The sequence below is a fragment of the Gracilibacillus suaedae genome (assembly GCF_017599345.1).
GTDB classification, from domain to species: domain Bacteria; phylum Bacillota; class Bacilli; order Bacillales; family Amphibacillaceae; genus Gracilibacillus; species Gracilibacillus suaedae.
The window spans coordinates 1-57671 of record NZ_JAGFVL010000024.1 but is presented as its reverse complement, the minus strand read 5'-3'; the positions used below and the strand labels follow the sequence as shown (position 1 = coordinate 57671).

At 36.3% G+C, this 57671-nt stretch carries 48 protein-coding genes and 1 pseudogene (1 of these 49 running past the window's edge); 42 read left to right on the top strand and 7 right to left on the bottom strand.

The window, feature by feature from the left end; genetic code table 11:
• From J5J03_RS06710 to J5J03_RS06660, 11 genes are all read left to right on the top strand, one after another.
• A protein-coding gene (locus J5J03_RS06710; RefSeq protein WP_208587728.1) for a tripartite tricarboxylate transporter permease crosses the window boundary here: on the top strand, positions 1–23 show its 3' end. The gene continues 1471 nt to the left of window position 1, outside the view; the window shows 23 of its 1494 coding nt (coding positions 1472–1494); its start codon lies beyond the left edge, outside the window; it ends in the stop codon at positions 21–23.
• A 756-nt stretch (positions 24–779) separates the two neighbouring features.
• Entirely contained in the window at positions 780–2558 is a 1779-nt protein-coding gene (locus tag J5J03_RS06705) for a sigma-54-dependent Fis family transcriptional regulator (protein ID WP_208587726.1), read from the top strand.
• A gap of 256 nt (positions 2559–2814) precedes the next feature.
• Entirely contained in the window at positions 2815–3702 is an 888-nt protein-coding gene (gene dapA / locus J5J03_RS06700; RefSeq protein WP_208587724.1) for a 4-hydroxy-tetrahydrodipicolinate synthase, read from the top strand.
• A gap of 3 nt (positions 3703–3705) precedes the next feature.
• Entirely contained in the window at positions 3706–4872 is a 1167-nt protein-coding gene (locus J5J03_RS06695) for an iron-containing alcohol dehydrogenase (RefSeq protein ID WP_208587782.1), read from the top strand.
• Positions 4873–4888: 16 nt separating this feature from the next.
• The gene (locus J5J03_RS06690; protein ID WP_208587722.1) at positions 4889–6190 is read left to right on the top strand and encodes a four-carbon acid sugar kinase family protein; all 1302 of its coding nucleotides are present in this window, start codon (positions 4889–4891) and stop codon (positions 6188–6190) included.
• A 31-nt stretch (positions 6191–6221) separates the two neighbouring features.
• Positions 6222–7217 carry a 4-hydroxythreonine-4-phosphate dehydrogenase PdxA gene (gene pdxA / locus J5J03_RS06685; RefSeq protein ID WP_208587720.1) on the top strand — a complete coding sequence of 332 codons (996 nt, stop codon included), beginning with the start codon at positions 6222–6224 and terminating at the stop codon, positions 7215–7217.
• A gap of 33 nt (positions 7218–7250) precedes the next feature.
• Positions 7251–8351 carry a sialidase family protein gene (locus tag J5J03_RS06680; RefSeq protein ID WP_208587718.1) on the top strand — a complete coding sequence of 367 codons (1101 nt, stop codon included), beginning with the start codon at positions 7251–7253 and terminating at the stop codon, positions 8349–8351.
• Positions 8352–8380: 29 nt separating this feature from the next.
• Positions 8381–9430 (top strand): TRAP transporter substrate-binding protein, encoded by a 1050-nt coding sequence (locus J5J03_RS06675; protein WP_208587716.1) that lies wholly within the window; start codon positions 8381–8383, stop codon positions 9428–9430.
• Between the two features lie 68 nt (positions 9431–9498).
• Positions 9499–10002 carry a TRAP transporter small permease gene (locus tag J5J03_RS06670; protein WP_208587713.1) on the top strand — a complete coding sequence of 168 codons (504 nt, stop codon included), beginning with the start codon at positions 9499–9501 and terminating at the stop codon, positions 10000–10002.
• On the top strand, positions 9999–11300 hold the full coding sequence (locus tag J5J03_RS06665) for a TRAP transporter large permease (protein WP_208587704.1): 1302 nt from the start codon (positions 9999–10001) through the stop codon (positions 11298–11300). Before J5J03_RS06670 ends, J5J03_RS06665 begins: the two co-directional genes overlap by 4 nt.
• A gap of 45 nt (positions 11301–11345) precedes the next feature.
• Positions 11346–12092 (top strand): SDR family NAD(P)-dependent oxidoreductase, encoded by a 747-nt coding sequence (locus J5J03_RS06660; protein ID WP_208587695.1) that lies wholly within the window; start codon positions 11346–11348, stop codon positions 12090–12092.
• A 202-nt stretch (positions 12093–12294) separates the two neighbouring features.
• On the opposite strand, the gene J5J03_RS06655 is transcribed toward J5J03_RS06660, so the two are convergent.
• Entirely contained in the window at positions 12295–12438 is a 144-nt protein-coding gene (locus J5J03_RS06655) for a GapA-binding peptide SR1P (protein ID WP_208587775.1), read from the bottom strand.
• Positions 12439–12812: 374 nt separating this feature from the next.
• On the opposite strand from J5J03_RS06655, the gene J5J03_RS06650 reads away from it, so the two are divergent.
• Entirely contained in the window at positions 12813–13013 is a 201-nt protein-coding gene (locus J5J03_RS06650) for a hypothetical protein (protein ID WP_208587693.1), read from the top strand.
• A 360-nt stretch (positions 13014–13373) separates the two neighbouring features.
• Here the strand turns inward: J5J03_RS06650 and J5J03_RS06645 are convergent, their stop codons facing one another.
• From J5J03_RS06645 to J5J03_RS06630, 4 genes are all read right to left on the bottom strand, one after another.
• Positions 13374–15416, bottom strand: coding sequence for a beta-galactosidase (locus tag J5J03_RS06645; protein ID WP_208587691.1), 2043 nt, complete (start codon positions 15414–15416; stop codon positions 13374–13376).
• Between the two features lie 25 nt (positions 15417–15441).
• The gene (locus tag J5J03_RS06640) at positions 15442–16266 is read right to left on the bottom strand and encodes a carbohydrate ABC transporter permease (protein ID WP_208587688.1); all 825 of its coding nucleotides are present in this window, start codon (positions 16264–16266) and stop codon (positions 15442–15444) included.
• Positions 16266–17168, bottom strand: a complete 903-nt coding sequence (locus J5J03_RS06635) for a carbohydrate ABC transporter permease (protein WP_407927823.1) — start codon at positions 17166–17168, stop codon at positions 16266–16268. Before J5J03_RS06635 ends, J5J03_RS06640 begins: the two co-directional genes overlap by 1 nt.
• 64 nt (positions 17169–17232) lie before the next feature.
• The gene (locus J5J03_RS06630; RefSeq protein ID WP_231710634.1) at positions 17233–18546 is read right to left on the bottom strand and encodes an ABC transporter substrate-binding protein; all 1314 of its coding nucleotides are present in this window, start codon (positions 18544–18546) and stop codon (positions 17233–17235) included.
• A 174-nt stretch (positions 18547–18720) separates the two neighbouring features.
• Between J5J03_RS06630 and J5J03_RS06625 the strand changes: the two genes are divergently transcribed.
• The 20 genes from J5J03_RS06625 to J5J03_RS06530 all read left to right on the top strand — a co-directional run bounded on the left by J5J03_RS06625 (position 18721) and on the right by J5J03_RS06530 (position 41989).
• Positions 18721–19929 (top strand): AraC family transcriptional regulator, encoded by a 1209-nt coding sequence (locus J5J03_RS06625; RefSeq protein ID WP_208587672.1) that lies wholly within the window; start codon positions 18721–18723, stop codon positions 19927–19929.
• A 317-nt stretch (positions 19930–20246) separates the two neighbouring features.
• Positions 20247–21266: a LacI family DNA-binding transcriptional regulator gene (locus tag J5J03_RS06620; RefSeq protein ID WP_208587670.1), complete on the top strand. Its 1020-nt coding sequence runs from the start codon at positions 20247–20249 to the stop codon at positions 21264–21266.
• A gap of 231 nt (positions 21267–21497) precedes the next feature.
• Entirely contained in the window at positions 21498–22934 is a 1437-nt protein-coding gene (locus J5J03_RS06615; protein ID WP_208587668.1) for an ABC transporter substrate-binding protein, read from the top strand.
• Between the two features lie 88 nt (positions 22935–23022).
• Positions 23023–24024, top strand: coding sequence for a carbohydrate ABC transporter permease (locus tag J5J03_RS06610; protein ID WP_208587666.1), 1002 nt, complete (start codon positions 23023–23025; stop codon positions 24022–24024).
• Positions 24021–24851, top strand: coding sequence for a carbohydrate ABC transporter permease (locus J5J03_RS06605; protein ID WP_018930623.1), 831 nt, complete (start codon positions 24021–24023; stop codon positions 24849–24851). Before J5J03_RS06610 ends, J5J03_RS06605 begins: the two co-directional genes overlap by 4 nt.
• Before the next feature lie 33 nt (positions 24852–24884).
• The gene (locus tag J5J03_RS06600) at positions 24885–25520 is read left to right on the top strand and encodes a YesL family protein (protein ID WP_208587664.1); all 636 of its coding nucleotides are present in this window, start codon (positions 24885–24887) and stop codon (positions 25518–25520) included.
• Positions 25521–25556: 36 nt separating this feature from the next.
• Positions 25557–27929, top strand: a complete 2373-nt coding sequence (locus J5J03_RS06595) for a glycoside hydrolase family 2 TIM barrel-domain containing protein (RefSeq protein WP_208587662.1) — start codon at positions 25557–25559, stop codon at positions 27927–27929.
• A gap of 386 nt (positions 27930–28315) precedes the next feature.
• The gene (locus J5J03_RS06590) at positions 28316–28522 is read left to right on the top strand and encodes a helix-turn-helix transcriptional regulator (protein WP_208587660.1); all 207 of its coding nucleotides are present in this window, start codon (positions 28316–28318) and stop codon (positions 28520–28522) included.
• Entirely contained in the window at positions 28519–29199 is a 681-nt protein-coding gene (locus tag J5J03_RS06585; RefSeq protein ID WP_208587658.1) for a DUF3169 family protein, read from the top strand. Before J5J03_RS06590 ends, J5J03_RS06585 begins: the two co-directional genes overlap by 4 nt.
• A 59-nt stretch (positions 29200–29258) precedes the next feature.
• Positions 29259–30002 carry a Fic family protein gene (locus J5J03_RS06580; protein ID WP_208587656.1) on the top strand — a complete coding sequence of 248 codons (744 nt, stop codon included), beginning with the start codon at positions 29259–29261 and terminating at the stop codon, positions 30000–30002.
• A gap of 279 nt (positions 30003–30281) precedes the next feature.
• Positions 30282–32180, top strand: coding sequence for a T7SS effector LXG polymorphic toxin (locus J5J03_RS06575; RefSeq protein ID WP_208587654.1), 1899 nt, complete (start codon positions 30282–30284; stop codon positions 32178–32180).
• A gap of 14 nt (positions 32181–32194) precedes the next feature.
• Positions 32195–32569, top strand: a complete 375-nt coding sequence (locus J5J03_RS06570) for a hypothetical protein (protein ID WP_208587652.1) — start codon at positions 32195–32197, stop codon at positions 32567–32569.
• Positions 32570–33598: 1029 nt separating this feature from the next.
• The gene (locus J5J03_RS06565) at positions 33599–34504 is read left to right on the top strand and encodes a sensor domain-containing diguanylate cyclase (RefSeq protein WP_208587650.1); all 906 of its coding nucleotides are present in this window, start codon (positions 33599–33601) and stop codon (positions 34502–34504) included.
• Between the two features lie 623 nt (positions 34505–35127).
• Positions 35128–36027, top strand: coding sequence for a nuclease-related domain-containing protein (locus tag J5J03_RS06560; protein ID WP_208587648.1), 900 nt, complete (start codon positions 35128–35130; stop codon positions 36025–36027).
• 340 nt (positions 36028–36367) lie between these two features.
• On the top strand, positions 36368–38767 hold the full coding sequence (nirB, locus tag J5J03_RS06555; RefSeq protein ID WP_208587645.1) for a nitrite reductase large subunit NirB: 2400 nt from the start codon (positions 36368–36370) through the stop codon (positions 38765–38767).
• A 17-nt stretch (positions 38768–38784) separates the two neighbouring features.
• Entirely contained in the window at positions 38785–39108 is a 324-nt protein-coding gene (gene nirD / locus J5J03_RS06550) for a nitrite reductase small subunit NirD (protein WP_208587643.1), read from the top strand.
• A gap of 297 nt (positions 39109–39405) precedes the next feature.
• Positions 39406–40155, top strand: coding sequence for a uroporphyrinogen-III C-methyltransferase (cobA, locus tag J5J03_RS06545; RefSeq protein ID WP_208587641.1), 750 nt, complete (start codon positions 39406–39408; stop codon positions 40153–40155).
• Positions 40156–40677: 522 nt separating this feature from the next.
• On the top strand, positions 40678–41202 hold the full coding sequence (locus J5J03_RS06540) for a GrpB family protein (protein WP_208587763.1): 525 nt from the start codon (positions 40678–40680) through the stop codon (positions 41200–41202).
• Complete coding sequence (locus tag J5J03_RS06535; RefSeq protein WP_208587638.1) at positions 41196–41627, top strand: cytidine deaminase; 432 nt, start codon at positions 41196–41198, stop codon at positions 41625–41627. Before J5J03_RS06540 ends, J5J03_RS06535 begins: the two co-directional genes overlap by 7 nt.
• Positions 41628–41686: 59 nt before the next feature.
• On the top strand, positions 41687–41989 hold the full coding sequence (locus J5J03_RS06530) for a cytochrome C biogenesis protein (RefSeq protein ID WP_331460442.1): 303 nt from the start codon (positions 41687–41689) through the stop codon (positions 41987–41989).
• A 291-nt stretch (positions 41990–42280) separates the two neighbouring features.
• On the opposite strand, the gene J5J03_RS06525 is transcribed toward J5J03_RS06530, so the two are convergent.
• Together J5J03_RS06525 and J5J03_RS06520 are read right to left on the bottom strand one after the other, a co-directional pair.
• Positions 42281–43210 carry an aldo/keto reductase gene (locus tag J5J03_RS06525; protein ID WP_208587636.1) on the bottom strand — a complete coding sequence of 310 codons (930 nt, stop codon included), beginning with the start codon at positions 43208–43210 and terminating at the stop codon, positions 42281–42283.
• Positions 43211–43216: 6 nt separating this feature from the next.
• Entirely contained in the window at positions 43217–44218 is a 1002-nt protein-coding gene (locus J5J03_RS06520) for a Gfo/Idh/MocA family protein (RefSeq protein ID WP_208587634.1), read from the bottom strand.
• Between the two features lie 112 nt (positions 44219–44330).
• On the opposite strand from J5J03_RS06520, the gene J5J03_RS06515 reads away from it, so the two are divergent.
• The 10 genes and pseudogenes from J5J03_RS06515 to J5J03_RS06475 form a co-directional block, all read left to right on the top strand.
• Positions 44331–45164, top strand: a complete 834-nt coding sequence (locus J5J03_RS06515) for an AraC family transcriptional regulator (RefSeq protein ID WP_208587632.1) — start codon at positions 44331–44333, stop codon at positions 45162–45164.
• A gap of 182 nt (positions 45165–45346) precedes the next feature.
• Positions 45347–45535: pseudogene (locus tag J5J03_RS21965) on the top strand (MBL fold metallo-hydrolase); the annotation flags it as partial.
• A gap of 92 nt (positions 45536–45627) precedes the next feature.
• Positions 45628–46608 (top strand): LacI family DNA-binding transcriptional regulator, encoded by a 981-nt coding sequence (locus tag J5J03_RS06510; RefSeq protein WP_208587630.1) that lies wholly within the window; start codon positions 45628–45630, stop codon positions 46606–46608.
• Positions 46608–47492 carry a ribokinase gene (gene rbsK / locus J5J03_RS06505; RefSeq protein ID WP_208587627.1) on the top strand — a complete coding sequence of 295 codons (885 nt, stop codon included), beginning with the start codon at positions 46608–46610 and terminating at the stop codon, positions 47490–47492. Before J5J03_RS06510 ends, rbsK begins: the two co-directional genes overlap by 1 nt.
• Positions 47489–47878, top strand: a complete 390-nt coding sequence (rbsD, locus tag J5J03_RS06500; protein ID WP_208587618.1) for a D-ribose pyranase — start codon at positions 47489–47491, stop codon at positions 47876–47878. Before rbsK ends, rbsD begins: the two co-directional genes overlap by 4 nt.
• 17 nt (positions 47879–47895) lie before the next feature.
• Positions 47896–49377, top strand: coding sequence for a sugar ABC transporter ATP-binding protein (locus tag J5J03_RS06495; RefSeq protein WP_269435793.1), 1482 nt, complete (start codon positions 47896–47898; stop codon positions 49375–49377).
• 1 nt (position 49378) lies between these two features.
• Positions 49379–50320, top strand: a complete 942-nt coding sequence (locus tag J5J03_RS06490) for an ABC transporter permease subunit (RefSeq protein ID WP_269435792.1) — start codon at positions 49379–49381, stop codon at positions 50318–50320.
• A 13-nt stretch (positions 50321–50333) separates the two neighbouring features.
• Positions 50334–51254 carry a ribose ABC transporter substrate-binding protein RbsB gene (gene rbsB, locus J5J03_RS06485; protein ID WP_208587605.1) on the top strand — a complete coding sequence of 307 codons (921 nt, stop codon included), beginning with the start codon at positions 50334–50336 and terminating at the stop codon, positions 51252–51254.
• A 343-nt stretch (positions 51255–51597) separates the two neighbouring features.
• Positions 51598–53139, top strand: a complete 1542-nt coding sequence (locus J5J03_RS06480; RefSeq protein WP_208587603.1) for a glycine betaine uptake BCCT transporter — start codon at positions 51598–51600, stop codon at positions 53137–53139.
• A 672-nt stretch (positions 53140–53811) separates the two neighbouring features.
• Positions 53812–57671: isopeptide-forming domain-containing fimbrial protein (locus J5J03_RS06475; RefSeq protein ID WP_208587601.1), on the top strand; the 3860-nt coding region annotated here is incomplete at its 3' end.

The window sequence follows — 57671 nt, the reverse complement described above, 5'->3', positions numbered from 1 at the left end:
AGCGAAGAAAAAGAAATGTATAAAGCTTTTTGAATAAGAGGTGAAATCATGGATAACGCCAAAATAACAGTTGTAGGAAGTATAATATGGATTTATTAACTTCTTCTGTCTCTTATATTGTTTTTAAGTTATATAAAGTGATGGAAAACCTCTCATTTTATTTTAGATTTCCCGGTAATTTTATTTTTACCGGGAAAACCTCATCATTTTATAGCCGCATTTTTCAGTTAAATCACCTTTGTCATTGCCATACTTTAGTTGTTATAAAATAGTTGTCCATATGTTTGTTACGAATTGTATTTGGTAATATTAAAGGTAATCACCGTACCTACTTTAATAATGTGCAAACCTGTTCCAAAGCCTTCGATTAGTCTTCTATTATACTCCTAGAGGATAGGTTGTGTTTAAACTTGAATACAAACAAGTACATTTCACCCGGCAATTGTTTTCTAGTTTTTAAAAATCGGTAGTTTTTAAGAAAAATCAAATCATCACGATCAGCAGTATTACCTTCTGCTAAAATTGTTGCTTTTACCAACGGTTGCACCTTTTTCCTTCTTAGCAACTTTGCATCTTTCCCATCTAAGCAAAGCAGTTGTTCATTGCTTGTCGTGCAAGTTAAGTTTCGTTAAGCGGAATGAATCGGTGTTGATAGTTATTCTATATAGTTCTTTCAGTTCTTAACTGTTGCAAAAACAAATAATGTTTTAAATTGTACATTAATTTGATATATTATAATAGAAGTGTTTAAATTCGCAACAGTCCGGAGGTAGATGATAATGAAAGTGATGGCAATTGCTCCATACTATGGATTGAAAGAGGTCATTCAGTCAGTGGTAAAAGAATTAAAGGAAATAGATGTCAAAGTAGAAATAGGCAATTTGGAAGAAGGGGTAAAAATTGCTAAAGAAGCAGAAACTGATGGGGTTGACATAATCATAAGTCGAGGCGGAACAGCTGAATTGATTCAAAAAGAAGTAAAAATTCCGGTGATAGAGATAGAAGTATCTGCCTATGATCTACTTCGAATTTTTACATTGATTAAAGATAATACAGAGAAAAAAGTGATTGTTGGTTTTGAAAATGTGATTGAGAGTGCGATGACGATCAGCAATTTACTAGAAATAGAAGTTTCGGCATTTACCATTGGACATGAGGCGGATGTTGTACCAAAGTTAATTGAATTACAAAAGGAAGATTATCAAATTATTATTGGTGATACAATTACAGTCCGAAATGCGGAAGCACTTGGATTGAATGGGTTATTACTCACCTCAGGCCGAGAAAGTGTGATGAAAGCCTTTGAGGAAGCGATTAAGATAAGTCAGATTTATGCACCACTTACTAATAAACAGTTTATACCAAAAGCAATTTTAGATAAGTATGAAAAAGCAATAATGGTAGTTGATAAAGATAAGCATATTCTCTATAGAAATAAAGTCGCTACATTCATTTATAAAGATATACAAAATAGGGACTTAGAGAAATGGATAAATGAAGTGTTTGCTAATGGAAGTACAAGAACGCTCATGGAGTATCAAGGAAAGCTATGGGTGGTGAATGGTTATTCTCTTTCATTTAATAAGAAGGAATATGCCTGTTTAGAAATAGCAATAGATACCAATAAAAAAGAGAAAAGCATAAAAGGTCTACAAGTAATTACGCCATTACATGATGCACCATTACAGTCGATGAATTGGTTTCAAGCGAAGAACGACCTGATGCAGGATACTATTACAAAAGCAAAAGCATTTAGTTTACAAGATGAAAACATCTGGGTATATGGCGAAGTTGGAACAGGGAAGGAACGTCTGGCTTACTTAATGCACTTAGGAAGTGAGCGCTCTTCCAATCCTTTAACTATCATTGATTGTGAATTGATGGGCTCAGATGATTGGTATGAGCTATTGGGACATGATCAAGATTATGAAGGGATCATCTCTCATAATGCAAAAGGTACGGTATATTTAAAGAAAATAGAAAAGCTTTCACAAACAAATCAGAAAGGCTTATTACAATATTTAGAACATGCAGGCGCCTCTCCGCGTATCATAACTTCCTCAAGGGAACAAATAAAACCAAAAGTAGATAGAGGTGAATTTTTGTATGATTTATATCTGATCTTAAGTCCTCTGAAGTTAATGATTCCACCACTACGGGAAAGAAAAGAAGATTTTGAAGGATTAGTCAAATTATTTATTAACAAATTTAATTATGATTATGGTAAAGAATTAGCAGGAATACGTCCGGAAGCACTAGAAGTGTTGCAAAATCATAAATGGTCGAGAAATATGGATGAGTTAATGCAAGTTATAAAAGAAGTTATTTTGGTTGCAGAAGGACCATTTATTAAACAAGAGGAGATAGAAAATGCACTAGTGAAATATCAATCGGGATCTAATCTTGATCATCTCATTTCATTAAATGGTACTTTAAAAGACATGGAGTTAGCAATAATCAAACGAGTGTTTGAAGAAGAAAATCAAAATCATTCCCAAACAGCCAAGCGTCTTGGCATTAATAGGTCAACATTGTGGCGGAAATTAAAAGATGAATAAAGGTAGCCAATTAGCAGGGATTATAACGTGGAAATTTAAACACGTTGTATCCTGCTATTTTTTTATGTTGTAAAATATGGTGATTGAACAAGGTTAGAAAAGAAATTCCGATGGACCTTTCGATAAGAATTGTTGCAAAAAATAAATATTTTGAATATTAGGTTGCATTTTTAAACTTATTATATTATAATCCCAATAAGAAAGCGGTTATAAAACTATATTTGTTGCAAAAATAAACAGAAAGGAGGAAAACCCGATGTGTAACGGAATTATACCAGCAATGGTTACACCTTTAACAAATGATCAAGCAATTAACGAAAGTGTGACCCGTCAATTGGTCAATAAATTAATCGAAGCGAATGTAAACGGTTTATTTATTTTGGGTACAAATGGTGAGTTTCATTTGCTGAATAAGAATGAAAAGATACAATTAGCCAAAATAGTAATGGATGAGGTGGGTGGAAGAGTTCCAGTGATTGTTGGTACTGGTGGGAATAGTACTGCAGAAGTAATCGAGCTTTCCCAAGAAATGGAGGGGGTTGGTGCTGATGCCTTGTCAGTTATTACACCTTTTTTCATAACGCCAACACAAGAAGAAGTTATTACACACTACAAGACCATAGCAAAAAGTAGTTCATTACCAATTATATTATATAACATTCCATCGAAAACAGGTATGAACTTAGAACCTGCAACGGTTGAAACACTAGCAAAAGAAACAAACATCGTTGGTATTAAGGATAGTAGTGGCAATTTTGATAATATCAAAGCTTATATACAGGCAACGAATCGGGAAGATTTTTTTGTGATGTGTGGTACCGATTCATTAATACTCAAAACGCTTGAGGCAGGCGGTGTTGGAGCTGTAGCAGCAACTGCCAATGCAGTACCAGAGATTGTGGTTTCCATTTATCAAAACTGGTTAAACAATAACTTACAAATGGCAGAGGAAGCACAACGAAAATTAGGTCCATTAAGAAGCTCATTTCAATATGGTACAATCCCTTCTGTTTTGAAAAAAACAGTAGAAATGAGAGGGATTCCAGTAGGCCCCCCAAAACTACCGGTATCGGAAGCATCTGGTGAGACATTAGAAAAAATAAAAGAAGTACTAAAGTTGTATGAAGAAGAGGAGAGTGGTTGATTGATGAATACATTATATCAGTTTCAAACAGCAGACCATATCATTTCGGGACAAGATTCTATTAAAGATATAAAGAGCCATTTGAGTGTATTGGGGGTTAATATAGAAGCAGTTTTAATTGTAACACAGCCAAGTATTAAAGATTTAGGCTTTGTAGATTCCGTTAAAGATCAATTAATAGAAAAAGGCATTGACGTTGATGTGAATACAGATATACTTCCAGAACCGACAATGGATAATATAAATGACGTATTTAAACAAGTGTCACAGAAGGATTATGATGTGTTAATTGGAGTCGGGGGAGGAAGTGTACTAGATGCAACCAAGATCCTTTCCATTTTGGCGACTAATGATCAACAGATAGTTGATCTTCTAGGTACCGATTTGATCCAAAATCCAGGAGTGCCTACTGTATTAATACCTACGACTTCGGGAACTGGCTCTGAAGTAACGCCAAATGCTATTGTTACCTTACCTAATGAAGAACTTAAAGTAGGAATAGTTAGTAAGTACTTATTACCAAACCTTGTTATATTAGATCCTGCATTAACACTTGGTCTACCGAAACCAATTACAGCAGCGACGGGTATGGATGCATTTACCCATTCTTTAGAATCATTTATATCCAATAAAGCAAATCCTATTAGTGATATGTTTGCATTAGAGTCGATTCGATTGATTTCTTCCAGCATTGTGGAAGCATATCAAAACGGATCCAACATAGAGGCAAGGGAAAAAATGCTAGTAGGATCGATGTATGGTGGTATGGCGTTAACAAGTGCGGGAACGGCAGCAGTTCACGCCTTAGCTTATCCGCTTGGTGGAAAATTTAATATTCCACATGGTGTTGCCAATTCCATGTTATTACCACATGTAACCAAATTTAATATGGACCAAATTACGAATAGGTTATCAAAAATCGCAGAAGCAATGGGAATTGATGTCCGCGGTATATCCGAAACAGAAGCCGCTAATTTAGTTGTAGAGAAAATTCAAGAGTGGACTCATACATTAGAAATTCCACAAGACTTAAAAGAATATGGTGTAAAAAATAGTGATTTGAAAGAGCTATCTGTCTCTGCTTCAAAAGTAACTCGTCTGTTAAATAACAATCCTAAAACATTAAGTTTAGAGGAAATCGAAAATATTTATCGCCAATTATTAGCGTAATAAAGAAGGTTTCACAATGAAAATAGCAATCATTGCAGATGACTTAACAGGTGCATGCGACACAGGAGTACAGTTGGTCCAATATGGTTTGGATGTATCAGTAGCGATTCAATGTAGCAAACACCGTTTAGATGCTGATAAAGATGCCATCATTTTTAATACAGATAGCAGGGCATTGCCAAAGGAAGAAGCGTATACAAAGGTGAAAGATACCTCTCAACAAATAAAAGAAATGGAATTTGATTTTATTTATAAGAAAATAGACTCTACGATGAGAGGAAATATTGGCTCTGAATTAAACGCTGTCTATGATATATTCCAGCCAGATTTTATCTTTATTACACCAGCACACCCAAATAACGGACGAGAAGTGAGAAATGGAGTCCATTACCTTAACGGAGTAAAATTAAGTGAGACAGAAGTAGCGAATGATCCGAAAACACCTGTCACTGAAGCAAATGTTTGTCAATTAATTCAACATTCTTCAGGGCGACGTGTCGAACATTTGCATTCAAGTGATTTAGATAAAGGTAATCATTTTCTCTTACAACGATTAGATGAATGGAAGAAGCAAGGTATTTCATACGTAACAGTTGATGCTATTACAGAGCAAGATTTGCAACGTTTAATGGATGTTGTTCATTTAGCCTACTCCTCTATATTATGTGGTTCAGCAGGATTGATTCATTATTTGCCTGAATCTTTAGGAATAGAGAAGCAACAACAAGACAACCAAATACTAACAAACAACCAGCCAATATTATTTGTGATTGGAAGTATTAGTAAGTTGGGAAGGCAACAACTTCACCATCTTTTACTAAACTCAAGAGTGGTTGGGGTAGAAATGGATGTCATTCACGTTATTGCTGAAGATGAAGCAAAAGACAAGGAATTACAGCGTATTCAAACAAAGATTGAAGCTGCGATTTTTGCTGGTAATAGTGTTGCCTTGTATTCATCGTCTGATCTAGAGGCTACAGCAGCAATAGGAAGGGATAAAGAAATATCTCCGATTGAAATAAGTAATTTAATTTCGGAGGCATTAGGAGATGCGGCAGTATCTATTATAAATGCAATGAAGATACGTAATTTATTTTTAACTGGTGGAGATACTGCACAACAAGTTTTTGAAAAGCTTCAAATTAAAGATTACCAATTGATTGGGGAACTCGAATTAGGTGTTCCGGTCGGAAAAATAGCGAAACATAATGAAATGATTACGATAACAAAGGCTGGTAGTTTCGGAACCGATCACGTTATGACCAATGCATTACAGCAGTTACACATTGGTGCCCAAAAGGATAAAGCTAATTATTAGTCATTAGTATAAAGGAGAAGGTGGTGACTGGATGATTCCAACAATTGGAATTACAATGGGGGATGCTACTGGCATCGGACCAGAGATAATCATCAAAGCATTAGAAGATTCAACAATTTACGATATATGTCGACCGATCGTTATCGGTGATGCTAAAATATTAAAACGTGCAACTCATATTACGAATTCAAAAGTTGCCATCAATATTATCGATGATCCGAGAACGGCAGAGTTTACACATGGAACAGTTGACTGTATCGATTTAAATCTATTACCAGAAGATGTTGCATTCGGTAAAGTGTCACCATTAGCAGGGGATGCAGCATTCCGATATATCGAAAAAGCCGTTTCATTAGCTAAAGACAATAAAATAAAAGCAATCTGTACTGCTCCATTAAATAAGGAAGCTCTAGTGAAAGGTGGCCACCGCTTTCCAGGTCATACGGAGATTCTCGCAACATTAACAGGAACAGAAGATTATTCAATGATGTTAAGTTCGCCTAAACTTAAAGTTATCCATTTGACTACACATATTGGTTTAAAGGAAGCGATAGATATCATTGATCCAAAGCGAACGAAAACAGTCATTGATTTAGCAGATACAGCATTGAAGCGCGCAGGATATAAGGAACCAAGGATTGCAGTTTGTGGTATTAATCCACACGCAGGTGAGAATGGGTTATTTGGTGAAGGGGAAGAAGAAGAAAAGCTAGTACCAGCTATCAAACTAGCTCGGAAAGAAGGAGTGAATGTTAGTGGTCCACATCCGGCTGATACTTTATTCTTTCGAGCTGTACGTGGAGACTTCGATATAGTAATTGCTTGTTATCATGATCAAGGGCATGTTCCAATCAAAGTATTAGGTCTAGAAGAAGGAGTTAATATTACCGTTGGTTTAAATTATGGTATTATTCGAACTTCTGTTGACCATGGTACTGCATTTGATATTGCTGGTAAGAATATAGCAGATAATAGAAGTATGATTGCAGCAATACAATCAGCTGCTGAACTAGCTCCCAAAGGTTAAATGAACTATCAATGGTTAGGGGTGAAAGTTTGAATGAGCGATTTGAAAGCGTTTGAATTTGAAGCGGATATCCCGGTATTGTATCCGCATAACCATGCTTCTAATTTACATGTATTAGATAATGGGGATATCTTATGTGTTTGGTTTAGTGGGTCGAGAGAAGGGAAACCTGATATTTCGATAATGTGTTCAAGGTTAAAGAAGGGTGAACAAGATTGGAGTAAACCAACGGTCCTATCAGATGATTTTGAAAGGTCGGAACAAAACCCAATCCTTTTTCAAAATACAAATGGTGAACTCTGGCTAATTTATACAGCGCAGAATGCTGTTCACCAGGAATCATCAGTTGTTCGTTATCGGGTTTCGAATGATGATGGTCATACATGGAGTGAAATCAAAACACTCTTTGATAAACCAGGTACATTTGTCAGACATAAGCCTGTCATATTAGACAACGGTGAATTGGTGTTACCTGCATATTATAGCTTGAAATCACGAACAGGGTTTTTAGGAAACGACTTTAGTGTGATCAAAATATCTCATGATCATGGTAAAACGTGGACAGAACATGAAATAAAGGGTAGTAAAGGGTTAGTTCATATGTCTATCGTTCCAGATCATACGGGTCATCTAGTAGGGTTTTTTCGTAGTAGAAAAGCAGATTATATTTATAGAAGTATATCAAAAGATGGCGGTAGAACATGGACAACTCCCACACAAACGGAGTTAATGAATAATAACTCATCGATTCAAGCAACAAGGCTAAAAAATGGTAAATTAGCCATTGTTTTTAATAATATTAATGCACAATTAGCACCTCCAAAGGAAAATAGACCACCTTGGTTTGATAAAAGTGATATGGACAAGGTTGGGGTGGACAAAAATGTTAAAGAACAAGCATCGATTTGGGGAGTTATTAGAGCACCTTTAACCGTAGCGTTGTCAAATGACGATGGAGAAACATGGAACTATAAGAAAAATATTATGACGAAAGAAGATGTTTCAGAAATACATCCTGAGTTTTCTTACCCATCTATTAAACAAACAGATGAGGGGAGCATACACATTACGTTTACTTATTTGAGAAAGTATATAAAGCATGTAGTAGTAACAGAGGATTGGATTAAAAACTAAATGGCTTATTTAGGGGAGATGAAAAGAATATGTTATTTACACAAAGTATGAAGAGAAGCGGTTTGATAATGTTGTGTCTAGGTTTTCTCTTAGCAATGGTGGTCGCTTGTTCAAGTGATAATACGGGGACAGAAAATAATAGTGACAATAATTCGGAAGAGAGTTCTGGGGAATCTGTAAGTTTAGTAGCTGCTACAATCAATCCTGGTGATACACTATTAGCACAAGCATTACAGGCCTTTGCAGACGAAATAAATGAACAAAGTAATGGTGAAATTGAAGTGGAAGTACACACAGACGGAACTCTTGGAAACGCTTCAAGTTTATATCAATCTGTCATTTCTGGTGATATTGATATTATTTACTCCGATTCTGGATGGTTTGCCGAGCATAATCCAGAGTTTAATATTTTAGGTACCAACTATTTATTTACAGATCAAGAACACTTCGAGTCTATTGTGAATTCTGAAGATAAACTGTCTTATTTTGAAGACTTACTTATTGAGGATCCTGGTCTAAAAACGGTTATGTATGCTGGAGGTCTAGAACGAAATATTATTAGTACATTCCCTATCGAATCTGTTGAAGATTTAGAAGGTGCTGAAATGCGTAGTGGTACTGGTGCTACGGAATTAGAATGGTGGGAAAACCTAGGTGCTAATCCTACTAGTATTGACTTTAATGAGGTATATTCTGCATTACAAACAGGCGTTGTAGAGGGATCTCAAAACAGTTTAGATGCAATGATTCAACAGCGTTTCGGGGAAGTTGCAAAGCATATAGCTAGAACACAACACACTTTGACATTAGGTTTTATCGTTATGAACAATGATCGCTATGAGTCATTAAGTGATGCACATAAAGAAGCAATTGCAAAAGCTGCTGATATTGTACAACCAGAATATATTTCAAAAGCATTTGAACAAGCTGAAGAAGACATGAAAACACTTGAGGAAGAATTTGGTGTAACTTTTACAGATCCAGAGCGGGAAGGTTTCATTGAAAAGTCTAGAACTCAAATGAATGAATTAGCAGAAGAATATGATGTTGTTGATGAAATGGAAGAGATCTTTAATTAAGCTGTATCACTGTTTCCTAGCACTTGTCGCTAGGAAGCAGTATACCATTTTTGTGGGGGTGAATGTTTGTGGTTCTTAAGAGAATAGCAGCTTATATTGTAAAGGTTGCACATGCCATTAGTATTGTGATGATGATATTATTGTCTGTCACCTTATTTGTTGGTGTATTAAGCAGGTATATATTTTCATATTCTATTCCTGAACTAGAGGTAATACGAAAATTTTCATTAATGTGGTTGGTGTTTATAGGGTCGGCACTAGCTGTGAAAGAAAAAATGCATTTAGAAATTGACATATTATCCGATTACATCAGTAAAAAAATCAATAGAATAAGGTTAATGGTTGTATTTGCCTTGTCACTGTTTGGGATAGGTATACTAATCTTTATAGGAATTGCTGCATTTGAAGCTGGTTTAAACCGAACAGAACTGGTTCCAATTAGAGGATTATCTTCTCAACCAACACTTATCTATTATTATTCAGCCTTTTTAGTAGGCTCATTATTAATGTTGTATTTCCATCTAATGAATAGTCGAGAGCTTTTTACTAGAAATGAGGTTAAGAAGAAATGATATTACTTTCCGTTATCCTAATATTTTTTGCTTGCTTATTAATTGGTGTACCTGTTGCTTTTAGTATTATTATAGCAGCTGTTATTCCATTATTATTTGAACCACTAATAAGCCTGACACAAGCAAGTTCTGTTATGATTGAGTCATTTTCAAGCTTCACATTATTGGCGATTCCGTTATTTATTTTTTGTGGTGCTTTAATGAATTTAACGAAAGTAACGGATGATTTAATTTATATTTCGAAAGCATTAGTTGGTAAGCTGAGAGGTAGTTTAGCACATATGAATATTGTAACAAGTGTATTTTTTGGTGCTATTTCAGGTTCATCTGTTGCAGATGTTGCTTCATTGGGGAGAATTTTGATTCCTGCGATGATTAAGGCAGGTTATAGTAAAGAATTTGCTGCTACGATTACTGCAGCATCTTCTACAATTGGCTCCATTATTCCGCCAAGTATTTTATTAATAGTATATGGTGCGTTAGCTAAAACATCTGTAGCCGCTTTATTTATCGCTGGAATTGCTCCTGGTGTGTTAATTGGATTGACACAAATGATATATGCTTATATGTATGCAAAAAAACATGATGTAGGCGATATTCAAAATGAGCTGATAGGGTTACCGAATGACCAAAACTTATCTAAAGCTGTAGCATTAAAGAAAAGTATTTTTCCGTTAAGTCTATTCTTAGTTGTAATAGTAGGTATTATGGCGGGAGTATTTACTGCAACAGAAGCAGCAAGTATTGCAGTAGTGTACGTTTTTATTGTAGCCTTTTTCATTAAGAAGGAAAGAAATTTCAAGAAATATATGGAGGTTACAAGAAAAGCAGTCATAGACTCTGCTTCTATCTATATACTAATTGCAGCAGCTGCTCTGCTATCTTGGGTTCTGTCCTATTATAAAGCTTTAGATCCAGTAATTAATTTATTGATAGAAAATGAGTTTAATCCAATTATATTTCTACTATTATTAATGTTGTTATATGTTGTCTTAGGCACCTTTATGGAACCAAACTCTGCCATGTTAATTTTTGTTCCGCTATCTGTACCAATTATTCAAGGGTTAGGTATTGATCCAGTTGTTGCAGGTATTGTAACGGTCATGTCGATTCGTTTAGGTACTGTTACACCACCATATGGTTTATCAGTATTATTAGCATCTAAGGTAGCTGACACCAATGTTTTACGAATGATGAAACAAATTCTCATTTTCGTTGGTATTTACTTAGTTTCTATTATTATTATTATACTGTTCCCTCAAATTGTTACATTTTTGCCGAACATATTAATGGATTAAATGATTATGCAAAATTAAGGAGTTAAATGTATAGGGGGTGGGAAAATGTTATTGCAAGACAAGATAGCCGTCGTTTCTGGAGCAAGTAGAGGGATAGGTAGAAGCATAGCATTGACATTAGCACATCACGGTGCTTCGTTGGTTATATCAGGAACCAAAGTTGACTTATTACATGATGTTGCAAGTGAAGTCCTGGATATGGGAAGGGCATGTATCGTTGCTGCTGGGGATGTAACAAACGAAGAAACAGCTGAAAACATTACGGCCAAAGCAATTAACGAATTTGGTCGTATTGATATTCTGGTTAATAATGCTGGTATGAATATGCGTACCTCTACGATCGACATGGATATAAAAGATTGGAAAAAAGTAATGGATGTTAATTTAAATGGTAATTTATATTTTTGTAAAGCTGTGTTACCTCATATGATAAAGGAAAAGTACGGAAAAATTGTCAATGTTAGCTCCACTACAGCTAAGTCAGGACATAAAAACGCAATCCCTGCATATGGTGCATCGAAGGCAGGTGTTGATTATTTAACCAAACATTTAGCAATGGAGATGGCGGAGCATAATATATATGTTAATGGTGTTTCACCAGGTCCTGTTCAGACGGATATGATCAAGCAGTGGTCAAAAGAGTATTATCAACAGGTTCTTTCAAAAATTCCATTAAAAAAGTTGGGAACTCCGGAAAATATTGCTGATGTTGTCCTATTTCTATCTTCATCCATGTCAGACTTTATTACTGGTGAAACCATTAATATTAACGGCGGAACATTCATGAGCTAGTAGGAGAACATCTGGGCGTTCTTCTATTTTTTAAAACTACTAGACAAATAGTAAGAAAAATTTGAGCTAAATCTACTAAAAATAGAATCAAGAAGGTGTTGATGGAGTATGAATATTCCTAAAAATATAAAAGCGCAGTGATGAACCTTAATACTGCGCTTTTATATGTGGTAAACTGGCTTTTATGTCTTGTGATAAGCGCTTACATAAAATTGTAATTAGAGTTATGTTTGTGTCCCTTTTTACGACAATGTGGATGTTGACAAATGGAATAATAGGTGGTCACTTTCTGAGTGGGCAAGGTATCAATAGTAATGCCACAATTTGTACAAATAACAGTACCCATACTAGGTAGTTTTTGATTATGATGCATTATATATTCCTCCTTTATATATATTATAACACATTTAAATAAATAATGTACATTATTTATTTAAATGTGCGAAATACAGTAAGGAAATTAAAATAAATGCAGATGAAAGAGGGAATGTTAAGCGGGAAAAGAGGCTTGTGACTGTCAGTATATCCCACTAGTAATAGTTTGACAGAACGTTCTCATTATTAGCGTAAACAGTAGGAAAAGCTTCTTTAAATGTATAAGCTTTGTACTTCATTTGAGCTTCTAACAGCTCTTCCCCCACTTCTTTTAGACGATCTTTCGGTTTTGGGTTCCAGAACTGCTTTTGCTGAAACACCATTGTCATAGTGGGGGAGTGGTTAGTGAAGGTTGCCATATTAACGATGTTTAATGGAATATCAAGTACTTACTCTCTAGTCAACAAAAATGATGTAAGAAGCCAATATGTTTTTTCGATATTTGTTTCAGAAAATTGTCCGGATGATGAGTGTTCAGGTATATTTCTTGATGAAAGGATAAAATGGAAAAAAGATAGTGAACCAACTCAATGGTACACTTTTTGATCAAGTACATTCCACTTTCTATCCAGAGGTAGATGGAAGTATGTTAGCAGTTTATACATAATTGTTATTTATGTGTACAACTTGTGCCTATAATGCTTTAATATATGGTAAAGCCTACTTACACAAGAACTGTAGGATATGAGTATTCTAATAGGAATATGTTTAAAAAGATGTGAAAAGCTAATCTAATCTGCACATAAGATTACCTACCTAGCTTGTGCTAAAATGATGGTCTAGGTTAGAAAGGGTAGCATAACCGACGTAATGTCCACACTTACATCACGTCCGTTTCTTCCCACGCCGTCTTTAGTATTAACGGTTATTCTAAATAAAAAAACAGTGGGACCTTATCCCCACTGTTTATTTCTCTTTCAATACTAACACGTCATACGATGCCATCGTGATAACTCCGCTAGTAATATCATGATCCAATAAATTTTCCATTTCTACCTTTAGTTGAATGTTTTGCTCTTTTTGTGAGTAGTTGAGTAATATATATACTATCTCGCCATTTTTTTCGCGAACTGCTAATTCAATGTCAGAAGTCAGAGTAAACTTACTTCGATAGTCGCTAATTTCTAGATCTTCTAAAATTAAGGAAGCAATTTGGTAGTCAAAAACTCCGCCATAATAGTAGGCTGTACCTTCCGATACTTTTCTCCTTGTCAATGCTGGTTTGCCTTCATAGTGTGCATTTTGGTATGTTCCTATTACTTCTACATTGTCGGCTTCTGGCTGTAGTACCTCGTTAAAACCATGGGTATTTAGTTGATTGTCGAAGATGTTCACATGCGGATTCTTTTGCCAACCGTTTAGTAAAGTATATTCTTCCACAATAATGCCGACTAAATCTTTAATATATCCTGGGAAAGCCTTCATATATGTTTGGCCTGTTAAATCTTTGAAGCCCGTTCTTGCACCAAAAATGATGGTTCCACCTTGTTTAGCATAACGATTCAATAGACCTGCTGTTTTCTCTGTCAAAATAGCAGCGTGTGGATAGACAAGGACTTTATATTTGGTTAGGGCCTCTAATGCCATGTCTTGTGTTACATTGACGACATCTACAGGGATGTGATGATATTGAAAGGCTTTAAACCATGCTTCTTTACTTTCGCCAATAAACTGTCCATACCATTTATCCTCTTCACCATCCCATTCATTGTGATAGTCAGTTAAAATAGCGGCATTTGCAACATATTTAGAATCAAAGATAGTGTCACCTACTTTTTGTATTTCTTTGCTAGTCTGTTTCAGTTCACTAATTCTTCGATTCGGTAGATTATGATAATCATTAATACCATGCCAATAGATCTCTGATCCTTTAGTTGTGGTACGCCATCTAAAATAAAGAACTAGGTCGGCACCATGAGCAATCGACTGAAATGTCCATAATCGTAATTGTCCAGGACGTGGAGTAGGTTGTTCAATGCGATTTACCCATCCTCCGGGACCTGCTTGCTGTTCGAAAATGGCAAAATTTCCACTAAAGCTGCGAACGGTACTTAAATTTAAGCTCCACTTCCGATCTCGTAAAGGCATGTAAGAATTATCTTCAATAATTTTGTTAAAGTTAGGATATGAATCATAAGCATAGAAGTCTAATGCCTCTTGTGTCATCCGATGGTTATCTAAGTGACCAAACATGCCATTCGTTGTAATCCACTGCTTATCGGTAATAGATCGAATAATGTCTGCTTGCATTTGTACAAAGCTTATCGCACTATCTGAGATGAAACGCTTTTCATCTAAGAGTTGATGGGGATTATAGGAATCATTAACAGTTGGTCGTGTAAGATAAATTTGATTCCAGTTTGTATATGTTTGATTCCAAAAAATTGTTCCCCAAGCTTTATTAACACTGTCTAATGTTTGGTATTTTTGTTTTACCCATTTACGGAAACTAGTATGATCTGCTGCTGAATAGAACACATCCATTTCACAGTTGATTTCATTATCAATCTGCCATCCTACAACGGTTGAATTATCTTTATAATGTTCTACCATTTCGGTAACCATTCTTTTGGAAAGGGTTCGATAGATTTCCGAATTATAATTATAGTGTCGTCGGGAACCATGGTGATAGCGCACACCTTCTTTTGAAACATTTAAAACTTCTGGATATTTTTCGGTTAACCATGCTGGTGGGGTGGCAGTGGGTGTTCCCATAATGACTTTTAGATTATATTTTTTGGCTAATTGAATCACGCGATCAAACAAATCAAACTCAAATGTTCCTTCTACTGGTTCAAAGATAGTCCAAGCGAATTCTGCCATCCTTACATAGTGAAATCCCATCTCTTTCATTCTTTGAAAATCATCCTCCCAAAGTTTTTCAGGCCAATGTTCAGGATAATAACAAACACCTAGTTGAATGGTTGTTTCGTTTAAGACATTTTTCATTGTTATGCTCCTTTGTTCTCTTTGTTTATTCTTTTACAGAACCACCTAAAATTCCTGATACAAAATGCTTTTGCAGCATTAAGAAAACAACCATTATAGGTAGTACAGAAATAGCTGTTCCAAGCATTAACTGTCCGTAGTCTACCGAGTTTAAGCCTGCTAATGTGGATAAAGCAACTGGTAGTGTGTACATATCACTTGATGTCATAACAATTAGTGGCCACATAAAGTTGTTCCATTGATGTGTAAATAAGAAAATCCCTACCGCTGCCAACGCAGGCTTCATGGTTGGCAATGCCAATTTGAAAAAAATACTAATCTCTCCGGCGCCGTCAATTCTGGCAGCTTCGATCATGGAATCAGGAATCCCTTTCATATTTTGCCGAATTAAAAATATCGCAAATGGATAACAAATTTGTGGTAATATAACCGCATGATACGTATTAATCCAATCCAATGCACCAAAAATTTGGAATAATGGGATAATCGTAGCTTGATAAGGTATCATCATTGCTAATAAAAAGCTAGAAAAAATAATATTACTACCTTTAAATTTGAATTTAGCAAATGCATACCCTGCCATCGAACACACTAGCAAACTAGCTAACACGAATACGATCGCAATTAATGCAGAATTAAATAATGCTTTTATAATGGGGATGGCTTCACTTAAATTCGTTAAGTTCTCTATGAAATAATTTCCTGGGATTATTTTAGGAGGAAAGCTTAATACATCCCCCGATGGATTCGTTGCACCTACAATCATCCAATAAAATGGTCCTAGAGAGATAATAACACCAACGATTAAACTGAAATGCAACAGTGATTTTTTAACATATATGCTTTTCATTAGTCATCTTTCACCACCTTAAATTGCAGCCAAGATAGAATAGCAATAAATACAACGATTACATAAGCAATGGCAGAGGCATAGCCGAAATCAAAGAAATTAAATCCTTGGTTATATAAATAATACGTAATGGTTAAAGTTGCATTATTAGGCCCACCGCTTGTCAGGTTATACGGTTCATCGAATAATTGAAACGTTCCAATCGTCGATAATACAAAGCAGAATAATAGTACTGGTTTGAGCTGTGGAATGGTAATATGAAAGAATTTGTGAATAGGTGAAGCTCCATCAATACTAGCTGCTTCGTACAAATCATTTGGAATATTTTGAAGACCCGCTAACAGGATAACCATGTTATATCCAGTCCATCTCCAAGTTGTAACGATGATCAAGGATACCTTCGCCCAAAAACCATTTGTTAGCCAGTTTATTTTTTCTAAACCGATAGATGTTAAGATGTAATTGATTAAACCATAGTCTGCATTTAACAACAGAATGAAAATAATAGATGCTGCAACTAGGGATGTAACAGCTGGTGTAAAGAAAGAAACTCTGTAAAACCCACGCATATTCAATAATTTTGAGTTTAAAAAGACTGCTAATAGTAATGCGAGAAATAACATAATGGGTACTTGGACGATTAAGATGATAAATGTGTTGCCTAATGCTTTATAAAAAATAGGATCTGTGAACAATCGTACATAGTTATCGAAGCCTGAAAAGGTGTAGGTACCACCACTTCTTGTCTGAAAACTTAGTAAGAAAGATGCAATAATGGGGTACACCGTGAATGCTAAAAATAACAACAATGCTGGAAGTATAAAAATGTAAGGTGCCGTTTTCGGTGTAATCCATCCACCTTTATATTGGTTGGTCTGAACCTTTTTTGACACGTTCTCCAAGAATATCCCCTCCTAACCTGAAAATAAAGGCTGGCTGGTTTATGCTGTAGCCAGCCTTACTCTTTTATTCGGTTGTTTCTTTACCAGTTTGTTGAGCGGCTTGTTCTTCCCCATCTGAAAGCATTTCTGCTGCTGGCTTATCTTCTAATAGAAATGCTTCGATTTCACTCCCCATCACCGAACGTACTTCAAGTTCTGCTCCATCATGGTTTACTGGTGGGATATTTTCTACTGTGTCCGCGAACTTTTGGAAAAATGGTTGATTATTAAAGTATTCTTGATCTTCAGAGAAGATAGGTTCTTCATATGCTGCTGTTAAAGCAGGGAATAATCCTCTGTTCGTTAGGGCTAAGATTTGTGAATCAACATCTGTTGTTGCAAATTCTGTGAAAACATATGCTGCAACTTTATTGTCAGACTCTGAAGGAATGGCTAAAGCAGAGCCACCATCATTGGATGCTCGTGTTCCGCCTTCTTCAAATGCTGGTAATTCAAACATATCCCAATTACCAGAGAGTTCAGGCATTTGTTCTAACATCGTACCGCTCCACCAAACGGCACCTGGATTTGTAGCAACTTCTCCGTTCTTCATAGCTGCAACTTGACCATCCCAGTTATTGGTAAACGTAATTAAGTTATTGTCTTTCATTTCTTGAAGAATGCTAGCGGCATTTTCTCCAGCTTCTGAAGTGATGTCTAGGTTACCTTCTTCATCGAAATAATAGCTACCTTGTTGTTGCATCATTATACGTAATAAACCATCCCCGTCTGTTCCTAAGAAATAGTTCCCCGTCTGTTCTACAACTGTTTTACCTGCTTCAATGTAATCATCCCATGTTTCAATCTCAGCAGGATCTACACCTGCTTCTTCTAATATATCGACACGATAGATAACTCCTACTGGTCCTAAATCACGCGGGGCAGCAATGACATTTCCATCGCCATCTTTTAACCCTTCAATCTTTGCGTTTGCAAATTTATCTTCGTGTTCGTCATAGCCAAGTGCACTTAAATTGGTAAACGCGTCTGGGAATTCACTGGTGAAAGATTTGATCCGGTTATTTTCCACTTGTACAACATCAGGTAGGCCACTACCACCACTTGAAAGCCCAGCACTTACTTTTTGGTATACTTGGTCTACCCCAATGTGCTCGACGGTTACATCAACATTTGGATAAACTTCTTGAAATGCTGGAAGAACATCTTTCTCTAAATAATTTGCTTCTAATGCCCATGCCCATACCGTAATGTCTCCTTCGACATCTTCGGGGTTTTCGGGAATGGTTAACTCTTCGACATCACCATCACTTGACGAATTACCTCCACACGCAGCTAATAAAACTAACAGAATAAATGCAACGAACGACCTTTCCACCATCTTTTTCAATTGATTCACCCCTCTGTTATTATTAGTACCGTGTTAACGAGCTATCTATCGTTAACTTGTCAAAATTGTAACGAACTGATAAATTGAAATATAGTAAAAAAGTTTAGTTATTGGTACTTATTCATTTTATTTGTATGCGCTTACAATTAGTTGGAGGTGGTGGAATTGGAAAAGATACTCTGTTCATTGGTTGATGTAACGAAGATTCCGGTATGTATTTATCAAGATTCTAAAACCTTTATGTATCCATCGAACATCACGATCAATCCAATGTTTGATTCTTTTCAGGAGCATGTTATTAATTGCGGTTTGTTAGGGCAAGAGATTCAATTAATGAATACCAATTATTTTGAGAGTTTTTTAAGCATACCTTTTGTCCAACATCATCAAAGACATTGGTTAATACTAGGCCCAATCATTTATAATCCTCCTACGAAAGAAAGAATTGCTAGATTACTTTCCAATCTGAATAAATCTTATCTAAGGGAGGAGTTTGAAGACTATCTAATGGATTTAACTGTTGAAAGCAGTAATCAGTTAATAGAGATTGGTCAAATTGCTTACTACCTCGTTCAAGGTGTAGAACTGAATATTCGGAAAGAATTGAAGTTAGTACATCAGCAAGAAGAGCTAGAAATAGAAAAACAACAATCCTGTTATATTGCTAATATTCGTGAAAATAACCTTTATCACCACGATCCCTTATTAGAACGTCGAATATATCAATTGATAGAAGAAGGTAACGTGAAAGAGATTATTCCTTATCACCAAGCTTTTAGAAATAGAGATGATTTTGAATATGGACTATTATCCAGAACAAGTGAATTAAGAAGTCAAAAAAATACAGCTATTGCTACTATTACTCTAGCAACAAGAGCCGCAATTAGGGGGGGAGCACATCCTGAGGATGCTTATTCTTTGGGGGATGTCATGATTCAGGATTTAGAAGATTTGACTTCTATTCCGAAAGTCATCTGGTTTCGTGAGAAAATACTTTATGATTTCACGGAATTAGTAAGAAGGTATAAAAAACAAAGGTACTCGAGGAAAATTACACAGTGCCAAGAATTTATTTACAAACATATTTATGAACCTGATTTATCAGTGAAATTAATAGCCGACAAGCTTGGGTTAAATCCGAAATACTTATCCAATTTATTTAAGAAAGAAGTAGGGATATCCATTAGTGAATATACTCAAAAGTTGAAGGTGAAAGAAGCAAAAAATATGATGCTATATTTTAATCGATCCGTTACGGAAGTCTGTAATTCACTACATTTCTCTGATCAGAGTTATTTCATCAAAGTATTTAAAAAGCATACCAAAATGACGCCGCGTGAGTACATCAAGAAAAATCAGCTTGATCCATATTAAGTTTAGGTAACATTTAAACTCGTTCGCGAAAAAAATAGTGGATATTGGGTTTCGAAATGGTCTGACCGCTTCCACTACGATTGCATACAGTGAATCATTGGATGAACTGATTGAAAATGATAAGGGATACTTAGTAATGTGAATTTTATATCACATAACATCTCAATATATCACTTCGAGTGAAACTCATAATAATCCACCTGCCATGAAACTATTGATCTATTTTTTGAAAATTACAAAAATACAATTGACAAACACTTTTGCTGTAGTGTACATTGTATAGAAACCGGTTACATCACATGAAGGAAGAGCATAAAATGAAGCAAAAATCAATCACCATATATGATATAGCAAGAGAAGCAAACGTCTCATCTGCTACTGTTTCTAGAGTAATTGCAGGGAATTATCCAGTTAGTGAGAAAACAAAGAAAAAAGTCTTCGATTTGATTGAAAAATACGATTATCAACCAAATGCGGTTGCAAGAAGTCTGACAAAGAAAGAATCCAAGATGATAGGTGTTATCCTTCCTGATATCACAAATCCTTTCTTTGCTCAAGTATTCATCGAAGCTGAAAAATACGCACTCACTAAGGGATACACACTGATTTTATGTAACTCTATGAATAGTAGTGAATTGGAGTCAAAGCATCTAAGAGTATTGTCGGAGCGACAAGTTGAAGGCATTATTTTTATGGGTGGAAGAATAAATAAGACACACCCTAAAGTGTCAGAAATCAATGAATTAAAGTATGTCATCGAAAAAATTCCAGTAATCCTTGTTAATGGCAGAATGGAAACACTTGAATGTCCGAGTATTTCTACGAATGAGGCCAAGGGAATAGAATTAATTATCGACCACCTAGTCAAACAAGGGCATACAATGATTGGTTTGATCGGTGGGATGACAGGGATTACCACTACAGACATCAAGGTAGAGGCTTTTAGACAAAATTTAGAGAAACACCAATTAGCTGCTGTCGACAGTTGGCAAATTTATAGTGGTTATGATGTCAAACGTGGTAAAGAAGCAATGGAAGAAATGTTAAAGATAAACAAACATAATTTACCAACAGCGATCATAGGTATTAATGACCTGGTTGTTATAGGGGCATTAAAGCTATGTCATCAAAAGAAAATGAATAACTTCTCTTTTGTAGGCTTCGATGATAGTGAATTAACTCAGAATTCGATACCTGAAATTACCTCTGTCAGTCACCCATATAAAGAATTGGGAGAAAAAACAGTAGATATGTTAATAAAATCGAAAACCACTGATATGAAAGCGGAAAATCTTTTCATTGACCCTCATTTAGTTATAAGAGAATCAACGATTTAGTGATAGTATTTTATTTTTTTACTAGTTAGTAACCGGTTACTATTGGCACTTTTTTAAACTAAGTAGTAACCGGTTACTACTTAGTTACTTTAGATAAATAACAGGTGATCTCTCTAAGAAAAAAATGATAGCGCTTACGATTGTGTTAGGGATGATTACAAAGGAGGTGGTGTATACCTACATACATGCTATTGCTTTTATTTAAATTATAAGAAAAAGGGGAGTGTAATGGTGAAAAAATTTAGTTTATTATTTGTTCTGATGATGACTGTTGTGTTCATTTTAGGAGCTTGTAGTGATGATGAGAGTGTTGATTCTGAAAATGAAAATGGAGATGAAGATGTTGTTACTCTTTCACTATGGAATAGATATTCAGAATTAAGGGGTGGATTTGCTCAATTAATTAAAGATTTTGAGGCGGAGCATCCTGGAATAAGAATAGAAACACAAGACACACCGGAAGCTGAGACACAACTAAGAACTGCACTTTCCGAAGGTAACTTGCCTGATATGTGGACCAATATCGTAGATTTATCAGAATTAATGGAAGTTGATGCTGTTAAAAATCTAGATGAAATATTTACGGAAGATGTAAAAGCGCAATTCCAAGATGGAACGTGGTATGAAAATGGTACAACAGCAGATGGGTCTGTTTATGGTTTTCCGTTAGCAGCACCGCAAAGTAAGGCAATGATTATGTACTATAATAAAGACGTTTTTGACATGTTAGGGTTAACGGAGGATGACATTCCTGCATCGTGGGAAGAGTTCAAAGCGTTAGGTCAAACGATTGTGGACGAATCGAACGGTAGTGTTTACCCGATTGTTTGGAATAATCCAGGATGGGCGAATGAACAATTAGTTTCTATGATGGGTACAGCGATTACGCCAGAAGTACCTTGGCAAGAGAACTATAAAGAGGGAGTACCTCAAGTTTATACGGAAGGTAAAATTGAAAGCGCTGAATTTATTAAAGAGTTATTAGATGAAGGATTAATGTCACCTGAAAGTGTAGAGATCGGATTAGGTGAAGCAGAAGCTTTATTTGCTGTTGGGCAAAGTGCATTTTTGTGGAGTGGTGACTGGGTAGGAAGACAATTAGTTGTAGAAACTGAATTTGAAAACTGGGGTGTAGCACCTTTACCAACGAAAGATGGAAATCCTTACTACTATCATGCTGGTTCTGAAGCAACAAGTATCAGAGTTAGTAACGATACAGAACATTGGGAAGAGGTTAAAACTTTCCTAGAGTACGCATTAGAGCATCTCCATGAGACTGTTTATGTCAATACTGGTGCTGGTTTGCCTGCGAAAGAAGATGTTGGGGGAGAGCCGCCTTTTGAACAATATAACGATATTCTTGAATTAGAAAGTCAATTAGCAATTCCAGTTCCAAAACCGGCAGAATTAAATCCTGATATTGTAGAATTCAACCGAGCATATCGAAATAAACTCGAAGTTGGTGGAATTGGCGATGCAGTTGTCGGTTATATTACAGGGAATATAGACGATATTGATAGCGAAATAGAGCAAATTGATCATGATATGAAGGATGCCTTTATGGAAACATTAGATGAATTTCCAGAAGTTTCTCAAGATGATTATATTTATCCGAACTGGGAGCCGTTCGAGCCATATACAGTGGAGAAGTATGATGAATTAAGGTAGGCAAATGACATTACTATAGTCTGGTGCGAGCGAGACTATAGTAATGTACCTTTTCCTAATTAATTAAAAGATGAAAGGGTGACCGAAATTGGCAAACAATCTGGAATTAAGTCAGAAATCGACAAGCAAAGATACATCAAATTTGAAAACGCTTCAAAAACGAAAAGCAATTTGGGCTTATATCTTTCTTGCTCCGCAAATCATTGTCTTCTTTATCTTTTCTGCTTATCCCATTGTGATGAGTTATGTCTATTCCTTCTATGAATGGAGTGGAATCGGCCCATTAAATGATTTTATTGGGTTAGCGAACTATCAACAATTATTGACATCAGAAAGGTTTTGGAACTCTGCGTTAGTATCGATATATTATATTTTAGGTACAACAGTGCTAGGTGTCGGTGGTGCATTAATTTTAGCGATTATATTAAATGACCAAAAGCTAAAAAGCAAAGGCTTTTACCGCGCTATCTATTTCTTACCTGTTGTTACCACTACCGCCATTGTAGGGATCATCATAGGAAGTATATTTGGTATCAATGGTTTCTTTAATCAGTTACTTGTCGATTTTAATATCATTGATAAGCCAATTCCATGGTTAACTGATCCGGTTCTTGCTGTCATTATTTTAATTGTGATTGGTTCTTGGAAAGGGTTGGGAATCAATATGGTATATTGGTTAGCTGGTTTACAGTCCATACCCAATGAATTGTATGAGTCTGCTCAACTTGATGGAGCAGGTTTTTGGGCTACATTAAGACATGTTACATTACCACTATTGAAACCAATCGCCGCTGTTATTATCTTGCTTTCTTTGGTTAGTGGGATTAATGCATTTGATTTGGTGAAGACGCTTACTAATGGCGGTCCTAATTTTGCGACGGAAACAATGGATTTGTTTATCTACAATTACGCTTTTTCGAGCCAACTAGGTGGAGGCCAAGTACGAATGGGATATGCTTCTGCTGCAGGCGTGTTACTAGGATTATTTACCTTTGTTATTAGTATGGTTTTTGGTGCTGCTTCCTTTGGTAAACAAATCATTAAACTGAAAGGAAATAAAAAGAAAAAAGGCGGTGTGAAAGCACTATGATTACTACCAAATCAGCTAGGGTTATGATACATGTTTTTTTACTACTGTTCGGAATTGTGTGGATTTATCCTTTCGTTTGGATGGTGTTTTCTTCTTTAAAAACCAATAAAGAGTTTTTAACAAGTGGTACGAAGCTAATACCAGAAGACTTTCAGTGGCAAAACTATTCAGAGGCATGGATCACAGCTAATTTCTCTGGGTATTTTTGGAACACAGTTATATTTACTGTTTCTACTGTTATTATTGTTATCGTGCTTTCCTCTTTAACAGGCTATGCCTTAGGTAGAATTGATTTTCCTGGAAAGAAAACGATCATGATCTGCGTCGTGGCGATTATGTTTATTCCAAAGGGTTATACAATTATCCCATTATTTAAGTTAGTAAATGCTATGGGATTAGATAACTCCATATTAGGAATTATTGTAGCGGAGTCATCTGGGGCTCATGTATTGTTTATCTTAATGTTTGCTTCCTTTTTTGCGAACTTACCAAAATCGATTGAAGAGGCAGCAGAAATCGATGGAGCTGGCGTTTTAACGATTTTCACAAAAGTAATGCTCCCTTTAAGCATGCCTATTGTTGCAACTACGGCCATCATGCAATTTATTTGGACCTGGAGTTCGTTTCTAGTACCACTAGTCTTAACGATTAGTAAACCGGAATTACGAACATTAGCGGTCGGAATGGAAAATTTCGTTCAAACCTATGCAGTAGATTTTTCGGGTATGGCAGCAGGTGCGACGATATCCCTGTTACCAGTTATGATTATCTTTATTATCATGCAAAGATACTTTATTGAAGGTGTTGCAGGGGCAGTTAAAAGCTAGATAACAGTCTCACTTTAGGAAGGGTTGAATAAAATGCCAACTTATACCTCTTCATTTATTTATAAAGCTTCAGATTGGATCATGAAGTTGAGCTTAGTTAATTTGTTATGGATTTGTTTTTCTATCCTTGGCTTAGGGTTCTTAGGTTTGTTTCCTGCAACAGTAGCCATGTATACGGTAGTAAGAAAATGGATGAAAGGAAATACCGATGTTTCAGTAATGAAGACTTTTATCGATGCTTATAAAGGCAGTTTTTTGAAAGCGAATCTCTTAGGCTATATAAGTTCAGTAGGTGGTCTAGTGTTATATGCTGATTACCTGCTGGTTCGAAATATGGAAGGGATGCAATTTATGGTGATGCTGCTTTTACTTGTAACGGTTAGTTTCTACTATATCATGATGCTGTTCTTCGTTTTTCCTGTCTATGTACATTATGACATTAAGTTGATGGAGTGCTTTAAATATGCCTTTATTATAGGTGCCTCCTATCCATTAAGAACGATTTACATTTTATTTGTAGGCTTTGTTGTATGGTATATAACAGCATCTTTTCCTATTATTTTATTATTTTTCTCTGGTAGTGTGATGAGTTTAGTAGTGATGCGGTTTGCTTACGTAGCTTTTAAAAAGATAGAAGAAAGGAATCGAAACTTAACATCAGCTGCATAGCATAAAAGGAATACTAAATCAGAAGGAGTGTGCTGCATGAATAATAGTAGATTACAGCAAAATTTGAATCTAGACTGGAAATTTTATCGCGGTGATGAGCCGAAAGCATGGTATAAAGGATTTGATGATTCCAAGTGGCGCAATATCAGCCTGCCACATGATTGGTCTGTTGAGGAACCTTTCTCTCAACAATATTCTAGTGGTACAGGTTATGTAGTGGGAGGTGTTGGCTGGTATCGAAAAGCATTCAAGCTACCAGCTAATGCAGACAATAAGAAAGTGTTCATTACGTTTGAGGGGATTTATAATCATTCACAGGTATGGTGCAACAGTAACTATCTCGGAAAAAGACTGTTCGGTTATAGTACGTTTACATACGACATCACAGAATTTGTGAAGACGGAAGAGGTCAATGTAATCTCAGTGAAAGTTAATCATAAGGAAGTTGCAGACTCTCGTTGGTTTACTGGCTCTGGTATATATCGTGATGTATATGTAACGATTACTGATCCTGTTCACGTTGATCAATATGGTGTATTTGTCACCACACCACAAGTTTCTAACACAGAAGCAATTGTGCAAGCTGATACACAGGTAGTGAATGAACAAGCTACAGCTGAAACAGTGATTGTTCATCAGACATTGGTGAATAAGGAAGGTGAAAAGGTTGGTAAAGCGCAAGAATCTATCACAATCGATTCATTTTCTACAGGAAAAGTGAAACAACAGATAAAGTTGGAAAACCCAGCTTTATGGTCCCCCGATCATCCTCACTTATACCAATTAGTAACAGAAGTAGTAGTAAATAAAGAAGTGAAGGATGAAGTCATTACAACAACAGGTATACGTTCTATTGCCTTTGATGCAAAGAAAGGCTTTTTTCTAAATCAGGAAAATATGAAGATCAAAGGTGTATGCATTCATCATGATGCTGGTGGCTTGGGAGCAGCTGTACCAAAAAAAGTATGGATTCGAAGATTAAAGGCTTTAAAAGAGATGGGGTGTAATGCCATTCGAACAGCACATAACCCACCTGCACCTCACTTATTAGATCTATGTGATGAAATCGGCTTTTTAGTAATGGATGAGGCATTTGATGAATGGGAAGGCGTCAAAAATAAATGGGCAGTTGGACATAATGTTTATCCGCCTAGACATTTTGGTTATTATGAAGACTTTCCGCAATGGGGAGCGATTGATTTAAAAGAGATGGTTTTAAGAGACAGAAATCATCCATCCATTATAATGTGGAGTATTGGTAATGAAATAGATTATCCTAATGATCCATATTGTCACCCTTCCTTTCAGTCGATGACAGGGAATAATGATGCAAATAAACCAAAGCAAGAAAGAATCTATGATCCTGATAAACCTAATGCTAAGCGGTTAGCGACTATTTCAAAGCAGTTAGTTCACTATGTAAAAGAGTGTGATACGACAAGACCCGTTACTTCTGCGTTAGCTTATCCGGAATTGTCAAACTTAACCGGTTATGCGCAATCTCTTGATGTTGTAGGGTATAACTATAAAGAGCACTTATATAAACAGGATATAAAAAAATACCCGAATCATGTGATATATGGTAGTGAAAATAGTCCTGGTTTAGAAGATTGGTTGATTGTTAGAGACAATGATGAAATAAGTGGCCAATTTATTTGGACTGGTATTGACTACCTAGGTGAAGCAAAAGGCTGGCCTGTCAGAGCCTCCCCAGCTGGATTTTTAGACTTGGCAGGAAATAAGAAATCTAGTTTTTACTATCGCAAGAGTCTTTGGAGCGATAAGCCAATGGTATATTTAGCAGCTAAACCCAAAGACGAAAAGGATCATGATTCTAGATGGAAAGGTGATCCACATTGGGAATGGCAAGAGAATGAAAAACTGGAAGTGTTTTGCTATACCAATTGTGAAGAAGCGGAGTTATTCCTAAATGAGCAATCATTAGGTGTGAAGCAAAAAGGAGAAAAAGATAGTTATTTATCCTGGGATGTATCATTTGAAAGTGGAGTATTAAAGGTTATCGCAAAAGATGAATCAGGAAAGGAACATAGCTATCAATTAATGACACCATCCACGCCTTACTGTATTGACATGGTTACAGATAGTAATCATCTAAAGGCTGACGGACAAGATTTAGCTCATATTGAAATGCAAATTACTGATCCCAAGGGTAACCCTGTCTATCTTGCCGATAATGAAATCTATTTATCCATAGAAGGACCTGGTGACCTTATCGGAATGGAAAACGGTAATATTCAAGATTTACAACCCTATTATGAATCTAGCAGAATGGTATATCATGGTAAGCTGCTAGCATTTGTTAGAGCAGGAGTGGAGCAAGGAGAGATAACGCTACATGCTAGCTCAAGTAAGTTAGAAGATGCAAGTATAACTATTTTGGTGGAATAGATGTGTTCTCTTCCTTGGATACGGTTTTTTATCCAAGGAAGAGCAGCACTTATCCAGGGAACAGGGGGAGATATCCAGGGAAGAGCGATGCTTTTCCAAGGAACAGCCGGAGATATCCAAGGAAGAGCGACATTTTTCCAAAGATTAGTTTGAATGGATCAGTATTATGAATGAGCCATGAAACACCCCCAAAAGATTCAATCATCTTAACATGATGCTTGAGTCTTTTGGGGGTGTTTATGTTTTATCACCATTTGACAATAAAAATGTTCATAATGACTAAAATACTTGTCAAAATAATAAGGATACTTTACAATAAAAATATGTACTAGGATTTTTCGTTCATGTTACTGTGAATAAGATAAAAACCATGCGAGGTGACAAGGTTGAAGACAAGACTGAAAGAATTACGTGCAAGAGATGGACTGAATCAGACAGAACTTGCTAAACGAACAAAAGTCTCGCGCCAAACGATTAGTTTGATTGAACGTGAAGAATTAATGCCATCTCTCCTGATAGCAATGAGGTTATCGCGTATTTTTGATGAACCGATTGATCAGATTTTTATATTTAAGGAGGAAGAATTAGTATGAAAACTTTTGCGAATTTATTTATAGGAGCCGTTTTTGGATTTTTCATTATGTATGCATTTTTAGCTTTAGAATTTGAAGTATCCATGTTTGATATCGCATATGAGTTGATATGGATTCTAGGGTCAATTTCCCTGATTTCATTAGTGTTAGCTCTTGTAGGGATGCTGCAAATCAAACGAAAAGCAACGAGCTCCCTAGAAGGAGAAGAAGATGATGATCGTGATCAATGGCAATACAAAAAGTTTAATGATGTTTCATTAGTGGGGAATATCAGTATGATTTTTTCCTTAATTACATTAAGCATAGTAATTGTAACCAAGCAAGAATTATTCCTTACTATCTTCGCTTTAATTCTAGTATTTATTACCGGAGCAAGTTCATTTGTATCGCCATATTTGTTGAAAGTGATGTATCCAGAACGCGACCTCCCAGAAGCATCAGATAAAGATTATATGAAAAAGCTACTTGCTTCATCTGATGAAGGAGAACGACATGTGATGCTGGAAGGACTTTATTATACCTTTAATAGCACGAACTTATTACTTGTTGGTGCAATGATTATTTTGACGGTCTATTCTGTTAGCTCTGAACAATCACAACTATTTGCTATTTTTATTATTGGACTCATCTTGATTACGATCAACACACAGTATATTTTACAGATACGTAATAAGTGAGAGGGATGTCATTCGAGAACTTTTTTATGATATAATAAAACTTAAAGTAGGTGTTGAAGATGGATAAATTTCAACGGATTGATCAATTAAAAAAAGATTTAGACCAAGAAAGACCACTACCACCAGAAGTTGTACAAAATCTTAAGGATGTATACAAAGTAGAATGGACATACCATTCCAATGCAATTGAAGGCAATACTTTGACGCTAATGGAAACCAAATTGGTGTTAGAAGAAGGTTTAACGATTGGTGGTAAACATTTAAGAGAACATTTTGAAGCAGTTAATCATGCAGAAGCTATTGATTATATTGAGGAAAAAGTTATTACTCAGAGCCATTTAGATGAGTCGATACTAAAAAAGATACATGCTATTATTCTGAAAAATATTGACGATAAGAATGCAGGTGTTTATCGGTCCATTAATGTAAGAATATCAGGTAGTGAGCATACCCCCCCACACTTTTTGCAAGTAGATCATGAGATGAGAAATCTGTTCGAATGGTATAATCAGGCCAAGAGTAAATTACACCCTGTTAAATTAGCTGCATTATTTCATTTTAAATTTGTTTATATTCACCCATTTGTAGACGGGAACGGAAGAACCGCAAGACTATTGATGAATCTCTTATTAATGGAAGCAGGTTATCCACCAGCTATTATAAAAGCAGAGAATGACCAACGACTAAACTATTATAAAACTTTGGAATTGGCAAGTATGCAGCAGAATGTTGATCCATTTGTAAGTTTGATAGCAGAGTGTGTAGAAAATAGTCTTCAACAATATATAAATGCTATAAAATAAAGTGCCTGACACTCCTTGAAACCTTTTGCATATAAAATGACGTGTTGTTAAATGCTCTCTTTTCCTGAAATATTAAAGATGCCTAGTAAAAAATAAAGTACTTTCATTTAAAGGAATGGAAGTACTTTATTTTTTATTAGGCGCTAAGATACTAATATATGCAGGTCTTAAGTAATTGCATCTGCCCCGAAATAGTAATTTCACCCTATGTAATTGTGACTTCTCTATATGTTAAAATTTGTAATGGATATGATTTCCTTTACATAAGAGGGGTGGAATATGTCGAATTGGAAAGTGAGTATCAAGGAAGTAAATGACTTTGATCAAGAAATAAAAAGAGAAGCAGCCTCCATCAAAGAAGCATTACATAAAGTGCAAACAAATATGGATGAAATCATTAATATGGAGCAATTTCAAGGAGAAGCAGCGGATGCAGCAAAAGAGTATTTTCAAGTTTTACATGAGACATTGCTTCAAGCATTTATCGGAGTTTTTGAACAGTTGGAAGCAAACATAACCAAGCATCTCCAAGCGTTCTCAGATGAAGTAGATAGCAGTAGCCAAGCCATTATACAAGCTGACTACTTGGATTCAGAAGAACATGATATACTAGATATATATCGACAACTAGAGCATGTACAAAGAGATGTGGAACGGATAATAGATAGTGTTTCAGACTTGACTACTGCCCAATCTCCATCGACTTATCATCCATTAGAATCCAAAGAAAATAGTATTCGTGTGATGAGCAAACTATCACGTAAATTGAGCAGCTACTCTCATTCATTTAGTAGCGACAATCAGCAGCTGGAAAGCTCATTACATGAAATCAAAGTATTGATGGATAAAGTGGCCAAGCAAACAAATAAGCATGCAATTACGAATGATTTTCAAGCCTCATTACCTTTTATCACTTCGTTCGTATCGGATGCAATCGAGCAAGCACCATTTGAACGAATGCTTTTGACGCAAGAGGACAGAGATAGGCAATCTATTTTAGCTTCCAGGCATTCACGCGAAAGCAGACAACTGGTAGGCTTGAGAAAATATGAAAAAGCAACATTCGCAGATTCGCAATTAGAGGAAAGGATCCAAACCTTTTTCCGGGCCCGTCTTCGCCAGAATCTTCTTCAAGCAAATCGTTGGTGGCAGGAGACTGTAACGCAACAAATAAATGTAACCAATCGCTATTTATTACAGACTGGGATAGCGTATACGGACTATCTAAGCAACGTCAAAACAACAGGAAAAGACATTTTGAATGATGCGATAGTAGAGCCCGTGACCAAGTCGTGGGACAGTGCTAAAATAATTGGTAAATCTATAGCAGACTCCGCCCAAGAAAGAAATGAAAAGAAGTATGAATCTGGCTATGATTTTGCCAACTACGCAACATTTGGTATACCAAGTGCTGTGCTAGGTATAAAGGAAGGTTTCGATCAACGTTATCAGGCATTACAGGATGACGAAAGTGTCTCCACCTTTTTAAACTATGCTACGATGGGGACAACTGAAATGACAGTAAATGCTGTTAACCCTGAGGAGGCGTATTCACCAGAACACTGGTTAAATAGCTTCGGTTTAGCGACGCTTATTGCTAGTGGTGGGTTAAGTGCCGCTTCTAATCAGATATTAACCAAGCCTACATGGACGCAACCGAAACCAGCAGTAACCATTCCGAAAAGCCAGAAGACAACAAAAACACAGCTTATCCCTTTTCGAACGGATTATATCAAGGGGAAAATGGACAAAGCGCTTGAACAAATAGGAAAAGTAAAAGTTCCTGTCCTCGTGAAAGAAGAATTAGCAACTGAATTTGGTTCGTTATCTATGTTGCGGATGGAAACGAAAAGGTTGCAGGAGACGCAGTTGCAGTGGTTTAAAGGGCGTGGTAATAAGGGTATTTGTGAACTTAGTGAAATTGTGAAACAAGGTCAAAAAATGCCAAAGCATATTGAAGTGAAGAATAAGACTAACTTGCCTGGAAAAGGAGAACCTAATTCTTCAGCTGATCTGTTAAATCCTGATGGAACTGTTAAACAAAGAAGATATTACGATGAAAATGGAAGAGCAAAGGAAGATATAGATTTCAATCATTCTGATGATGGAACACACACATTTCCTCATAGACACAAATGGGACTGGTCTAAAAAACCTCCTAGACAAAAACCAGAATAAGAGGAGGATTACTTATGAGTAAAATTCATGATAGTAAAATTTTAAAATATCAAATAGATTTTGAGTATTCAAAAATTGACATGAAAGTGGAAAACGATCAAGAAAAACAAGTAAAAATTTTATTTAAAGATTTTTTTGCCTTTCATTTTGAAAACCAGCTATCTGGCAGCATACTTTTTGATATAGTTGAAGGAGATGTCGATTCGTTTGCGTTAGAAAACAAAGAATTGTTAGATAAGGAAAAGGATTATCTTTGGCCCATGGATTATGAATGTGTAGAGGATTTGATAAATTATATCAAGGAAAATAGATATCATTATTATAAAATATATGCTTCATACGGATTAAACGGATGGATTCTTTCTAAAGGGGTACTCTTTGAAGAATAAAATGGATAAGGTGGTAAATTATTTAATTCTAGTAAATTAATAAGCTAGAATCAATGTAGTCAAAACAGATTTATATTAATCTGAACCTTGATTGGCTTTACGCCTTTCAAGGTTTTTTATTAATGTAAAAAGGAATACGGGATGATGTCTGTCTCCTTGGTACTACAATTTATATTACTCTTATTGTCCAAGTTCATTTAGGGGCTTTTGAGAAAAGATAACCGTCTTTTTTACATAGTAGGGTGTGACGAATAGAATCATTTTAGAAAAGTAGAGATAATCATTGTAAGCCCAATATGAAGATTTACTAAATTATGAAATGCTTACAAATACTTACTAGAGCACTAATTATTAATTTCATTAGTTCCCACCATCTCTATTGTAATCAGTTCATAACCAAACCAGCAGGAACCATTCCGAAAAGCCAACAGACAACAAAAACACAGCTCATCCCTTTTCGAACGGGTTATATCAAGGGGAAAATGGAAAAAGCACTTGAATAAATAGGAAAAGGAAAGTCTTTGTCCTCGTGAAAGAAGAATTAGTAACTGAATGTGGTTCGTTGTCTATGTTGCGGATGGAGTCGAAAAGGTTGCAGGAGATGCCGTTGCAGTTGTTTAAAGGGCATGAGAATGGTGTTAATGTTACGGTAATGTTATTCCTGAGGTGATTCGTAAAGTAGACAACGATAGTCTTGATAGAATGGAATCGCTTGGAGGACATACAATAGATAGGCGTATAGGTAAAACTAACGAGATCGGATTAAAAGAGCGATACAAGAAAATGTTATAGCAGCTACTTTGTTCACTGATAAAGGCACAGTAATAAATGCTATTCAAGAAAACTCGCTTAAAAATGTTAGGAAGAATGGTTAAATAAATCAGATAAAGGAAGAATTTTAAACCTGTTTGCTTGCTGTTAATTTGTTATAATAAGAGTAGGAGTTAAGTAAGAAATAACCTGTTTAGTAATGTAGAGAAACAAAGATTTTAAATATAGAAACAAAGTGGACGGAAGCAGGTGATTTAATTGGAACAAAGGGTAGTACAGGATCTACTGGAATTAGTCAATCAATCATTTGAAGATAAAAAACTATTTCTGGGTAAAACAACAGACGAGACATTTTCAATCGTGAAAATGTTAGGAGAAGATGGTAGAGATCTAGAAGAGTTTAGTAACCTTACTATGGATCTTAAAGAATCCTTTTGTCAGCTTATCTATCTGGGTGATCAAAAACCATTAATCATTAACGACACAGGTAAACACCCTGTTACCAAAGATTTGGCTATTACGGCTCAAGCCAATGTAGGAGCTTATATGGGGGTACCTGTTTTTTATAAAGATGGGAAAATGTTTGGTACTCTTTGTGTAGTGGGTACAGAAGCAGGCTCTTTTACAGAGCGGGATAAAGAGATATTGGAAAAATTCTCTCATCTATTTTCTTATGTGTTAGAGCTTGAGAAGTTAGCAACGATCGATAGTTTAACAAACTTATATAATAGACATTATTTATATGAAAATTTCCTGCATATTAAAAACAAAAAAGCGATCATGTTACTTGACTTGGATAATTTTAAAGAAGTAAATGATGCATATGGTCATGATGTAGGTGACTTGGTGTTGAAAGAAGCTGCAAGTCGAGTAAATCAGCAAATCGGCAATAATGATATATTAGCTCGAATTGGTGGGGATGAGTTTGCGATTGTGATCACGGAAGAAAACAAAAAACTGTTGGAAGCTATTGCGAATGACATTATCCATGCTTTATCGGAATGGAGCAATTATCCTGTCGCTGTTTCGATTTCTGCCAGTATCGGAATATGTATGATTGATGAAGATAATGCGACCAATGTTCACCTAGCATTAAAAGAGGCAGACACAGCGATGTATGATGCGAAGAGAAATGGAAAGAGTACTTTTTGTGGAGTAACTTAGAGTAATATTCATCACTTCCCGAATCCTTTGGTCTAACATAAACGACCAATCAATTTGGACGTTTTTTTTGCATATTTTCGGATTTTTATTAGCAAATTTATTGGCGATCACATACGTATTTGCATGAATGCTACATATCTATTTATTCCTTGTTCATAAAAAGGAAGCAAGATTTGACCTGGATAGCAGGTATTTATTTTTATTAATCATTGCCACATATGTACGAAATGGGTTTGATTTTTCTACATTTTAATATGTTGGAGTAAAAGCGGGAGGATTTCTCTTGCTTTTTTTATGGTCTAGAAAATCATTAAATTTGATTTAGTAGAAAATATAGGAATACTGCGTCCACGAAACGACTATTATAAAAACGACTTGCCAACTGGTGAAACCAGCGGCTTAGTCGCACTTAAAAGCCATCATGATTCGTTTTTCTGAGTGATTGCTTTATCTCAGTTGATTCTGAAGTCGCTATGTTTCCAACCGGGCGCTTGCTTTTGTTTGTGACTGACTTTCTCCTTGTTCTTTGGAGTTGTTTCTATCATCATAATCAAGTACTATTGATATAGTATTTATTTTGGTAAGAATGAATACTAAAAACTTAATAGAAAGGATGGCATAATATGAGAGAAAAGCCATATGAGCTGAAAATTTACGAAGCACTCCTGTATCGTAAAGCATTATCATCAGAAGAATTACAGAAATACAGGTTATTACAGAAAGGATATCAGGGAGAGTGTCAGTTTGACCGTTATGTTGACAATCTTTCAGGTGAATATATTACCCTCCAAGACCTCTGGTTGCCTCATCGCAATAAATTTTTCCAAATCGATTATGGATTGATTCTCAACAATACTTTTTTCTTATACGAAGTGAAAAACTATAAAGGTGATTTTTTCTATGAAAATAATAAATTATTTTTCAATACAGGTAAAGAAATTGATGATCCTCTCACGCAATTAAGAAGGGCAGACTCACTATTAAATCAGTTGCTCCAAGATTTAGACCTTCAAATTCCTATCCAATCTTCAGTTGTATTCGTTAATCCTGAATTCACATTGCTTCAAGTTCCGCGGAATTCCAATATTATTCTACCCACTCAATTAAATCGATATGTTCAACAATTACATGCTGATTCGAGACTAGATTCTCATTGTTATCAAATAGAGAAAAAGTTGAAACAATTGGCATTACCTCAATCCCCTTTTCAACAGCTGCCAGATTATTCATTTCAAGAATTAAAAAAAGGAATCCGCTGCCAATCATGCAAACGATTAGATACAAAAATTGTAGGCAAGATGAGTATTTGTCAACACTGCGATGAAAAAGAACAATCACAAACAGCCATTTTGCGTAATATTGAAGAATTACAATTATTATTCCCTCATTTGAAGATTACCACAACAATTGCCCAGACATGGTTGGCTAAAGGCTCTAAAAGAAGAACTCAATACGTATTAAACAAGTACTTAATGAAAAAAGGTGAGAAGAAAGGGAGGTACTATATAATCAACAAATCTTAATGAGGAGTTAATAGATTTGTTGAAAATAGCGAGATAATAAACAAACCCTCCAGGATAAAGGAAGGATTTGTTTAATAAATGGTGATAATCGACAAATCCAAGAAGAATGTGAGAAGATTTGTATAATAAATTAAGATAATAAACAAATCTTCAAGGTAATCAATAGATTTGTTTATTAACCAAGATTAACAACCTTCTAGCTGATCACATCATTTGTGAATAAGTGATGTGATCAGGATCACAGACAAATATTTCTAATATAATATAATGATATCAAATGTGAAATGTTGAGCAAACTAATGCCGGAGAAATAAATGATTATGAATTGGAGGTCTGCAGAATGGCAAAGAAAAAGCTTGTGCTAATTGGGAATGGAATGGCAGGGATTCGAACAATTGAAGAAATTTTAAACCTTTTGCCCGACTATTTTGATATAACGGTGTTTGGCAAAGAACCGTACCCGAATTATAATCGTATTCAATTATCAAAAGTTTTACAAGGAGACACCGAACTAAAGGACATTATATTGAATGAGTGGCAATGGTATGAGGAACGTAACATTTTACTTTACCCTGGTGAAACAGTTATGAAGATTGACAAGGATGAGCAAATTGTTTATACGGACAAAGGGAAAGAAATGCCATATGATTATGTCATTATCGCAACTGGTTCCAATCCTTTTATTTTACCAATTCCAGGTTCTGATTTAGAAGGAGTTACAGGGTTTCGAGATATAGCTGATTGTGAAAGAATGATCAATGAATCTAAAAATTTTCAACATGCAACTGTTATTGGAGGGGGACTTTTAGGATTAGAAGCTGCACGTGGTCTATTAAATTTAGGAATGGATGTTGATGTGGTGGAATTGGCTGATTACTTGATGGAAGCTCAATTAGACCAAACAGCAGGCGAATTATTACAGAAAGAATTGGAAGCACAGGGCATGCATTTTCATTTAAAAAAGCAAACAGTGGAAGTGCTCGGGGATGAACGTGTAACAGGCGTAAAATTCATAGATGGCAGTACAATGGCAACGGATTTAGTTGTGATGGCAGTAGGAATTAGACCAAATGTGACACTTGCACACGAAGCTGGGCTTGCAGTTAATCGAGGAATAGTTGTTAATGATTATATGGAAACAAGCGCAGCCAATATTTACGCGGTCGGGGAGTGTGCAGAGCATGATAAAACAACATATGGTCTTGTTGCTCCTTTATATGAACAGGGTCAAGCACTAGCTAAACACATTTGTGGAATGAATCATCAAGGTTATAAAGGATCTATTGTTTCTACCCAATTAAAAGTGTCTGGAGTTGACGTGTTTTCTGCTGGTGTCATCAAAGAAACAGCAGAAACGAAAACAATGAAAGTATATGACGAATGGCAGAAAACATATAAAAAAATTGTTATTGATGATGGCAAATTAGTTGGGGCTGTTTTATATGGAAATACGAAAGAAGGAACTAAACTGTTCAGTTATATAAAGAAGAAAGCAGATGTAGAGGAATATCTAGCAAGTCAGCAAAATGCTGTGGAAGAAGAAAGTATTGTGGCAACGATGAGTGATGATGAAATAATTTGTGGTTGTAATGGCGTATCTAAAGGTGCCATTGTAAAAGCAATCAAGAATGATGAGCTTACATCTTTGGAAGAAGTCAAGAATGCTACCAATGCCGCGCGTTCTTGTGGCCAATGTAAAGGAATGGTAACTGATTTATTAGAGTTAACTTTAGGTGATGAATACAGTGAGAATAGTAAGGAAACGATATGTGGTTGCACAGATCTATCTCGTGAGGAAGTGGTGGCTGAAATACGTCAAAAAGGATTAACACATACGAAAGAAGTAATGAATGTTTTAGGCTGGAAAACAGAGGAAGGATGTTCAAAATGTAGACCAGCACTCAATTATTATTTAGGGATGATCAATCCTATTGAATACGAGGATGAACGGGAATCACGCTTTGTCAATGAACGGCTTCATGCCAATATCCAAAAGGATGGAACCTATTCTGTTGTTCCAAGAATGTATGGTGGTGTGACGAATGCAGCAGATTTACGGAAAATCGCTGATGTAGCAGAGAAATACAATGTTGGCATGATTAAGATGACGGGTGGACAACGGATCGATTTATTAGGAATTAAAAAAGAAGATTTACCTAATGTCTGGAAGGAATTAGGAATGCCATCAGGATATGCTTATGGTAAATCAGTGCGGACAGTAAAAACATGCGTAGGAGCACAATTTTGTCGCTTCGGTACACAGGATTCAGTTGGAATGGGAATTCAATTAGAGAAAAAATTTGAAGGATTAAACACACCACACAAAGTGAAGATGGGTGTTTCCGCTTGTCCACGTAACTGTTCTGAAGGTAGTGTGAAGGATGTTGGTGTTGTCGGATTAGACGGTGTATGGGAAATATATGTAGGCGGTAATGGTGGTACAGATCTAAGACAGGCAGAACTGCTAGCGAGAGTAAAAACAGAGGAAGAAGTACTTGAATATACAGCAGCATTTCTGCAATATTATCGTGAAAATGCAAGCTATTTGGAGAGAACATCCAAGTTTGTTGAGCGAGTTGGAATTGAACATGTACAGAAAGTAGTAATGGATGAAGCATTGCGCCAGGAGTTAGGACAAAGGATGGACCAAGCCTTATCTGCTTACAAAGAGCCATGGAAGGAAGCAATCAAAAATGAGACAACATTAAAAGAATTATACCAGAACATCACAATCCAATAAGAAAGGGTGGTCGAACGATGGAACGAACAATAAAAAAAGTTTGGATTGGAAAGATAGCAGATTTTCCTGTCAGCCTTGGAAAAGCAGTGAGGGTTGAGGACAGAGACATAGCTGTTTTTCACTTATCTAATGGGAAAATAAGAGCAATTGCAAATAAATGTCCACATCGTGGAGGTGTCCTGTCAGAAGGAATGGTAGCGAACGAATTCGTTTTCTGTCCAATGCATGATTGGAAAATAAATGTTTCTGATGGCAAGGTGCAAGCACCTGATGAAGGGTGTGTACAGACATTTCCAACACATATAGAGGATCATCAGGTATATGTGGAAATGCCGATTTAACAATGAAAGGGGAGCTATGTCTGCCCTTTTTTGTGCGTTAGGGAATTATAAAATTAAGCGATGAAGTAACTCGGCGTTGTGAACATTCTGAATGTACACTGGCTAAAAAGAGAGACGAGTGCCGAGTTTTTAGAAACTAGGAGACTTATCGGATCGCCCTTTGATAAAGAAGAATTGCCGATAGGTGAAGCCAGAGGCCTAGTCGCACTTTCATCGACTAATTTTGATCACTTCCTGTGGCCAACATCGATACGAGAACATCATGTCTTATTTTAGTTGTGAGATAGGAGGAAGAACATGGGGAAAGTATTTTTAATTGGTGCGGGTCCTGGAGATCCAGATTTGATTACTGTCAAAGGATTAAGAACGATTCAAGAAGCAGATGTTATTTTATATGATCGGCTAGTGAACAAACAATTGCTCCAAAATGTGAAGCCAGAAGCAGATCTCATATTTTGTGGCAAATTTCCTTCCTTACACCTCAAGAATCAAGAAATGATTAATCAATTGTTAGTGAAATATGGACAAGAAGATAAAAATGTTGTCCGATTGAAAGGTGGGGATCCTTTTGTATTTGGACGAGGAGCTGAGGAAGCTGCAGTATTAGCAAAAAATGGGGTGGATTATGAAGTAGTACCAGGCATTACTTCAGGGATTGCTGTACCTGCTTATGCTGGTATTCCAGTTACACATCGAGAAATAGGCAGGTCGTTTGCTATGATTACCGGCCATTTAAATAATGAAGAAATTAACTGGAAGCAATTAGCTTCATCTGTCGATACAATCGCTGTTTATATGGGTGTAAAGAATTTACCTTTTATTGTAGAAAAATTAATGGAAGGTGGGAAATCAGTGAATACACCTATAGCGATTATTCAAGAAGGGACAACAGAAAATCAAAAAGTCATTATTGGTAATTTGCAGACGATTGTCGATTTAGCAGAACAAGATATGATTCAAAATCCTGCAATGATTATTGTTGGAGAAGTAGTGAAAATAAGGAAGCAATTAGCGGATTGGAAAGAAGTTCAGCTTCGTTGTGTATGATGAAAGCATTGTTTTAATACTAGGCACGTAAACATGGGCACTCATCGAATAAATTGGGTAATCAACTGGTCTTAAATGGAGCAGGGAGATTTGTTGAATAAAAGTGGATAATCAACAAAATCTTCGAGATAAAGAAAAGATTTGTTTATAAAACGAATATAATCAACAAATCTAAGGTGAAAGCAGGTGGATTTGTTGAATATAAGTGGATAACAAACAAATCATCAATAGTAACGTAAAAATTTGTTTAATAAAACGAGTTAATCAATAAATCCTTGGTATGAACCACACCAAAAACCTTATAGAATTGATGAAAATAAATATTAATATCACATCTTCTTAAAGAATCAACTAGAATAATTGGAATATAATGTTAGAATAATAGTAAAGTGGTTACTATACCTTGATCAAATAAAAATGCTATTTGATTTTAGTAGAAATCTAAATAGGAAGGCAATATCTGATTAATTTTCGTATGGGTAGGCGAAAGTGTTAAATTGTTTGAAAAGGGGATGCGATATGGTGAGAAAAGTAGAAGTCTGTCCATATAATGAAAAGTGGCAGACTATGTTTGTTGAGGAAGCAAGAAAACTAAAATTCATTTTTGGGAATGATATTGTAGACATTCACCATATTGGCAGCACATCAGTTCCTGGGTTAAAAGCCAAGCCTATCATTGATATGATGCCAGTTGTTAAGGATATTAATAGTATTGATAGATTTAATGCGGAAATGAACAACATTGGATATGTACATAAAGGTGAAAATGGCATACATCGACGGAGATACTTTCAAAAAGGCGGGGATAATCGCACTCATCACGTCCATATTTTTCAGGATGGCAGTTACGAAATAAAGCGACATTTAGCATTTAGAGATTACTTACGATTTCACCTAGAGGAAAAGAAGAGCTATGGGGATTTAAAAGAGCATCTAGCACAACAATTTCCCTATGATATTGCATCGTATATTAGCGGTAAAGAACGGCTTGTAAAAGAAATAGAAGCAAAAGCAATAGAATGGTATGAGGGAGAACGACTATGTTAAACGTAAGACCCATTGAAGATAAAGACTATGAATTGATTAAAGAAGCCGAAAAAGTAATTGAAAAAAATTATAGATATGGACGACATCATATTGGTTCAGCAGTACGAACAACCAATGGCCGTGTTTTCTCAGCTGTCCATTTAGAAGCAAATGTCGGTAGAATAGCGGTATGTGGGGAAGCAATGGCACTTGGTAAGTCGATATCTGAAGGGCATCATGAATTTGACACAATAGTAGCAGTGGCTCATCCGCATCCACACGAAGACATAGAGAAATGTTGGGTTGTTGCTCCATGTGGTATGTGTCGAGAATTGATCAGTGATTATGGAAAAAATACGGATGTGATCATTTCTTATCATAGTAAACTAGTAAAGTGTAATGTGATGGAGTTGTTACCAGAGAAGTATACAAAAGAAGTAGAATAATATATGTTTTCAAAACGAATACAGACGGAGGTACTTGAATGGAGTTGGAATCTGTATAAGTGAAAGTTTTGGTTCCAGAAGATTATATAGAAAGGCTGCGAGATGAGTTAAATAATATTGGTCTATTAACTGTTGGAAAGTATGATAATGTTGTTTCATACTCTGTTGTGAAGGGCTACTGGAGGCCATTAGAAGGATCTTCCCCTTTTGATGGTACGAAAGGGGAAATTTCCTTTGGATCTGAGTGTAAAATGGAATTTAGCTGTCCACTCGAAAATATCGCAGAAGCCAAAAGGGTTATTAAAAACATCCATCCTTATGAAGAACCTGTCATTAATGTCATACCATTATTAGACTTATAAGTTCAGGATAAGCGGACAAAAGAGAGCCAAAACTGGAAAAAGTGTACACGAGACCGGCTCTCGCGGACAAAATAGAGCCAAAATGAGAAAAAGTGTCCATGAGAACGGCTCTCGAAGACAAAAGAAAGCCAATATCGAAACAATTGTCTTCGAGAGTAGCACTTGAAACAAAAATAAAGTCAGCTTATTAAGATAATTACCATTGCTTATTTATTTTGCTATTTGTTCAAGATTTCCGTCTGCTTCTAATCATTAGGAATTGGGAGTGTCATGTCATAAGCAACTCCTATGTCAGCTCCCATTTTCTAACCATTCAACTTCATCCCTCGATAGTTCAATCTTTGATCCTTCCAAACAGGAGACAAGTTCTTGCTCATTTTGGGCTCCAATTAGGGCACAAGTAGGGAAGGATTGATTTAATACATAGGCTAATGCAATTTGGATCGCGGTTACGCCTCTTTTATCTGCTAGTTGCTCTGCTCTAGCAAGGCGGTCCCAGTTGGCATCACTATAAAACACTCGAACCAGATCTTCATTACTTCGGTCCTCGGGAGTGAAACGGCCAGTGAAAAATCCTCTTGCTTGTGAAGACCATGACAAAAGTGGTAACTGTGTTTCTTCATGCCATTTCATATCATTACTATCAGTTGAGACACATCCTTGCCAGAACGGCTCATTTGCTTTAGCTAAACTAAGGTTCGGACTGCTGAATGAAAAACCTACCAGGCCATTGGCAGCGGCGTACTCATTAGCTGCTTGAATCCTTTCTGTTGTCCAGTTGGATCCACCAATTGCTTTGATTCGGCCGGCTTCAATATGTTCATTTAAGGCATCAATGATTTCACTTACTGGTACATCTGGATCATCTCTGTGTAATGCGTATAAATCAATATAATTGGTGCCAAGTCTTTCTAAACTTTCAAGAAGGTCTTGCCTGATTGCTTCTGGATTTACACGTGGTCCGTTTTGGTCATGATGAGCACCTTTAGTCAAAATAACTATATCTTCTCGGTTATTCCGTTCCTTTAACCACATACCGATAGCTACTTCACTTTCTCCACCACAATAAATATGAGCGGTATCAATCGTATTGCCGCCGATTGCTACATAACGATCTAACACTTGGCAGACTTTATCATAAACACTTGGCTTAAAATAATCAGATCCTTGAATTAAGGTAGTAACAGACTTATTAAGGCCATCGATTTGAATCGTTTTCATTTTGGCTCATCCTTTCGTAATTTCAATTCGTTTTCTTTCCTCAGCGGAAGTAAGGCATGCATCCAATACCTTCATGTTTAAAATGGCATCTTCAACGGGAAAAGGTAATCTCTCATTCTGGTGAATACTATGTCCAATTGCATCTGCCTGTAGTGCATATTGATTTACATAGGGAACTTCTACCTCTTTCGCCCCTTTACTAGTGTGTAGATAAAAATGGTCTTGCTTATTTTGATTTGTAACAAAAGCAGATGGAATCTCAATTCGACCTTCTGTCCCTAAAATTTCTAGTCGATTTCGGAAGTCTGCCCACATGCCACAATCAAAGGTAAGTGCAACACCATGGTCAAATTCCAATAGTCCGGATGCCATCATATCTACCTGGTCATGTTGTTCGGAAAAGAAAGCATGAACGGTTGCTGCTTGAGGCTCTGCTTTTAAAATCATTCTAGCGGCACTTATTGGATAAACTCCAACATCATATAAAGAACCACCGCCCCAATCCTTTCGAAAGCGAACATTTTCTTTGGCTGCTGTATTGTTGAAGGTGAATGTTCCATGAATCCCGCGAACTTCACCGATTTCTCCAGATTGAATCAATTCCTCTATCATTTGATACCTTGGATGATATCGATACATAAATGCTTCCGCCAAAACGACCTCAGCTTTGTTGCTGGCTGCTTCCATTTCTTGTGCTTCTTTGGCGTTCAGAGCGATTGGCTTCTCACAGAGTACATGCTTTCCTGCTTCCATTGCTTTTATAGACCATTCTTTATGTAAATGGTTCGGTAAGGGAATGTAAACAGCATCAATTTTAGGGTCAGTCAATAATTCTTCATAGCTTCCATATGCAATAGGAATCTCTAATTCCTTTGCTGTTTCTTTTGCATGATCTTTATTACGGCTTGCGATGGCATACACCTCACCTGTTTCTGATTCTTTTATTCCCGGAATAACTGCTTTTTGTGCAATATTCGCTGTACTTATAATTCCCCATCTAATCGTCATCCTTTTACCTCCTTATATAACTTTGTTGTTATTATAATCGATTGGTATTAATATGAAAATAGAAGCTTTTTGCTATAACATAAAACAATATTGTCCTATAGGATGTGAGGATATGAATCGTCAAGTTTTACTGCCTACATTGAAAAAACATGAATATATGATCCTTCCTGAATCAGTAGGGTGTTACAGATTGAAAGCAGATCATGATGTTTATCGGGAAGCAGGCTCATTAGATAATTTTAGTATACACTTTGTTATATCGGGGTCTGGCTATGTAGAGATAGATGGAAAGCAATATATGTTAAAAAAAGGGGATGCTTTTCTTTATTTCCCGGAACAAGAACAAAGATATTATAGTAGCGCAGAGGATCCATGGAGTGTTAGATGGGTTCACTTTTATGGAAGTCCACTGCACACGTTTTTATCGGAGATTGGCTTTGGCCGATTTATTTTGTGGAGACTGCCGAACTTAGTAAAGTTAGAGAATACCCATGAACAACTATTACAAGAAGCAGAGGAAAACAGCTTCTTACAATTATCAACCTTATCAACATTAACCTATGCCTTTTTGTCGACTTTTACCAATATTGCTGTACCAAGTGAATCCAATTCCAAGCAAGAATTAGATGTGCGGATTCAATTACTGTTACCGAAAATGCAAGAGCAAGCTCCAGCCCCCTTCGATCTAGAGTATTGGGCAAAAGAAACGGGAGTAAGTACCTATTATTTCTGTCGATTGTTTAAACGTGTCACACAGATGACTCCGATGGCTTTTATTACCTTATGTCGGTTGCAATGGAGTAAACAATTATTGTTAGAAGAAAAAGAGTTGACGGTCAAGGAAATCGCGGAAAGATCTGGCTATCCGAATCCTAGTTATTTTAATAAACTTTTCTTAGAAAATGAAGGGATGACTCCTACTAAATATCGGCAAATCTATGTTTAATAATTAACTGATGAAATACCAGAAAAAAACTAGCTTTGAAATCTAGTGAATATTTAAAATTTTAGTTGTGTAGGTGAATTCGGAGAAAATAATATACAGCCTTCTATATTTGGCTGTTAAGGAGGAAAAATGATGAAGATAATAGAATTACCAATTGAATTTGAATTTAATGGAGGAAGTAATTATATTTCTCAAGCTTAAACAGTATTATTACAGGTGATGCAGCTGTCAGAGAGAATCATGATTTGACCATTGCGAATCCAAAGTTTTGTTTAAATAAGGTTGAAGCAGAACAGTCTTTGACGAAGATTAAAACACTTAAAGCTGAGAATTACTATTGCTATCATGGAGGGAAAGTGACTTTTCAGTGACGGTCAACGTATAAATTTCAAAAAAATCTTGACAACACAGAAATATAATATTATAGTTTGTGTAACGGGTTACAGGTAAGGGGATAGAATATATGCCGACAATTAAAGATGTAGCAAAATATGCAAGCGTTTCAGTAGCAACTGTGTCGAGAGTACTTAATAAAAAGGGATATGTAAGTAAAGAAGCAGAAGAGAATGTACTAAAAGCGATATCTGATTTGAATTACAAACCAAATTCTGTAGCTAGATCCCTTTATCATAAAACATCTAAAATGATAGGGTTATTGATACCGGATATCTCCAACCCTTTCTTTCCAGAGTTAGCAAGGGCAGTTGAAGATGTGGCATTAACCTATGGTTATACGGTTGTTATTTGTAATACCGATGAAGATATTCGAAAAGAAGCACAGTATTTAGAAGCACTTCAGCAAAAATATATTGATGGCTTAATTTTAACGACGAATCAATTGAGTACTGAAAATTATGAAAACCTTGGCATTCCACTTGTTGCATTAGATCGACAGTTTAGTAATCGGGTACCAACTGTTAGCTCGAAAAACTATGAAGGTGCTAGAAAAGCAACAGAATATTTAATTGAAAATGGAAGCGAGTTCATTGCACATATTCGCGGTCCTTATCATGTAAAACCAGCTGATGATCGGTATCGAGGATTTAAAGATGTAGTAGAAGAGCAAGGGATTGCTCATATCGTAGTGGACTGTGATTTTACGATGACAAATGCAATGGAAGTTGCGGAAGGTTTATTTGAGAAATATCCAACTGTAGATGCAGTATTTGCTAGTAGTGATATAGCTGCTGCCGGAGTTCTAAAAGTTGCAAAAAGTATCAACAAACAAATTCCTGAAGATCTCCAAATAATCGGATTTGATGGCATACCTTTAGGTGAAATGTTAACACCTGCCATAACTACTGTTGCACAACCAATCTATAAAATGGGAGCTTTATCAGCAAGGCTGTTAATAAAGCAAATTGAAAAACAATTACTTGATGTAAGAAATTATGAAGTTGAAACTACTATTCAATATCGAGAAACAACAAGGAGTGATACATGATGAAGGATCCATCGATAACCGTTATCGGTAGTATTAATATGGATTTAGTAACAACCAGTGAACGGATCCCTGAACAGGGACAAACCATAATGGGTGAATCATTCTTTTATAATCCAGGCGGGAAAGGAGCCAATCAAGCTGTTGCATGTGCAAGATTGGGAGCACAAGTTAATATGTTAGGTTGTGTAGGAGATGATCCCTTTGGTCGGATATTAATCGACAATCTCAGCAAAGAAAATGTTGTTATCGATAATGTGGAACCGGTTACTGATAAACCTACTGGTGTTGCTACGATTTTAATAAATGATCATGACAATCGAATTATTGTCACGCCGGGTGCAAATTATAGCGTAACCCCATCCTATATTCAGCAATATTTGGATGTTATCGATCAAAGTGATGTCGTTTTATTACAGTTAGAGATACCATTAGATACTATTGAATATGTAATCGGTTACTGTTCTAAAAAAGGCATACCAGTTATATTAAATCCTGCACCAGCACAAAAATTATCAGCGTTTGTTTTAGAAAATTGCACTTATCTAACTCCTAATGAAACAGAGAAGCTAGAAATCACAGAAGAAATGGATACTTATAAAAAGAAAATGATCGTTACGTTAGGTGAAAAAGGAGTAGAATTCTGTTCCGAAGATAATGTTGAAACAGTAACCGGTTACAGGGTGACACCTGTTGACACAACAGGTGCGGGAGACACGTTTAATGGGGCTTTGGCAATTCAACTTGCTAAAGGAATACATTTAAAAGAAGCGATTACTTTTGCAAATGCAGCAGCAGCCTTATCTATACAAAAAAGAGGCGCTCAACAAGGAATGCCGACAATGCGAGAGGTTATTGAATTTTTGGAAGGAGCACCATCATCATGAAAAAACATGGCGTATTAAACAGGGACATATCGATAGCATTATCAAAATTAGGACATACAGACCAAATTGTTATAGCTGACTGTGGCTTGCCGATTCCTAACGATGTAACATGTATTGATCTTTCTTTAAAACCGGGTGTACCCCATTTTTTGGACGTACTTTCCATCATGTTACAAGAGATGGAAGTCGAACAATTCACTTTAGCAGAAGAGATAAAAATGAAAAATCAACCGTTACATGCTGCCTTATTGAAAAATGATATAGGTGTTCATTATGTGCAACACGAACGATTTAAACAATTAACCAGAGACGCCAAAGTCATTATTCGAACAGGAGAAAACACACCATATGCCAACGTTATTTTACATGCAGGAGTTATTTTTTGATGAAAGGGGTGTAGTTGATGATTGAAATGAGTGGTATTGAAAAGTCTTTTAGTGGAACAAAGGTATTGAAAGGAGTCGATTTCGCGTTAAGGGATGGAGAAATACATGCACTCATGGGAGAGAATGGAGCCGGTAAATCAACAATGATGAAAATCTTGGCCGGAATTTATTCACGAAATGAAGGGACTGTTAAAGTAAATGGTCGAGAAGTGAATTATACCAATCCCAAGCAAGCTGAGAAAGATGGTATTGCCGTCATTCATCAAGAACTAAATATTCTACCCGAATTATCTATTGCAGAGAATTTGTTTTTAGGAAATGAACAAACGATCGGTAAGACAGGTTGGATTAGGACAAAGGAAATGAATGAGATTGCGCAAAAACAACTTTCCAAGCTTGGGTTACATGTAAAACCATCCATGCTCGCCAAGCATCTATCTGTGGGTCAACAGCAAATTGTTGAAATAGCTAAGTCATTACTAATTAATGCTAAGTATATTGTCATGGATGAACCGACTGCAGCGCTAACAGACCGCGAGATAGAAACACTATTTGAAACGATAGATGATTTGAAGAAACAAGGTGTTTCTTTCGTCTATATTTCACATCGAATGGAAGAAATATTTGCGATATGTGACCGAATTACGGTACTTCGAGATGGTGCATCCATAGGTACAAAAGTAATTAAAGAAACGAGTTTTGATGAAATAGTCAGCATGATGGTTGGTAGGGAACTTGGGGAGCGTTTTCCTGAACGAAAAGGATCACCATCTGACTTGAAATTAGAAATAGACAATTTGACTCGCGAAGATGAATTTGATTCTGTCTCCCTTCAAGTACGTGCAGGTGAAATTCTTGGTATATCAGGGTTAATGGGTGCAGGTCGTTCCGAATTAGTTGAAACCATTTTTGGCTACCGTCAACCTGATAAAGGAACGATAAAAGTCGATGGTAAACCAGTGAAAATAAAAAATCCAAGTTATGCAATGCAACAAGGAATTGGATTTGTATCAGAAGATCGTAAGTCAAAAGGCTTAGTCGTTGATGCTTCTATTCAAAACAATTTGAATATGACAAATTTACGAGAGTTATCCAAAAATGGTTGGATGATACACCAAAAAGAAAAAAGTCTTTATGAAACAATGGTTAAGAAGTTAAATATAATTTCTTCCGGAGCGGGCCAATCAGCTAAATCATTAAGTGGTGGTAATCAACAAAAAGTAGTTATTGCCAAGTGGCTAGCAATTAATCCGAAGATATTAATTTTGGACGAGCCTACTCGGGGAGTTGATGTTGGTGCCAAAAAAGAAATTTATTCCATTATGAATGATTTAGCCGATCAAGGTGTAGCCATCATCATGGTGTCATCTGAATTACCCGAAATTATCGGAATGAGTACGAGGGTAGTTGTTATGTGTGAAGGGAAGCACATGGCAACACTTCAGCGTTCCGAGTTATCCGAAGAGAAAATAATGCACTATGCTACAGGAGGTAATTAAAATGCTTGATATAAAAAAGATAAAGTCAATGCTTGGTCTGCTTGGCCCATTACTTGGTTTGTTTTTTATCGTCCTTATCATTAGTATCTTAAACCCAGAGTTTCTATCTGCTAGTAACTTGTTAAATGTATTACGCCAGGTTTCAATTAATGCGTTGATTGCCTTTGGTATGACGTTTGTTATTTTGACAGGTGGTATTGACTTGTCTGTCGGGTCAATCTTAGCGTTATCAGGTGCTGTAACAGCATCTTTAATGGCAGCAGGAATGGACCCGGTTTTAGCAGTTATTATTGGTTTATTAACCGGTACATTATTAGGTGCTATTAATGGCTTAGTGATAGCAAAGGGGAAAGTTGCGCCTTTTATAGCGACATTAGCTACAATGACAGTATTTAGAGGCTTTACTTTAATGTTAACGGATGGACGTCCTGTTTCAGGTTTAGGGGAGTCTACTTTTTTCGAAATGTTAGGGAAAGGATATTTCCTAGGTATTCCTGTACCTGCTATTACCATGTTAGTTTCGTTTGTAGTTCTTTTCTTAATCTTGAAGAAGACAACTTTTGGCCGCCGTGTTTATGCAGTTGGTGGTAATGAAGAGGCAGCTATTCTATCAGGGATTAGTGCCACTAGAATAAAAATTTATGTTTACTCTTTAATTGGTTTCTTGTCTGCTTTAGCAGGTATGATCCTGACGTCCAGATTAAATTCTGCGCAACCTACAGCAGGTCAAATGTATGAGTTGGATGCCATCGCAGCTGTTGTACTAGGCGGTACAAGTTTGACAGGAGGTAAAGGATGGATTTTCGGTACCTTTATTGGTGCCTTAATCATAGGGGTTCTTAACAATGGACTCAATTTGTTGGGAGTGAGTTCCTTTTTCCAACAAGTAGTAAAAGGTAGTGTCATTCTATTAGCGGTATTACTAGACCGTAAAAATGCTTAAAGGAGTGGAAAATATGTTAAAGAAAACAGTATTATTTTGGATGATTATTGTAGTAGGTAGTGTACTAATGGCATGTTCAACAGAATCACCAGTCGAAGAGGAAAGTGGTAGTGAGGAAAACGATGGAGAGTTAACGATTGGCTTTTCCATTTCAACATTAAATAACCCATTCTTTGTTACCCTTCAAGAAGGTACGGAATCAAAGGCAGATGAAATTGGAGCTGAGTTAATTACAGTAGATGCACAAGATGATGTCGCAAAGCAAATTAATGATGTTGAGGATTTAATTGAAAGAGAAGTAGATGTGATTATGATTAACCCGACTGATTCAGCATCAGTAGTAGCAGCTGTTGAATCTGCGAATTCGGCTGGTATTCCCGTCGTTACATTAGACCGTGCTGCAGATTCTGGCGATGTTGCCGTTCATGTTGCTTCAGATAATATTGCAGGTGGGGAATTAGCAGGTGAGCTGATGGTAGAATTGGTTGGTGAAGACGCTCAAGTTGCAGAATTAGAAGGAATAGCAGGTTCTTCCGCAGCACGTGAGCGAGGTCAAGGATTCCATAATATAGCGGAAGATTCATTAGACATTGTAACTTCTCAGACAGCTAATTTTAATCGTGCAGAAGCTCTATCTGTAATGGAAAATATATTACAAAGCAACTCAGAAATTACAGGGGTCTTTGCTCATAATGATGAAATGGCACTTGGTGCATTAGAAGCAATTGAAGCTGCCGGACGTGATGATATTCATATTATAGGTTTTGATGCAACAGATGACGCGGTTGCTGCTGTGGAAGAGGGAAGAATGGCTGGTACCGTTGCACAACAGCCAACAATGATTGGTGAAACAGCTGTTGTAGAAGCTGAAAAAATATTCAAAGGCGAAGAAGTGGAAGAGTTTGTTCCGGTAGAACTCGAATTAATTCAATAATAGTGATAGAATAGAAATAAGAAAAGTATATAATACTACCCAAAATCATTACAATGTTAATGTGTTTGGGTAGTTTTGCTTTTAGCCCAAAAGTTGGAGTATGTCTATTCATTAGTATTTTAATCCTTTTTTCACGATGTGGGGAAGAATAGTTAAAGTTATCCATATCAAAGTAGAATAGGATTATTGGTTTGGGAAATGATAATATGATGTGTATAATGGATGAGACTCTAATAATGCCTTCCTAAAAACCTTTTAAGTAACACCTTTCCTGCTATTTACTTAAGGTTCTGAGAATGGTATTTTAATATAGTGGATAAGATAGAGGAGAGGTAGGAAGTTCATGAAAAAAATATCAAGTGTATTTTGGATAACGCTTTCGATCGTTTTGGCAGCAGTTATTTTCGGAATTGCAGCACCAAGTAGTTTCGAAGAACTGACTGAAAATATTCAAGCAATGATTACTTCAACGTTTGGTTGGTATTATCTTATATTAGTAACAGTTATTGTGCTTTTTTGTATTTTTTTAATTTTTAGTCCTGTTGGTGCCATTAAACTAGGTAAGCCTGATGACAAACCAGATTTTAAAAAGTCGACATGGTTTGCTATGCTCTTTAGTGCTGGTATGGGAATCGGACTTGTTTTCTGGGGTGCTGCAGAACCTCTATCACATTACCTCAACCCTCCACTTGCCGAAGGAGGCACGAACGCTGCTCAAAAAGAAGCGATGAGATATGTCTTTTTCCATTGGGGGATCCATGCATGGGGAATCTATGCGATGGTAGCTTTAGTTTTAGCCTATTTTAAATTCCGTAAAAATGAACCAGGGTTAGTATCGGCAACTTTAAAACCTTTATTTGGCTCCAAAATGGATGGTGGTTTTGGTAAAGTTATCGATGTACTGGCGGTATTTGCTACTGTAGTAGGGGTAGCAACTACTTTAGGTTTTGGTGCCGCACAGATAAACGGTGGACTTTCCTATTTAACAGGAGTTCCAAATAATTTCGCCGTACAGTTCATTATAATTATCGTTGTCACCATCCTATTTATGATATCAGCTTCAACTGGTTTAGGAAAAGGCATCAAATATTTAAGTAACACGAATATGGTATTAGCAGTTGGATTGTTTGCTTTAATGTTTTTTATTGGTCCAACTATTTTGATATTAAATATGTTCACAGATTCGGTAGGTGGATACATACAGAATCTAATTCAAATGAGTTTTCGTATTGCTCCATTGAACGAAGAACACCGTACATGGATTAACGATTGGACAATTTTTTATTGGGCATGGTGGATATCGTGGTCACCGTTTGTAGGTATTTTTATCGCTCGTGTATCACGAGGTAGAACAATACGAGAGTTTATGATGGTGGTATTATTATTACCATCTGTCGTTAGTTTTCTATGGTTTACTACTTTTGGTATATCCTCCATCGGTGTACAAAAAAGTGGAAATATCGATTTATCTCCATTGCCTACAGAACAAATATTGTTCGCTGTTTTTAGTGAATATCCAGGATCAGTAATATTGTCGATTGTTGCTATTGCCTTGATTAGTACGTTCTTTATTACTTCTGCAGATTCGGCTACTTTCGTCTTGGGGATGCAAACAACGTATGGTTCTTTAACCCCTCCAAATCGTGTTAAAATGATATGGGGGATTGCTCAATCTGCGATAGCGTTGGTGCTATTATATAGTGGTGGACTGCAAGCATTACAAAATATCCTAGTCATAGCAGCACTACCTTTCTCCTTTATTATGTGTTTAATGATGCTTTCATTATATCGATCGTTAGCGAAGGAGAAGAAGGAGCTTGGTCTTTATCTCAAGCCAAAACCTCGAAAAAATAAAAGAGCGGAACAAAAAACGAGAGAGTTTTAATGAGGATATGACGAAACATTATTTATCACGGTGCTAAACGTCTGTAAGCACACCCACTTCAAGCTTCTAGTAACACCAGGATAAGTTTCGGTAATAATCCCTGGTTGTCAAAACCAACCAGATCATCGTCTCACTTTATATATAATGCCAACATGTAAAATAAGAATTCATATTGATTACCACCCTTCCTTGGATACATCGTTTATCCAAGGAAGGGTTTTATATGTCCAAGGAACAGAAATTTCCATCCAATTTACAAATACATAAAATGCTAGGAATTCCTCAGTCTCGTCATGGATAAGACAAGACTGGGGAATTGTTTTTGTTAGTCACCTCAAAATTTAGATATTATTTACCAATGGTCTCATTTCCCTCAATTTACAATAAAACCCACTTATTTTTGGTACTAAAAAACCAGATTAAAAACTAAAATTTTACAAATATACACAAAAGACAACGTTTTCATCAGAGCCATCGAACTATTTGTCAGATTTTGTTTAGAAATGGTTTAGTTTTAAGGAATAATATTGAAGTGTAAAATTATATTTTTTTACAGAAAAGGAGGATAGCTAGTAAGAGCAATCAGAAATAACAAACACTAATATGATACATGAACTTATCATCAAAATCAACTAAAGTGATTAGTTCTGTAACAGCGAGGAGGTTTACTCTTTGAAAAAATTCTGTTTGCTGATGATGACATTTGTCCTTATATTCTCTCAATGGGGACAAACGATCCTTCTAGGAAATTCATCAGGTTCGAGTACACAAGATATTGAAGTGACGTTAGGTCCAAACTCCACTACTGAACAAGCAACTTTTAACATTATCAATGAGAATACTGAATCAGAAGCAATCACATTCGTATTACCAGAGGAATCTATATACGAGGAGAAGCTAACAAAAGAACAGAATGATGAGAGCGTTGACTTTAAATATTCTAAAGAAAACAATGCTCTAATAATGGAACGAGACGTAGAAGAGGAACCAATCATAACTAATTTTAATGTCGTGTTATCTCAATTACCTAATGAAACCACTATTCAGGTAGGAGAGAGTAATGATAGTTTACAAGCGTTTCAGTTTACTATTAATGATCCAGAAAATAATAAGGAGAATGAAACAAATGATGAACAATTAGACGAACAACAAAGCAATCAAGAAGAGACAGAAAATCTTGAGGCACAAGAGGAAGAAAATCCAAGTCAAGAAGAAGATACAAAAGAAAAAACAGAAGAAAATAATGATACAGATATGGAACAACAAAATTTCACCGAAGAATCGTTTATCATTACACCATTTTCAGGTAATTTGAATGTTGATATAGATATTTCTCCTGTTCGAAGTACCACTCTATCGGGGAATGAAGCCAGTTATAATTTGGTATTAAAACTAACTGGTGCTACCACAAATTATACGAATGCTGAAATAAAAGTGGATTTGCCGATTACGTCCTATACGGAATTCACCCAAAATCTAGCCGATCTTACAATTAGTGGTGTCACACCAGTCTACGATCAGGAAGAACATACATTAATCTACCAATTTGATTCCCTTAAGACAGGAAGAACATATGAAACAGAAATTGAAGTAGATACATTAAATGGTATCTCACCTGATGGTGCTAAGTTAACTTCTAATGCGACATTTGAGGCAGATCAACAAGCAAATATTTCAGACGATGCAACGGTTGTCATTAATACTTCTAGTTCTTTGGATATTTCTAAAGTCTTTAAAGAAGTAGTAGATAATGACGTGAATTTAGCTCATCCAGGTTCCACTACATTATGGGAAATTAAATTAGATATACCTAAAAATTCCACTGGACAAATGTACTTAGATGAAAATGGTAAAATTACCATTACCGATACATTACCTGAGGGTCTATCCTATGATTCTACTGTGACTGGACCAGAACCACAAGCAGACGGTAATAGCTTAACTTGGACATTTGATACCCCGACATTAAATGATCAAGAGCAAGCTGACACGGAATTGTTCTCTACGATGATTGAAGTTTTATTAACGGTAGATGAAGGGACAGAAGATACGACACAACAAAATGATGTCAGTGCTGATGTTCCGTTTATTGATGGTTCAACGGAAACGGTCGATGGCTATGACTTTATTGATATTGTAAATTCTGATACAGCAACTGGTGATATAGAAGGGAATTGGTATGTACCAAATCACATTGGACCATCAGATGGCGAAGGGAATTTTGGAACTAATCAGGTAAAAAACCCGAATCCTACTGTAACTGATGATGCGTTATTAGCTTTTCGGCATGGTATTGCCCCATTACCTGAAAGTCAGTATGGTGAATTTGAGCAATATACCACTTCATACGATATTGACCCAAATTTAATTTTTAAAGAATTAAAAACTCCTGGAGGTTTTCAATATAGACCCAATGCGAACTATCCTAGTGGTGTTCCATTAGAGAATGATCCAGTATTTAATATTGTAGCGGTTGTCAATGGAACGGAACAGCTATTAGTAGAAGATGCAGATACTGACACAATCTATACAAGATCAAATCTAGGGTTAACAGAAGATGATGAAGTGAGTATGATTCATTATGACTTCACTTACGCTCCTTCAGGAATGTTGAATGTCGGGCAGCCACAATATTTCTTTGACGTTGTGTCTGGTTACACTGGTGAAGTAAGAAACAAATTCAATGTTTATGGTGTGGATGGTAATGGCGATAGTTTCGATTACCATTATGATGAAGAAAATTTAAATCATATTGCTGGTCCTAGAACAGCTCAAATTGCAGATGAACCACAACTTCCTCCACCAACAGCATATGTAGGTATCGAACTATTAGAACACCATGGAGGCGAAGTTACTACTGGCGATAATCGAATGAGAATCAATTTAAATAATATTGATAGTTCGAGTTCCGCGATGGACGGAATACTAGAAGCTACTGTGTTATTACCTCCTGGTGTTACATTAAAGACTGATCCAAATCCGGATTATATTGACGGTGATGGACGTTCAAGTATAGAAACTTCCTCTGCGCAAGGAGGAAACTATCAAATTCTCAGTGATGATTATAATAACAGCGGGCGTCAATTAGTAAAAGTAACCTGGAACGATGCCTTGTTACGAACGGGAAACGGTTTATATGCAGAGTTAGATGTGACCATTTCAGAAGCAGCACCTAATACATTATTATTTGATGTTTATGGGTTTTCCGGGGAAGGGGACTTGCTTGTTCCTGACAGTACTGGTTCTGCGATCACCGATACAACCTTGCAAACCGATAAAGAAGACTTGAATCAAAACAGTGATACAGAGGAGCCGAGGTTAAAATCTGGTAATGTTTATTCCATTCGTGGTGAGTATAATTTAGAAACAGAAAAATTAGTAAAAGGTGAGCTAGATGAAGAATTTACTTATTTCGGTCAAACTATTCCCGGCGGTCAAATTGATTATCAGTTAAAATTCACGAACACGACTGGTGACGATATTTCCCAAATGACCTTAATCGATGTCTTACCATCAATAGGTGATTTAGGTATTACAGATAATGTGAATAGAGGTAGTATGTTTACACCTATCATGACGGACTCTATCGTGTTACCTGGAGAGTGGCAGGATAAAGTAGATGTGTTTTATAGCACTGCTAAAAATCCTGAACGCGATGACTTGATAAGACATACGGACTATCCAGATACGACAACACAGCTTTCCAATCCACCCGGTGCAGAAGCGCCTGATTGGATGACTGAGGCAGAAGTAACAGATTGGTCTTCTATTCATTCTTTTAAAATTGAGATGAAAGAAGATGTCGATTGGTTAGAAGGTCAAGATCTAATGATTGAATTTACAATGCAGGCTCCCGAAGCATCTGAGGTTGACATGGAAGTATTAGATTCTTCCATAGATCCTGAGCAACGAGCGGCATGGAATTCATTTGCAATGGCTACTGACCATGGACAACCAGTCGAGCCACTCCGAGTAGGCGTATATATGGATTTGGATAACTCAGTACAGTTAACGAAAACAGGGGAAGGTGGAGAACTTTTACAAGGAGCACAGTTTACCCTATTAAATGAAGCAGGTCTAGAAATAGAAACGGGATTAACTACTGATGAAAATGGCATTCTTCTTGTAGAGGATCTTCTGCCAGGGAGTTATGAATTTGTAGAAACGCAAGCACCTGAAGGTTATCAATTGGATGAGACACCTATTCCTTTTGAGATAGAGTTTGCTCAACAAGAGCGAATCGAATTAACGAAAGAAAATGAATATGTTCGTGGTTCAGTGGAATTAACGAAAACAGGCGAAGACGGTAATACCTTAGAAGGTGTGGTCTTTGAACTGCAAAATGCCGAAGGAAAAACGCTTCAAGAAGATCTTGTGACCAATGAAAATGGTGTTCTATTGATCGAGGACTTGAAACCAGGTAACTATCAGTTGGTAGAAACCGCAACAATTGCAGGTTATGAGTTAGATAATACACCGATACCATTTGAAATTGAATTCGGTCCAACCGAAGTCACAGAGGTTAGTTTTGA

Bases quoted from the DNA above. Each gene is read 5' to 3' on its own strand.
- rbsK (WP_208587627.1), top strand. From the start codon at position 46,608: ATGAAGGATCCATCGATAACCGTTATCGGTAGTATTAATATGGATTTA.
- rbsD (WP_208587618.1), top strand. From the start codon at position 47,489: ATGAAAAAACATGGCGTATTAAACAGGGACATATCGATAGCATTATCA.
- J5J03_RS06605 (WP_018930623.1), top strand. From the start codon at position 24,021: ATGATTACTACCAAATCAGCTAGGGTTATGATACATGTTTTTTTACTA.
- J5J03_RS06575 (WP_208587654.1), top strand. From the start codon at position 30,282: ATGTCGAATTGGAAAGTGAGTATCAAGGAAGTAAATGACTTTGATCAA.
- J5J03_RS06665 (WP_208587704.1), top strand. From the start codon at position 9,999: ATGATATTACTTTCCGTTATCCTAATATTTTTTGCTTGCTTATTAATT.
- J5J03_RS06645 (WP_208587691.1), bottom strand. From the start codon at position 15,416: ATGAAAAATGTCTTAAACGAAACAACCATTCAACTAGGTGTTTGTTAT.
- J5J03_RS06705 (WP_208587726.1), top strand. From the start codon at position 780: ATGAAAGTGATGGCAATTGCTCCATACTATGGATTGAAAGAGGTCATT.
- J5J03_RS06680 (WP_208587718.1), top strand. From the start codon at position 7,251: ATGAGCGATTTGAAAGCGTTTGAATTTGAAGCGGATATCCCGGTATTG.
- J5J03_RS06595 (WP_208587662.1), top strand. From the start codon at position 25,557: ATGAATAATAGTAGATTACAGCAAAATTTGAATCTAGACTGGAAATTT.
- J5J03_RS06515 (WP_208587632.1), top strand. From the start codon at position 44,331: ATGAATCGTCAAGTTTTACTGCCTACATTGAAAAAACATGAATATATG.
- pdxA (WP_208587720.1), top strand. From the start codon at position 6,222: ATGATTCCAACAATTGGAATTACAATGGGGGATGCTACTGGCATCGGA.
- J5J03_RS06510 (WP_208587630.1), top strand. From the start codon at position 45,628: ATGCCGACAATTAAAGATGTAGCAAAATATGCAAGCGTTTCAGTAGCA.
- J5J03_RS06570 (WP_208587652.1), top strand. From the start codon at position 32,195: ATGAGTAAAATTCATGATAGTAAAATTTTAAAATATCAAATAGATTTT.
- J5J03_RS06620 (WP_208587670.1), top strand. From the start codon at position 20,247: ATGAAGCAAAAATCAATCACCATATATGATATAGCAAGAGAAGCAAAC.
- cobA (WP_208587641.1), top strand. From the start codon at position 39,406: ATGGGGAAAGTATTTTTAATTGGTGCGGGTCCTGGAGATCCAGATTTG.
- nirD (WP_208587643.1), top strand. From the start codon at position 38,785: ATGGAACGAACAATAAAAAAAGTTTGGATTGGAAAGATAGCAGATTTT.
- J5J03_RS06495 (WP_269435793.1), top strand. From the start codon at position 47,896: ATGATTGAAATGAGTGGTATTGAAAAGTCTTTTAGTGGAACAAAGGTA.
- dapA (WP_208587724.1), top strand. From the start codon at position 2,815: ATGTGTAACGGAATTATACCAGCAATGGTTACACCTTTAACAAATGAT.
- J5J03_RS06695 (WP_208587782.1), top strand. From the start codon at position 3,706: ATGAATACATTATATCAGTTTCAAACAGCAGACCATATCATTTCGGGA.
- J5J03_RS06585 (WP_208587658.1), top strand. From the start codon at position 28,519: ATGAAAACTTTTGCGAATTTATTTATAGGAGCCGTTTTTGGATTTTTC.
- J5J03_RS06640 (WP_208587688.1), bottom strand. From the start codon at position 16,266: ATGAAAAGCATATATGTTAAAAAATCACTGTTGCATTTCAGTTTAATC.
- J5J03_RS06480 (WP_208587603.1), top strand. From the start codon at position 51,598: ATGAAAAAAATATCAAGTGTATTTTGGATAACGCTTTCGATCGTTTTG.
- J5J03_RS06660 (WP_208587695.1), top strand. From the start codon at position 11,346: ATGTTATTGCAAGACAAGATAGCCGTCGTTTCTGGAGCAAGTAGAGGG.
- J5J03_RS06655 (WP_208587775.1), bottom strand. From the start codon at position 12,438: ATGGGTACTGTTATTTGTACAAATTGTGGCATTACTATTGATACCTTG.
- nirB (WP_208587645.1), top strand. From the start codon at position 36,368: ATGGCAAAGAAAAAGCTTGTGCTAATTGGGAATGGAATGGCAGGGATT.
- J5J03_RS06560 (WP_208587648.1), top strand. From the start codon at position 35,128: ATGAGAGAAAAGCCATATGAGCTGAAAATTTACGAAGCACTCCTGTAT.
- J5J03_RS06675 (WP_208587716.1), top strand. From the start codon at position 8,381: ATGTTATTTACACAAAGTATGAAGAGAAGCGGTTTGATAATGTTGTGT.
- J5J03_RS06520 (WP_208587634.1), bottom strand. From the start codon at position 44,218: ATGACGATTAGATGGGGAATTATAAGTACAGCGAATATTGCACAAAAA.
- J5J03_RS06630 (WP_231710634.1), bottom strand. From the start codon at position 18,546: ATGGTGGAAAGGTCGTTCGTTGCATTTATTCTGTTAGTTTTATTAGCT.
- J5J03_RS06535 (WP_208587638.1), top strand. From the start codon at position 41,196: ATGTTAAACGTAAGACCCATTGAAGATAAAGACTATGAATTGATTAAA.
- J5J03_RS06580 (WP_208587656.1), top strand. From the start codon at position 29,259: ATGGATAAATTTCAACGGATTGATCAATTAAAAAAAGATTTAGACCAA.
- rbsB (WP_208587605.1), top strand. From the start codon at position 50,334: ATGTTAAAGAAAACAGTATTATTTTGGATGATTATTGTAGTAGGTAGT.
- J5J03_RS06490 (WP_269435792.1), top strand. From the start codon at position 49,379: ATGCTTGATATAAAAAAGATAAAGTCAATGCTTGGTCTGCTTGGCCCA.
- J5J03_RS06690 (WP_208587722.1), top strand. From the start codon at position 4,889: ATGAAAATAGCAATCATTGCAGATGACTTAACAGGTGCATGCGACACA.
- J5J03_RS06600 (WP_208587664.1), top strand. From the start codon at position 24,885: ATGCCAACTTATACCTCTTCATTTATTTATAAAGCTTCAGATTGGATC.
- J5J03_RS06525 (WP_208587636.1), bottom strand. From the start codon at position 43,210: ATGAAAACGATTCAAATCGATGGCCTTAATAAGTCTGTTACTACCTTA.